Source organism: Arthrobacter livingstonensis (assembly GCF_003219815.1).
GTDB classification, from domain to species: Bacteria; Actinomycetota; Actinomycetes; order Actinomycetales; family Micrococcaceae; genus Specibacter; species Specibacter livingstonensis.
On the sequence record NZ_QJVD01000012.1, the window covers coordinates 1 to 55,604 of the forward strand.

The 55,604-nt window shown below is 66.6% G+C and carries 61 protein-coding genes and 1 pseudogene (1 of these 62 running past the window's edge); 37 read left to right on the forward strand and 25 right to left on the reverse strand.

What is annotated here, in order from left to right; genetic code table 11:
* Both CVV68_RS23880 and CVV68_RS12000 read right to left on the reverse strand, forming a co-directional pair.
* Positions 1-346, reverse strand: a pseudogene (locus tag CVV68_RS23880) (hypothetical protein); the annotation flags it as partial.
* A 278-nt stretch (positions 347-624) separates the two neighbouring features.
* Positions 625-2,028: an MFS transporter gene (locus tag CVV68_RS12000; protein ID WP_110501247.1), complete on the reverse strand. Its 1,404-nt coding sequence runs from the start codon at positions 2,026-2,028 to the stop codon at positions 625-627.
* Positions 2,029-2,141: 113 nt separating this feature from the next.
* Between CVV68_RS12000 and CVV68_RS12005 the strand changes: the two genes are divergently transcribed.
* Positions 2,142-3,320 carry a MalY/PatB family protein gene (locus tag CVV68_RS12005; RefSeq protein WP_110501248.1) on the forward strand — a complete coding sequence of 393 codons (1,179 nt, stop codon included), beginning with the start codon at positions 2,142-2,144 and terminating at the stop codon, positions 3,318-3,320.
* Positions 3,321-3,391: 71 nt separating this feature from the next.
* On the opposite strand, the gene CVV68_RS12010 is transcribed toward CVV68_RS12005, so the two are convergent.
* The gene (locus CVV68_RS12010; protein ID WP_211320812.1) at positions 3,392-4,276 is read right to left on the reverse strand and encodes a LysR family transcriptional regulator ArgP; all 885 of its coding nucleotides are present in this window, start codon (positions 4,274-4,276) and stop codon (positions 3,392-3,394) included.
* Positions 4,277-4,345: 69 nt separating this feature from the next.
* On the opposite strand from CVV68_RS12010, the gene CVV68_RS12015 reads away from it, so the two are divergent.
* Positions 4,346-4,966 carry a LysE/ArgO family amino acid transporter gene (locus CVV68_RS12015; RefSeq protein ID WP_110501249.1) on the forward strand — a complete coding sequence of 207 codons (621 nt, stop codon included), beginning with the start codon at positions 4,346-4,348 and terminating at the stop codon, positions 4,964-4,966.
* 80 nt (positions 4,967-5,046) lie between these two features.
* On the opposite strand, the gene CVV68_RS12020 is transcribed toward CVV68_RS12015, so the two are convergent.
* The 14 genes from CVV68_RS12020 to CVV68_RS12085 form a co-directional block, all read right to left on the reverse strand.
* Positions 5,047-5,454 carry a hypothetical protein gene (locus CVV68_RS12020; RefSeq protein WP_110501250.1) on the reverse strand — a complete coding sequence of 136 codons (408 nt, stop codon included), beginning with the start codon at positions 5,452-5,454 and terminating at the stop codon, positions 5,047-5,049.
* A 115-nt stretch (positions 5,455-5,569) separates the two neighbouring features.
* Positions 5,570-6,706 (reverse strand): GmrSD restriction endonuclease domain-containing protein, encoded by a 1,137-nt coding sequence (locus CVV68_RS12025; protein WP_245933502.1) that lies wholly within the window; start codon positions 6,704-6,706, stop codon positions 5,570-5,572.
* Positions 6,707-6,789: 83 nt separating this feature from the next.
* A complete protein-coding gene (locus CVV68_RS12030; RefSeq protein WP_110501251.1) occupies positions 6,790-7,626 on the reverse strand; it encodes an HAD family hydrolase in 837 nt (278 codons plus the stop codon).
* Positions 7,619-8,788 (reverse strand): cysteine protease StiP family protein, encoded by a 1,170-nt coding sequence (locus CVV68_RS12035; RefSeq protein ID WP_110501252.1) that lies wholly within the window; start codon positions 8,786-8,788, stop codon positions 7,619-7,621. The genes CVV68_RS12030 and CVV68_RS12035 overlap by 8 nt, the downstream gene beginning before the upstream one ends.
* Positions 8,785-10,389, reverse strand: coding sequence for a phosphoribosyltransferase domain-containing protein (locus tag CVV68_RS12040; RefSeq protein ID WP_110501253.1), 1,605 nt, complete (start codon positions 10,387-10,389; stop codon positions 8,785-8,787). The genes CVV68_RS12035 and CVV68_RS12040 overlap by 4 nt, the downstream gene beginning before the upstream one ends.
* A 128-nt stretch (positions 10,390-10,517) precedes the next feature.
* On the reverse strand, positions 10,518-11,708 hold the full coding sequence (locus CVV68_RS12045) for an HpcH/HpaI aldolase/citrate lyase family protein (RefSeq protein ID WP_110501254.1): 1,191 nt from the start codon (positions 11,706-11,708) through the stop codon (positions 10,518-10,520).
* A 59-nt stretch (positions 11,709-11,767) separates the two neighbouring features.
* On the reverse strand, positions 11,768-12,745 hold the full coding sequence (locus CVV68_RS12050) for a hypothetical protein (RefSeq protein WP_110501255.1): 978 nt from the start codon (positions 12,743-12,745) through the stop codon (positions 11,768-11,770).
* A gap of 2 nt (positions 12,746-12,747) precedes the next feature.
* On the reverse strand, positions 12,748-13,299 hold the full coding sequence (locus CVV68_RS12055; protein WP_211320813.1) for a TerD family protein: 552 nt from the start codon (positions 13,297-13,299) through the stop codon (positions 12,748-12,750).
* Positions 13,287-13,874: an HIT family protein gene (locus CVV68_RS12060; RefSeq protein ID WP_110501256.1), complete on the reverse strand. Its 588-nt coding sequence runs from the start codon at positions 13,872-13,874 to the stop codon at positions 13,287-13,289. The genes CVV68_RS12055 and CVV68_RS12060 overlap by 13 nt, the downstream gene beginning before the upstream one ends.
* A gap of 79 nt (positions 13,875-13,953) precedes the next feature.
* Entirely contained in the window at positions 13,954-15,147 is a 1,194-nt protein-coding gene (locus CVV68_RS12065; protein ID WP_110501257.1) for a toxic anion resistance protein, read from the reverse strand.
* A gap of 61 nt (positions 15,148-15,208) precedes the next feature.
* Positions 15,209-15,790 (reverse strand): TerD family protein, encoded by a 582-nt coding sequence (locus CVV68_RS12070; protein WP_110501258.1) that lies wholly within the window; start codon positions 15,788-15,790, stop codon positions 15,209-15,211.
* A 73-nt stretch (positions 15,791-15,863) separates the two neighbouring features.
* A complete protein-coding gene (locus tag CVV68_RS12075; RefSeq protein WP_110501259.1) occupies positions 15,864-16,445 on the reverse strand; it encodes a TerD family protein in 582 nt (193 codons plus the stop codon).
* A gap of 33 nt (positions 16,446-16,478) precedes the next feature.
* Positions 16,479-17,069 carry a TerD family protein gene (locus tag CVV68_RS12080; RefSeq protein ID WP_110501260.1) on the reverse strand — a complete coding sequence of 197 codons (591 nt, stop codon included), beginning with the start codon at positions 17,067-17,069 and terminating at the stop codon, positions 16,479-16,481.
* 16 nt (positions 17,070-17,085) lie between these two features.
* A complete protein-coding gene (locus tag CVV68_RS12085) occupies positions 17,086-18,198 on the reverse strand; it encodes a DUF475 domain-containing protein (RefSeq protein WP_245933511.1) in 1,113 nt (370 codons plus the stop codon).
* Between the two features lie 337 nt (positions 18,199-18,535).
* On the opposite strand from CVV68_RS12085, the gene CVV68_RS12090 reads away from it, so the two are divergent.
* Together CVV68_RS12090 and CVV68_RS12095 are read left to right on the forward strand one after the other, a co-directional pair.
* Positions 18,536-19,651: a type I restriction enzyme HsdR N-terminal domain-containing protein gene (locus CVV68_RS12090; RefSeq protein WP_170133159.1), complete on the forward strand. Its 1,116-nt coding sequence runs from the start codon at positions 18,536-18,538 to the stop codon at positions 19,649-19,651.
* 26 nt (positions 19,652-19,677) lie between these two features.
* A complete protein-coding gene (locus CVV68_RS12095) occupies positions 19,678-20,682 on the forward strand; it encodes an adenosine deaminase (RefSeq protein WP_110501263.1) in 1,005 nt (334 codons plus the stop codon).
* A gap of 182 nt (positions 20,683-20,864) precedes the next feature.
* Here CVV68_RS12095 and CVV68_RS12100 read toward each other — a convergent pair whose 3' ends face one another.
* Positions 20,865-21,533 carry a LysE family translocator gene (locus CVV68_RS12100; RefSeq protein ID WP_110501264.1) on the reverse strand — a complete coding sequence of 223 codons (669 nt, stop codon included), beginning with the start codon at positions 21,531-21,533 and terminating at the stop codon, positions 20,865-20,867.
* Positions 21,534-21,640: 107 nt separating this feature from the next.
* Here CVV68_RS12100 and CVV68_RS12105 point away from each other — a divergent pair, with 107 nt between their 5' ends.
* Positions 21,641-22,096 (forward strand): Lrp/AsnC family transcriptional regulator, encoded by a 456-nt coding sequence (locus CVV68_RS12105; RefSeq protein ID WP_211320814.1) that lies wholly within the window; start codon positions 21,641-21,643, stop codon positions 22,094-22,096.
* 64 nt (positions 22,097-22,160) lie between these two features.
* Here CVV68_RS12105 and CVV68_RS12110 read toward each other — a convergent pair whose 3' ends face one another.
* Together CVV68_RS12110 and CVV68_RS12115 are read right to left on the reverse strand one after the other, a co-directional pair.
* Positions 22,161-22,880: a FadR/GntR family transcriptional regulator gene (locus CVV68_RS12110; RefSeq protein ID WP_110501266.1), complete on the reverse strand. Its 720-nt coding sequence runs from the start codon at positions 22,878-22,880 to the stop codon at positions 22,161-22,163.
* Positions 22,881-22,924: 44 nt separating this feature from the next.
* Positions 22,925-24,697 (reverse strand): L-lactate permease, encoded by a 1,773-nt coding sequence (locus CVV68_RS12115; RefSeq protein ID WP_170133160.1) that lies wholly within the window; start codon positions 24,695-24,697, stop codon positions 22,925-22,927.
* A gap of 163 nt (positions 24,698-24,860) precedes the next feature.
* Here CVV68_RS12115 and CVV68_RS12120 point away from each other — a divergent pair, with 163 nt between their 5' ends.
* Genes CVV68_RS12120 through CVV68_RS12135 form a run of 4 tightly spaced genes read left to right on the forward strand, consistent with a single transcriptional unit; the run spans position 24,861 to position 28,390 of the window.
* Entirely contained in the window at positions 24,861-25,658 is a 798-nt protein-coding gene (locus tag CVV68_RS12120) for a (Fe-S)-binding protein (protein WP_110501268.1), read from the forward strand.
* Entirely contained in the window at positions 25,655-27,178 is a 1,524-nt protein-coding gene (locus tag CVV68_RS12125) for a lactate utilization protein B (protein WP_110501269.1), read from the forward strand. Before CVV68_RS12120 ends, CVV68_RS12125 begins: the two co-directional genes overlap by 4 nt.
* Entirely contained in the window at positions 27,175-27,822 is a 648-nt protein-coding gene (locus CVV68_RS12130) for a LutC/YkgG family protein (protein WP_110501270.1), read from the forward strand. Before CVV68_RS12125 ends, CVV68_RS12130 begins: the two co-directional genes overlap by 4 nt.
* A gap of 49 nt (positions 27,823-27,871) precedes the next feature.
* Complete coding sequence (locus CVV68_RS12135) at positions 27,872-28,390, forward strand: mycothiol transferase (protein WP_110501271.1); 519 nt, start codon at positions 27,872-27,874, stop codon at positions 28,388-28,390.
* A 2-nt stretch (positions 28,391-28,392) separates the two neighbouring features.
* Here the strand turns inward: CVV68_RS12135 and CVV68_RS12140 are convergent, their stop codons facing one another.
* Positions 28,393-29,859 (reverse strand): MFS transporter, encoded by a 1,467-nt coding sequence (locus tag CVV68_RS12140; protein WP_245933503.1) that lies wholly within the window; start codon positions 29,857-29,859, stop codon positions 28,393-28,395.
* Positions 29,860-29,941: 82 nt separating this feature from the next.
* On the opposite strand from CVV68_RS12140, the gene CVV68_RS12145 reads away from it, so the two are divergent.
* Positions 29,942-30,445, forward strand: a complete 504-nt coding sequence (locus CVV68_RS12145) for a MarR family transcriptional regulator (protein WP_211320815.1) — start codon at positions 29,942-29,944, stop codon at positions 30,443-30,445.
* A gap of 170 nt (positions 30,446-30,615) precedes the next feature.
* Positions 30,616-31,830, forward strand: a complete 1,215-nt coding sequence (gene fdhA / locus CVV68_RS12150; protein ID WP_110501274.1) for a formaldehyde dehydrogenase, glutathione-independent — start codon at positions 30,616-30,618, stop codon at positions 31,828-31,830.
* A 66-nt stretch (positions 31,831-31,896) separates the two neighbouring features.
* Here the strand turns inward: fdhA and CVV68_RS12155 are convergent, their stop codons facing one another.
* From CVV68_RS12155 to CVV68_RS12170, 4 genes are read right to left on the reverse strand one after another with little or no spacing between them, the layout of a single operon-like run.
* Positions 31,897-32,280 carry a flagellar assembly protein FliW gene (locus tag CVV68_RS12155; protein WP_110501275.1) on the reverse strand — a complete coding sequence of 128 codons (384 nt, stop codon included), beginning with the start codon at positions 32,278-32,280 and terminating at the stop codon, positions 31,897-31,899.
* Positions 32,277-33,167: a flagellar hook-associated protein FlgL gene (flgL, locus tag CVV68_RS12160; RefSeq protein ID WP_245933504.1), complete on the reverse strand. Its 891-nt coding sequence runs from the start codon at positions 33,165-33,167 to the stop codon at positions 32,277-32,279. The genes CVV68_RS12155 and flgL overlap by 4 nt, the downstream gene beginning before the upstream one ends.
* Before the next feature lie 5 nt (positions 33,168-33,172).
* Positions 33,173-34,600, reverse strand: a complete 1,428-nt coding sequence (gene flgK / locus CVV68_RS12165) for a flagellar hook-associated protein FlgK (protein ID WP_110501277.1) — start codon at positions 34,598-34,600, stop codon at positions 33,173-33,175.
* A gap of 17 nt (positions 34,601-34,617) precedes the next feature.
* Positions 34,618-35,100, reverse strand: a complete 483-nt coding sequence (locus tag CVV68_RS12170; RefSeq protein WP_110501278.1) for a flagellar protein FlgN — start codon at positions 35,098-35,100, stop codon at positions 34,618-34,620.
* A gap of 275 nt (positions 35,101-35,375) precedes the next feature.
* On the opposite strand from CVV68_RS12170, the gene CVV68_RS12175 reads away from it, so the two are divergent.
* From CVV68_RS12175 to CVV68_RS12300, 26 genes are all read left to right on the forward strand, one after another.
* On the forward strand, positions 35,376-36,212 hold the full coding sequence (locus CVV68_RS12175) for a sigma-70 family RNA polymerase sigma factor (protein ID WP_110501279.1): 837 nt from the start codon (positions 35,376-35,378) through the stop codon (positions 36,210-36,212).
* A gap of 133 nt (positions 36,213-36,345) precedes the next feature.
* On the forward strand, positions 36,346-37,200 hold the full coding sequence (locus tag CVV68_RS12180; RefSeq protein WP_281268286.1) for a flagellin N-terminal helical domain-containing protein: 855 nt from the start codon (positions 36,346-36,348) through the stop codon (positions 37,198-37,200).
* A gap of 105 nt (positions 37,201-37,305) precedes the next feature.
* A complete protein-coding gene (fliD, locus tag CVV68_RS12185) occupies positions 37,306-38,685 on the forward strand; it encodes a flagellar filament capping protein FliD (RefSeq protein WP_110501280.1) in 1,380 nt (459 codons plus the stop codon).
* Positions 38,686-38,687: 2 nt separating this feature from the next.
* Positions 38,688-39,098: a flagellar export chaperone FliS gene (locus tag CVV68_RS12190; RefSeq protein WP_306415692.1), complete on the forward strand. Its 411-nt coding sequence runs from the start codon at positions 38,688-38,690 to the stop codon at positions 39,096-39,098.
* Positions 39,095-39,478, forward strand: coding sequence for a hypothetical protein (locus CVV68_RS12195; protein WP_110501282.1), 384 nt, complete (start codon positions 39,095-39,097; stop codon positions 39,476-39,478). Before CVV68_RS12190 ends, CVV68_RS12195 begins: the two co-directional genes overlap by 4 nt.
* A 148-nt stretch (positions 39,479-39,626) precedes the next feature.
* Entirely contained in the window at positions 39,627-39,968 is a 342-nt protein-coding gene (gene flgB / locus CVV68_RS12200) for a flagellar basal body rod protein FlgB (RefSeq protein ID WP_110501283.1), read from the forward strand.
* Complete coding sequence (locus CVV68_RS12205; RefSeq protein ID WP_110501284.1) at positions 39,968-40,354, forward strand: flagellar basal body rod protein FlgC; 387 nt, start codon at positions 39,968-39,970, stop codon at positions 40,352-40,354. Before flgB ends, CVV68_RS12205 begins: the two co-directional genes overlap by 1 nt.
* Positions 40,326-40,667, forward strand: coding sequence for a flagellar hook-basal body complex protein FliE (gene fliE, locus CVV68_RS12210; RefSeq protein ID WP_110501285.1), 342 nt, complete (start codon positions 40,326-40,328; stop codon positions 40,665-40,667). Before CVV68_RS12205 ends, fliE begins: the two co-directional genes overlap by 29 nt.
* Complete coding sequence (fliF, locus tag CVV68_RS12215) at positions 40,667-42,265, forward strand: flagellar basal-body MS-ring/collar protein FliF (protein ID WP_110501286.1); 1,599 nt, start codon at positions 40,667-40,669, stop codon at positions 42,263-42,265. The genes fliE and fliF overlap by 1 nt, the downstream gene beginning before the upstream one ends.
* A complete protein-coding gene (fliG, locus tag CVV68_RS12220) occupies positions 42,262-43,284 on the forward strand; it encodes a flagellar motor switch protein FliG (RefSeq protein WP_110501287.1) in 1,023 nt (340 codons plus the stop codon). The genes fliF and fliG overlap by 4 nt, the downstream gene beginning before the upstream one ends.
* Positions 43,285-43,309: 25 nt before the next feature.
* A complete protein-coding gene (locus CVV68_RS12225; RefSeq protein ID WP_211320816.1) occupies positions 43,310-43,948 on the forward strand; it encodes a FliH/SctL family protein in 639 nt (212 codons plus the stop codon).
* Positions 43,945-45,300 carry a FliI/YscN family ATPase gene (locus CVV68_RS12230; protein ID WP_110501289.1) on the forward strand — a complete coding sequence of 452 codons (1,356 nt, stop codon included), beginning with the start codon at positions 43,945-43,947 and terminating at the stop codon, positions 45,298-45,300. Before CVV68_RS12225 ends, CVV68_RS12230 begins: the two co-directional genes overlap by 4 nt.
* A complete protein-coding gene (gene fliJ / locus CVV68_RS12235; RefSeq protein WP_110501290.1) occupies positions 45,297-45,716 on the forward strand; it encodes a flagellar export protein FliJ in 420 nt (139 codons plus the stop codon). The genes CVV68_RS12230 and fliJ overlap by 4 nt, the downstream gene beginning before the upstream one ends.
* Complete coding sequence (locus CVV68_RS12240) at positions 45,713-47,791, forward strand: flagellar hook-length control protein FliK (protein WP_110501291.1); 2,079 nt, start codon at positions 45,713-45,715, stop codon at positions 47,789-47,791. The genes fliJ and CVV68_RS12240 overlap by 4 nt, the downstream gene beginning before the upstream one ends.
* Before the next feature lie 122 nt (positions 47,792-47,913).
* On the forward strand, positions 47,914-48,267 hold the full coding sequence (locus CVV68_RS12245) for a flagellar hook assembly protein FlgD (RefSeq protein WP_497707311.1): 354 nt from the start codon (positions 47,914-47,916) through the stop codon (positions 48,265-48,267).
* 62 nt (positions 48,268-48,329) lie between these two features.
* Complete coding sequence (locus tag CVV68_RS12250) at positions 48,330-49,490, forward strand: flagellar hook protein FlgE (protein WP_110501293.1); 1,161 nt, start codon at positions 48,330-48,332, stop codon at positions 49,488-49,490.
* Positions 49,491-49,590: 100 nt separating this feature from the next.
* On the forward strand, positions 49,591-49,869 hold the full coding sequence (locus tag CVV68_RS12255; RefSeq protein ID WP_110501294.1) for a flagellar FlbD family protein: 279 nt from the start codon (positions 49,591-49,593) through the stop codon (positions 49,867-49,869).
* 3 nt (positions 49,870-49,872) lie between these two features.
* On the forward strand, positions 49,873-50,682 hold the full coding sequence (locus CVV68_RS12260) for a motility protein A (RefSeq protein ID WP_110501295.1): 810 nt from the start codon (positions 49,873-49,875) through the stop codon (positions 50,680-50,682).
* A complete protein-coding gene (locus CVV68_RS12265) occupies positions 50,679-51,491 on the forward strand; it encodes an OmpA/MotB family protein (protein WP_110501296.1) in 813 nt (270 codons plus the stop codon). The genes CVV68_RS12260 and CVV68_RS12265 overlap by 4 nt, the downstream gene beginning before the upstream one ends.
* A 32-nt stretch (positions 51,492-51,523) precedes the next feature.
* A complete protein-coding gene (locus CVV68_RS12270; protein WP_245933506.1) occupies positions 51,524-52,432 on the forward strand; it encodes a flagellar motor switch protein FliM in 909 nt (302 codons plus the stop codon).
* Positions 52,429-53,139 carry a flagellar motor switch protein FliN gene (gene fliN / locus CVV68_RS12275; protein ID WP_110501297.1) on the forward strand — a complete coding sequence of 237 codons (711 nt, stop codon included), beginning with the start codon at positions 52,429-52,431 and terminating at the stop codon, positions 53,137-53,139. Before CVV68_RS12270 ends, fliN begins: the two co-directional genes overlap by 4 nt.
* The gene (fliO, locus tag CVV68_RS12280) at positions 53,140-53,589 is read left to right on the forward strand and encodes a flagellar biosynthetic protein FliO (protein ID WP_110501298.1); all 450 of its coding nucleotides are present in this window, start codon (positions 53,140-53,142) and stop codon (positions 53,587-53,589) included.
* 50 nt (positions 53,590-53,639) lie between these two features.
* Positions 53,640-54,449, forward strand: a complete 810-nt coding sequence (gene fliP / locus CVV68_RS12285) for a flagellar type III secretion system pore protein FliP (protein WP_110501378.1) — start codon at positions 53,640-53,642, stop codon at positions 54,447-54,449.
* Positions 54,446-54,718 carry a flagellar biosynthesis protein FliQ gene (gene fliQ / locus CVV68_RS12290; protein ID WP_110501299.1) on the forward strand — a complete coding sequence of 91 codons (273 nt, stop codon included), beginning with the start codon at positions 54,446-54,448 and terminating at the stop codon, positions 54,716-54,718. Before fliP ends, fliQ begins: the two co-directional genes overlap by 4 nt.
* Before the next feature lie 3 nt (positions 54,719-54,721).
* The gene (locus CVV68_RS12295; RefSeq protein WP_110501300.1) at positions 54,722-55,489 is read left to right on the forward strand and encodes a flagellar biosynthetic protein FliR; all 768 of its coding nucleotides are present in this window, start codon (positions 54,722-54,724) and stop codon (positions 55,487-55,489) included.
* Positions 55,482-55,604 carry the 5' end (the start) of an EscU/YscU/HrcU family type III secretion system export apparatus switch protein gene (locus tag CVV68_RS12300; protein ID WP_110501301.1) on the forward strand. Its footprint extends 1,032 nt past the window's final position, so the window shows 123 of its 1,155 coding nt (coding positions 1-123); it begins with the start codon at positions 55,482-55,484; the stop codon falls past the right edge of the window. The genes CVV68_RS12295 and CVV68_RS12300 overlap by 8 nt, the downstream gene beginning before the upstream one ends.

Below are 55,604 nucleotides of genomic sequence, written 5' to 3' on the forward strand. Positions count from 1 at the left end.
CAAGCAGAAGAGCGGCCGTGCCGGCCAGCACGGCACACCCTGGGGCGGAAGACACTGACGCCGCACCAACCCCGGCCGCTACCGAAACGTCAGCCAGGGAATCGACACCAACCCCGGCCGCCACGGCTTTGGAATCAACTGCCTTCGCGGGCTTCGGACCGGTCCGGGAGGGAGCGGGCGTGCCGCGGACGTCCCGAGCCGAGGGGGTGGCGGCAGTAGGAGCCACCGCGGGCTTCGGACCGTTCCGGGCGGGGCCGGGCGTGCGGGCAACGTCCTGAGTTGAGGGGTCAGCGGCAGTGGCCGCACCGTCTCCGGAGCCCTGCTCCAACCACTCCGGTGCCGCCACGCCGCTCACCTGCCCTGCCAGTCTCTGAAGGATTTCAACGAATATATATTCGCTAAGAATTAAAAAATCTTTGGTCCTTTACTACCTCTATTCTACGATCTCGGGCCGACATCCGGGCCGGAATCAAACCCCAAACGGCAAATCTGTGGACAACTTTTTTCGGCTGCATCATGGCCAGCCAAGAGCCGCGACAGGCACGGCCAACGTGGGCGGTTTTGGCAGGCCCGACCACCGGCGCGCCGGCCCGACCACCGGTGCGCCGGCCCATACCCAGCAGCTCAGTCGGCGTCGGCCATTTCCACCGTGAAGGGTTCCGGCGCGATCCGTCGCGCGCGCAGTCCCAGCACCACCATGGGCGCCAGCACGGCCAGGGCCACCATGTTGACCCAGAAGAACCCGCCAGCGGCAAGCACCGGCCCTGCCACGGCAGCCATTGCGGCAGCGCCGAAGTTCATCATCATGTCGTTGGCCCCCTGCAGCGGCACCCGGAATTCCTCGGACACGGACGCGTTGAGCAGCGACGAGCCCCCGATCAGGCACGCCGACCAGCCCAGCCCCAGCGTGGTGAGCGCGATGGACATTAACACCGGGCTGCTGCTGTCCGAGACGGCCGCGCCCAGCCCGATTGCCGCCAAAAGAATGCCGCACCCCAGTCCGACCACGCGCCCGGCGCCAAGCCGGTCCACGAGCCAGCCGAAAACGGGGCTCGCAGCGTACATGCCCAGGATGTGGAGGCTGATGACAATCCCAATAATCTCCAGCGAGTGCCCGTGCGCGTCCATCGCGACGGGCGTCATGACCATCACGCCGACCATGATCATGTGACCGCCCGTCACCGCAGCCAAGGCAAAAAGGGCCCGCGGGTTGTGGGAGGCCAAGCGCAGGGACGCCCACGCGCCGTACCGTCTGGAACTCCCGTGCCGTCTGGAAACCGTGCCCCACCTTGACGCCCTCCCTCGCCTTGAACTCATGCCCCGCCACGGCCGCACGACGGCGGGAGCCGGCTTCCCGGCGGCGTCCGGGTTGGGAGACTGGTCCGGCTTGGCAGTGACTTCCGCGCCGGCCGGGTCCTCCGGCTGTGCCGCGGCCGGGTGCGCCGTACCCAGGTAGAAGGTGGCGATGACCAGCGCGGCCGTGACGAATGCGACCAGGGAAAAGAGGAAGGGGCCGGACAGGGGAACCACGCCAAGGCGGATGCCGAGCTGGCGGCCGGGTTCGGACAGGTTGGGGCCGGCCACCGAACCCACCGTGGTGGCCCAGATGACGATCGCCATGGCCCGGCCGGCCTTTTCGGGCGAGGCTCCGTCGACGGCGGCGTAGCGGGCTTGCAGGCCGGAGGCGCTTGCGGCGCCGAAGAACAGCATGCCCACGGCCATCAGCCAAAACTGGCCTAGCGCGGCGGATACGAGAACCAGCGCGGCTCCGGCAGCTCCCAAGGCAAATCCCGTGCTCAACGCCCAGCGGCGGCCCGCCCGCACGGCAAGGTTGGCCAGCGGCACCGCCACGAGCCCGGCACCCAGGGTGGAGGCCGTCTGCACAAAGCCGGATGCCGCCGTCGTGCCGGCCAGTTGTGCGGCAAGGATCCCGCCGACAGAGATGCCGGAGGCCACGCCCACACCGGACAGGAGTTGGCCGGCGACGAGGACCCGCTGGTTTCGGCGGGCCGTGCTGGAAACGGTCATGGGTGGATTCTAGCGGCGAAGTGCCCTTCGGACCGGGTGGCGGCATATCCGGTGCGGTACGGCTGTGGAAAGATTCGGTGAAAGGCACATCTTCCACAACACCAGGGGCAGCCATGTTGGAAACACCAGCCCAAGCAGCAGTCGCTGCACGGTTTGACGCCATCACGGCGGAGCAGCTGCGGGACGTCGGCAGCCTGAAGTGGACGGGGTTTGCCCAGCTTCTGCCGGCGTGGGTGGCGGAGATGGACTTTGGCCTGGCGCCCCCCATCGCGAAGGCGGTGCAGAACGCCGTGGCGCAGGGGCTCACCGGCTATCTGCCAGCCGGACTGGTGGACGCGATGGGAGCGGCCTGCAGCGACTTCCTGCTGACCCGCCACGGCTGGGACGTGCCCGCGGACTGGATCCGTCCCGCGTCCGACGTCCTGACCGCCCTGGAGAGCACCATCAAGTACTTCAGCGCCCCCGGTGCCAGGATTGTGGTGCCCACCCCCGCGTACATGCCATTTCTGAAGCTGCCCAAAATCCATGGCCGGCAACTGGTGGAGGTGCCGCTGCTGCGCACTGATTCGTCGTGGGAAATGGACTATGCCGCCCTCGACGCGGCGCTCGCCGGCGGCGGTATGTTGGTGCTCTGCAATCCCCACAATCCGCTGGGCAAGGTATACAGCCGGGATGAGCTGCTCCGGATTTCAAAGATCGTGGCTGCCCGCGGCGCGCGCGTGTTCTCGGATGAAATCCATGCTCCGCTGGTGTACGACGGCGGCACCCACGTCCCGTACGCATCGGTCGGTTCTGCTGCGGCCGGGCACACGGTGACGGGCACCTCGGCGTCGAAGGCGTGGAACCTGGCTGGGCTGAAGGCTGCGCAAATGATATTTTCCAATGCCGCGGACCGCGAGAAGTGGGCCGAGGTGGGCGAATTTGCGGAACACGGCGCAAGCACACTGGGCGTGGTGGCAAACATCGCTGCGTACCGGGACGGCGGGCCGTGGCGCAGCGATGTACTGGGCTATCTGGACGGGAACCGGCAGTTGCTGGGCGAACTTTTGGGCGAACATTTGCCGGGTGCGGGCTGGCTGCGGCCCGCCGGGACGTACCTGGCATTCCTCGACTGCTCGCAACTGGGAATCGCAGGATCCTCGGCTGACTTCTTTCGGGAGGACGCAGGGGTGGTGCTGGTGAACGGCGCCGAATGCGGGGTCGCCGGCCGGGGATGGGTGCGGTTGAACTTCGCCGTCCCCCGCCCCATCCTGCGCAGGATTGTGGAACAGATGGGTGCCGCGCTGCACTAAACGCCGGATCCCGGCCGGATCCCGGGCAGCCCCCGCCGGACCCCGGGCAGCCCCCGGTGGGCCCCGGCCGGCTACGAAAGCGCGGCAGCCGCCGTCGTGGTGACGGCTGCGGTCAGCAGGTCCAGCGCCACGGACTGGATCTTCCATCGCTGCCAGTACAGCGGAATGCCGGTGACCCGGCCCGGCACCAGCTCCACGAGGCTCCCGGCCCGCAGTTCGCCGGCACAGTGCACCTCCGGCATGAGCCCCCAGCCGAGTCCCGCCCGGACGGCGGCGGCAAATTGCAGGGTGTCGGGGATGAAGTGTTGCGGGGCGGTGAGCCCGGCTCCGGCCACCGCGGCGAAGAAGTTGGATTGCAGGGTGTCGCTACGGTCGAATTGGATGGCCGGCGCGATCGCAAAGTGCGCGGTGTCGACGCCGTCGGGGAACCACCGGCGCAGGAAGCCAGCCGACGCCACGGCACGGTAGCGCAGCGCGCCGAGCGGCACCACGGAACAGCCCTGGACGGCGTCGGGCGTGGCCGTCACGGCGGCCATGACTGCCCCGGAGCGAAGCAGCCCGGCGGAATGTTGTTCATCTTCGCGCAGCACCTCAAAGGTCAGTCCCGATTCCGACGGAACGGCGGCCAGTGCGTCCACGAACCAGGTGGCCAGTGAATCGGCGTTGACCACCAGCGGGATGGCGGCGGTGGCGCCCGCGAGTCCCAGTTCCGCGGCGGCGTCGGCCTCCAGCTGGCGCAGCTGCCGGGCGAGCTTGTGCACAACGGCGCCCGGAGCCGTGGACTGAATGGGCGTGGTGCGCTGCAGCAGCACCTGTCCGGCGGCCTGTTCCATGGCCTTGATGCGCTGCGACACTGCGGATGCGCTCACGTGAAGTGTCCTGGCCGCCGCGTCAAAGGTGCCGTGTTCCAGCACGGCCAGGAAGGTGCGCAGCTGTTCCGTCTGGAAATTCAACATTAGTGTTCCTTATGTATCCCAAGAATAATTATCTGTACTGTATGTTCCCAGCCTAGTAGCTTCAAGGGTGTGACTCCACTGGACATCCTCTCGTCGGCAGGCACCGGCCTCGGCGCCGGGCTGGCCCTCATCATCGCCATTGGCGCGCAGAATGCCTTTGTGCTGCGCCAGGGCCTCCGCGGCGAACATGTTGGGTTGGTGGTTCTGGTCTGCATGCTCAGCGACGCCGTCCTCATTGCGGCCGGGATCTTCGGCATCGGCGAAGTGCTGCGGGCGGTGCCGGCCGTGGTCGTGGTGATCCGGCTGGCCGGAGCGGCATTCCTGCTTGCCTATGGTGTTCTCGCCGCCAAACGAGCGCTCCGGCCCGGCACCCTGACGGCCGGAGCGGAGCAGGGCGCGCTGGGGCGGAAAGCCGTGCTCGCCACCGCGCTGACGCTGACCTGGCTGAACCCGCATGTCTACCTGGACACGGTACTGCTGCTGGGCACCCTTGCGAACCAGCACGGCGGGCTGCGGTGGTGGTTTGGGGCGGGTGCGGTGCTGGGCAGCGTGCTGTGGTTCAGCGCCCTGGGCTTCGGCGCCAGGCTGCTGCGGCAGATATTTGCCAGGCCTGGCGCCTGGCGGGTGCTCGACGGCGTCATCGCCGTGGTCATGGTGCTGCTGGCCGTGCGGATGGCCTTCGCGTTCTAAGGCACGGCTTCTCAGGTACTTCTAAGGCACGACGGCGGATGGTCCCGTTCGCGCCCAACGTGCCCTCCGGCGTCGGGCGCCTAGATAAAGTCCATCTCCACCTGCAGGAACGCCTCGGCTGAGGTGATGGCGGCGGCGAATGCTTCCTTTTCGGTGGGCGACTGCTGTGGGGTGCGGGTGAACCATTCGTGGTTGTTCATGTGGACCTTGGTGAAGCCGCTGCCGGGCGGGGCATAAAACACGGCGAAGCGCTGCACGGGCCACTCGGGTCCGGTTTCAATGGCCACCAGGAGGGCCGCATTGAGTGCGGGGTTGAACCACTGGGCGATGGGGCGGCGGCGGTCCTGGTCGAAGAGCCCGCCGGCGTACCGTGAGGCGGGTTGGGGCCCCATTTCGGCGCACAGGCGGTCCCACCACAACGGCAGGATCTCGCTGTCGTGGCGAATCCACAGTGCCGGAACCACCGGCTGCTCATCGTGCGGGCCCATGCCTTAATTTTAGCCATTCCGGGCGCAGTTGCCAGTGGCCGGCGAGACTTATGAAAAGTGCTCGCGAAAAGGGGTGCGTGCCTCATTTGAGAAGTGCTCGCGAAATGGGCCCGCGCTATTCGCAGCCAATCCCGTCGCCGTCGCGGTCAAATTTGGCTTGAAAGCCCGGCTGGCCGACGCGGATGGGAGCGGCCCCGGCGGCCCTGACCGCGGTGCAGTTTTGGTAGAAGACCGCTGCAGGGGCCTGGACGAGGGGTGCCACGGGCTTGGCAGGGGGAGCTGCCGGTGGCGCGGCCGGTGCCACCTCGACCGGGGCGGCCTTAACCGGCGCCACCGGAGGTACGGCGGCGGGTTCCTCAGCTGGCGCGGTCTGGTTAGTGGGCACCTTTGTCCCGGAGCAGTCACCCAAAACCCGGGCCATGGCGTCGTGTTCGGCCGCGGTGATCCACAAACTGTAGGTGGCCTTGACGGAAATCTGCCGGGCCACGTAGTCGCAGCGGTACGCCTTGTTCGGCGGCAGCCAGGTGGCGGCGTCGCCGGCGCCCTTTTGCTGGTTGGCGGGCCCGTCCACGGCCAGCAGGTTCAGCGGGTCGTTGGCAAAAGCTGTGCGGCGTTCCACGGTCAGCTGCTGCGCACCCTTTTGCCAGGCATCGTTCAAGGCCACCACATGGTCAATCTGCACCCTGGCGCTGTTCGGCCCGCGCACAAAATCAATGGTGGAAGCGGTGTACGGGTCGGCCAGCACGCCGGTCAGCACCAGGCAGTCGCGCGTGCCCGGCTTGAAGGTCTTGGCCGTCAGGTCCCGGTCAAGGATGTCGTTGCGGGTGTCGCAGCCATTTTTGTCCACGTCCGCCCAGGCCTGGCCAAATTCGGCGCGGCTGTACCCGGTCTTCGGCGCCCGGCCCTTGATGGGCAGTGTGGCCAGGACATCCAGGGCCTTGGCAGCGAAGGCGGGCTGGACGTTGCCTGCCAGGTCGGCGCCGCCGGCATCGGGGACGGTCCCGCCGTCCAGCGGCGCGGGGTCTTCCTCCGTGGGCGAAGGCTCGGCCGTGGCTTCCGGCGTCGACGCTGCGGAGCTGCTGGGGGTGCCCTGCACGGTCGACGGAGGTGCGGCGGCAGGTGCCGGAGCGCCACCGCACGCCGTGGCCACCAACAAGACGGACGCGAACACCGAAGCCATGATGAAATCGGTGGCACGGTAGGTGCCGGCGGTGCCGGTGGTGCGGAACGTGGACGGTCGGGGCTTGGGCAAGGGGCGGCGCTCTTTCCTACGGATAAAGGGGGGACGGATCCAGCTTAGCCCGGGGTCACGACAGGCTCGACCACCGGACAGCCTCAGCTGCCGGCGTCCACCACGGCCAGGATCCGGCGCAGGATTTCCTCGCCCGCGAGCACTCCCCGGACGGAGGTGAGGGACAGGTTCGGGGCCAGGTATCCGGCGTCGTGCAGCTCACCGTGCAGGGGACGGAACGCAATGTCGGCCGCGGCCAGCATGTCAGCGTCCAAGAGGGAATCACCGGCGGCCAGGACCGTGCCGGCGCCCGTGCGGCGGGCCACCTCGGCCAGTGCGTCCGACTTCGTGACCGGCGCGGGCACGCAGTACAGTTTCCTTCCCTGCACGGACACGGTCCAGCCGGCCGCGGCGCACTCCGCCTGCAATTCCACCAAGAAGGCGTCCGGCATGACCTCACGGTCAACGATGGCGTAGACAAAGAGGTCCTCGGCGCGGTGCAGGCGCAGGATCCACCCGGAGAACGTGGGATTGGAAAGGAGCTCCTCCATGGACTCCAGCGGCGCGCAGCCGGCGGCAATCTGTGTGGTCAGGTGCCCCCGCCACTGCGGATCCGGCACGCCGCGGTGCAACAGCTTGCCGCCGTTGCTGGTGATGGCGTACTCGGGCACGGGCCCGGGCAGCCGCACACGCTCGTACTGCGCCTGGGTGCGGGTGGTGACGGGCACGAAGGTGGCCACCGCGGCCACCTTGAGCAGAAGGTCCTCTGCGGCGCGGGTCATATAGGAAAGGGGCGCGCCGTCGTACACCTCAGCCACCACCAGGGGAGGGGCATCCTTGTCCGTGCCCTCAAGCCACAACGCGTTTCTGGAGTAGATCAGCGTCCGGTCCAGGTCGCAGGCCGCCAGATACGGGCCGGTGCCGGAACGGGTCTCAGACATTGTGTGCGGCCCTGCCGTCGGCGCCCACGGCGCTTTTGTCGAACCGGGGATGGATCAGGCCAACGCAGCTGTACGCCAGCCCCGGGACTTCCTCCACGGGGGTGCCGCGCTGTTCGGCCAGCAGCAGCACATGCGCCACGTCCGCCCGGGCCAGGGGGTTCACCAGCACCCGCCACGGCACGCGGCGCAGCAGCACCCGCGTGGTTTCGCCGACGCCGGGCTTGACCAGGTTGACGTTGTTGATGCCGTACTCGGTGCTGATCCGTTCGACGGCGGCCCAGCCCGCCCAGCTGGGTGTGCGGTCCGCAGTTTGCAGGGCGGCCACATCGGCGGCCACGGCGCTGCGGACGGCGTCGAAGCGGGCGGAGATGGCGTCCAGGAACCCGCCGGAGACGTCGCTGGCGGCCAGCCCGGCGTAAAACTTGGCACCGTGGAAATCGTCCGGGCCAATGTGATCGGTGTTGAACACCGTGCGCGAGACCAGCCCGGACACCGTGGAGTTCAGGCAGGCCGACGGGATCAGGTAGTCTTCCCGCGTGCCGTACATCTCCACGCAGTGTCCGGGGTCCGCCAGCACGGCCAGGTCGGCGGGGAAGCGCACCCCGTCAGTCTCGGCAAAGAGGTCCACTGCGGCGGCCAGCTCACGGGAAATGGCGCCCTTGCCCGTCCAGCCGTCGACAAACAGGATCCGTGACGTCTCAAAGTTCGCCGCCAGGTAGCGCAGCGCGGTTTGGTCCAGGCCGATTCCGCGGACAATGCTCATGGTGAAGTGCGGGACGCTGATCCCGTGGACCTGCTGCGCCCAACGCCGCATCAGGATCCCGATGGGCGTTCCCGCCCGGGCCAGCGACACGAGCACCGGCCTGCCGCCGCGGGCCGCAAGCGCCTGCTCGGTGACCACGCCCACGGCACGGGCCACGCGCTCCCCGGAGCGTTCCACCGCTTCTTCGTAGAGAGCCTGGTATTCGGGGCTCGGCGTGTATTCCACCGGCAGCGACTCGGCGTAATTTGCCGCACCGGACTGGATGGCGCGCTCCCGGTCCGCCGTGGGCGCCTCCAACGCCACATGGCTGAGGTCCTTTAGCAGCCACCGGACTTCGTCGGCCGCATAGGAGCCAAAGGCCGGCCCGGCCAGCGGTGCGGGCAATGCGGTGCTGCTCATGGTGTGGCGTCCTCTGGTGCAGTGGCGGCGGTTTCGGTGGGGAGGGCGGGGCCGTCGCCGGGGATGTCGGCGGGCAAAAGGACAATGACGACGTCGTTGGCCGCGGCCCGCAGCACCTCGGCCAGCCCGGGGAGGCCAATGACCGGATTGCCTTCCAACAGGGCTGTGCTGTCGCTGCCGGGTTCCGGGATCACCACGATTGTGCCCGGGCGCCGGCCGGATCCACCCAGGTTGTAGGCAAAGCGGATGCCGGGACCGTCGGCGGCGTCGTCGTGGCTGGCGAAGGAAAGCGCCCCGGCAATCGCATAGTCCCCGCGGTCCAGCGGGACAATCGGCGAGCGGGTGGTGGTGGAAAACCGTACGCCGGAATCGGGAAGAAGCCGCTCCAGCTCGGCGGCGACAGCCAGCGGCAGCCCCATGTTTTCCTCGCACCCCACCACAGACACCGGCCCCTGACAGGACTGAAGTGCCAGCAGCCCCGCCACCTTGCGTGCCACGGTGGCAATGTCGTCGGGTTCCGGCGGACCGGCGTTGCCAAAGCGGTCGCTGCGCACCGGCGCAATATCCTCCGCCGTCAGTTCCAGCATGGTGAGCCGGCCGTGGGGCACTCGATCCGTCGCTGGCGCCCCGGCCGTTGGCGGTTCCCGCAGGGCAGGTTCCGGCAGCCTGCCGATCAGCTCCTGTGCGCGGTCCAGGATGTCCGGCCCCAGGTCAATGCGTCCGGTCCCGAGGGCTGCAACGGAAATCCGGCACCCCAGCCCGGCGGCCAGCTCGTGGAACCGCTGGCGGTCTTCGGGGGAGCGCAGGTCGATCAGCGCGGCCACCACATAGCTTTCACGGGGCACCAGGGCGTGCAGTTCGCGAATGGTGTTGATGACGGTGGAGCCGGTGCTGAGCTCGTCGTCCACCAGTACCACCGGCCCCGGACGCTCCAGCCAGCGCGGATCCGCAGGCACAATGCGGTGGGAGGTGGCGTGCGAATGGCCCTCCTGAAACCCTGCGGCAAGCGGTACCCCAGGCGTGGCGTGGCGGGTGGAGTGGATGTAGCAGGCACCCAGGGCGTTGGCCACCAGCCGCCCCAGCCCCGTGGCAGTCTCGGCAAAGCCCAGGACGACGGCGTCCCGCACCGGAGTGCGCAGCGCAGCGACCTGCGTGGAGAGGGCGGCAATGGCTCCGGCCCGTTCCGGGCCGGAGGAGCGCAGCACAACCGTGAGCTGTGTGGCCGCGCGTTGCAGGGGATCGTCGGTCGGCGGTACAGGTGTTGGTCCTGCGTGGTGCGGCGACCCGCGTTCGGCCAACGACGCAGGGTGCGTGCCGTCTTCACCGGCCAACCGGCTGTCCGCAAGTTGCCGGGCCACGAACGCGCCGAGCAGCCCACCGGAGGCAATCACCAAGGCGGGCTCGGTGGGCACGTGCTTAGCCAGGAGCTGCGAGACCAGCAGGTGCGCGCGTTTGGGGTTGCGGCGCAGGGCCAGCCCCACCAGGTCCTCCACGGCCACCGGACTGGCGGGGTCGCTGTGGATGTGCACGTCCAGTTCACTGGCCACGAAGCCGCCGGTCCACGTGCCGGGGGACACGGGAGCCACAGCGCCCGCAGACACGGCGCCCGGAGGTGGCGAGCCGGGGGACACGGTGCCAGGGGACGGCGTGCCGGGAGAAGGAGTGCCCGGGGACACGGTGCCGGGGGATGGGGTGCCGGGAGATGGTTTGCCCGGGGAAGAAGGGGAACTCACGCCATGCTCGCTTCCAGCAGGTCCACAAAGGTGACGCCCGCGGCCGCCACCCCAAACGCCCGGGCGCGCAGCAGCGTCCGCTGCGCCCAGGCCTGGTGGGGCTTCATCTCATTCATCTTGTTCCCGTACGGGGACGCCGCCGCGCCCCCTCCGACGTTGCCGGCAATGGCCCGCGCGTCCAGGAATTCCTCGTGGCTGACCACGTTCATGGCGTGGACCAGGGCGACGTGGCTGGGGTGGATCAGGGTCTTGCCCAGCAGGCCGTTGGCCAGGTCCAGTTCAATTTCACGGATCAGGGTGTCCAGGTTGGCTGTCATGATCCGGCGGCGCAGTTCCTTTTCGCTGGTCCTGGCGAAGGGGGTCAGCCGCAGCTGGGGGCGCAGTACCCGCTCGGTATTGGAAAAGTGCTCCCACACGGGGCCGCTGATGATGAAGCCGCCGTCGGGACGGCCCAGCACGTTGACGATGTCGCCGATGACATTGGCCACCACATTGACGTCGTAGATGGTCAGGTCGCGGGAGCGGCGCAGGCCGAAGGTGCTGGACATGTCCGTGGCGCCAATGCGCACCGCCAGCACGTCTTCGCGGTTGGCCCGCAGCAGCGCGTCAATGCCGGTCAGGGCCGCGGCGCGCGTCTCCATGTGGATGACCGTGCGGGACTCCAGGATCGGCATGATCCGCAGCCGCCGGGCGGCCCGTCCGCCGCGGGCGATCCCGTCCAGCCCCAGCTCGTCCTGGATCAGGTGCAGGGCATCGAGGAATGCGGCCGCCCGGCCGGACACGTTGTCGAACTTGGGGAGCACGAACCCGGTGAGCACGGCGAGGTCCGCTCCGGCGCGGCGGGCCAGGGAGCGCATCTGCTCTGCCGTGCGCACGCGGACAAACAGCATCGGCAGGTCTTCGCCGCTTTCCCCCAGCAGTGCCAGTGTCTTGACGACATTGTCCTCGGCGGCCGGCACGTCCGAGTCCGGGATGGAATCTTCCAGGCACAACACCATGCTGGTACAACCGGCGTCGCGCTGCCGCAGCACATCCTTGACCAGGTCCTGGCGGTTGGCCGGGGTGTAAAGGGTGCCGCCCAGGGCAACGGCCAGGAGCCCGGGATCACTGTCGGAGGTGAGCTCCTCCGGCTGCCGGTAAAAGAGCCGGACCAGCTGGGAGTGCGTCAGGTGGCGGAAGTGTCGCATGGGCCCTTTCAAACTCGTTTTTCAAGCACGGTTTCGCTTCAAGCATTGCGTCGAAGTCGCTAGCGGCGATAGGCGGCAACGGGTGCCTGGTGGGTCATGGTGAAGTCGAATTCCTGCCAAATCTGCTGATCTTCCCAGGACTCCGGCACGGGCTCTGACCGCAACTCCAGCACGTTGCCGATCCGGTGCACCAGCAGCACCATTTGGGTGCCGTCGGCCGACGGCGGCAGCGCCACCGACGCGCCGCTGAAGATCCGCACGCCCATGGGCTGGCTGCTGCGGTTGATGAAAATGGCGCGGCGCAATTCGCGCACATGCCGAAGGGTAATCAGCGCGTTCTGACCGTCGTAGCCCACGAGGGGCCGGTTGCCGCTGGTCTTCACCGGCGAGCCGGCCGTGTGGCCGGCATTGTCCGCACCGCCCACCACGCGCCGGACGCTTTCCCAGGCCATGGCCGTGCTGCCGACGACCACCAGTGTCCCCACGGCCGATTCCAGCGGCGTGAGCCGCAGCAGCCGCTCCTGCAGGTTCAGTTCATACACGTCGTGGATTCCCGGCGCCGCAAACAGCAGCCCCACCTCGTGGTCCGCCACCCTCGCGGCCTCGCGCTGGGCGGCCAGCTTCTGTGCGCGCGGGTTCATGGGTGACGCCGGGGTGTTGCCTCCGAGCACCAGCCCGCCTGGGCGTGCGGAGGGCCGGGCCGACGGCGCCGGAGCTGCCGGTGCAGGGGAGGAGGTCCGGGCGCGGCTGCCGCCCAGTACCAGTCCCCCTGAATGGTGGTCCGCCGTCTCTGCAGGTGCCGTTGACGACGCCGGTGAGGGGGTGGCCGAGGGCCGGCTGAGACTCAGTCCGGCTGAAGCCGATGGGGCCGGGTGCGCAGGGTTCGACTGGACAGGGGCTGCAGGCTGCACCGGCGGCCGGGCCGACGGCATATCCGTTGCCCCGGAGGCGGTGCCGGCAGCCGCCGGGTCCACGGGCTTGATCCGGCGCCGCAGGTACGGCAGGTCGGTGCGCGGGGCGGAGGAACGGTTGACCATGGCTACAGGGCGATCCCGTAGTCCTTGGCCACGCCGGCCAGACCCGTGCTGTACCCCTGGCCCAGGGCGCGGAACTTCCAGTCGCCGCGGTGCCGGTACAGTTCGCCGAAGATCACGGCCGTCGCCGAATCGAGGGTGGTGGCCGGAATGTCGAAGCGCACCAGCTCGCGGTTCTCCGCCGTGGCAACACGGATGTGTGAATCGCGCACTGAGGCAAAGCTGCCCCTGCCGCGCACGTCCGGGTCGACATAAACAAAGAAGACGATCTTGGCGACGTCTTCAGGGACCCGGCCCAGTTCAACGTCAATCTGCTCCTGGTCGGCGTCCCCGGCAAACGTGACGGCGGCATCGGCGCTGACCAGCTGGTTGAAAAATACCAGGTGGTCGTTGGAAAGGGCCTGGCCCCCGGCATCGCACATCACGGCGAAGGGGACCAACTCGGCGGCCGGGCCGTGGCTGGGAATGGCGTCCCAGCCCAGGCCGACCACCACGTGGTCCAGGCCGGGGTTCTCCATGGTCAGGGCGGCATTGGCCCCGGCAATCAGTGATGCCACGGTTGGCCCTCCAAGCGCAACGGGTCCCTTTCGGTCGGTGGCTCCTCTGTGGATTGGTGCACCGCTGGCTGGTGTTCGAGCTGCAGGGCCGCGTCCTGTCCGGCAAACTTATCCGCGAGGAAGCGCCCGTGCGTGGACAGTTCCTCCACGGCACCAATGCGGATCTGGTTGAGCAGGTCTGCCAGGGTTTCCTCCAGCGTCGCGAGCTGCTCGGCGAACATGAAAGTTGCCTTGGATTCCTCGTTGTGGTGTGCCGGCGGGAGGGACAGGTAGGACTGCAGCGGTGAGGGGATGTAGTCGCAGATCATGGCGTTGAGCAGCACGCGCTGTTCGGTGGAGCAGCCGCGGATGCCGATGTCGGTGACGGCCTCGCGCAGCAGGTCCCCCAACTGGCGCAGTTGGGAGGAAAGCAGGGGCGGCAGGTGGCTGCCGGAGCGGCGCACGGCGGCCCTGAGCTTGTCCACGGCGGCACCCATCTGGGCGATCTCCCGGGCCACCGTGTCCTCATGGGAAACCACGGGAACGGCAGGAGCCGGACCGCCCCCAAAGAGACCACCTACAAAACGGCCAATCATCGCACTTTCCTCAAGTTTCGTCGTCGTACGTCAAGGCTACTCCGGGCCGCTGACATGGCAGCCCGGAGTGCCGACGGGGTCAGTCGCGGTCCGACTGGCGGGAGCGTTCGAGGTACGGCTTGGCTTTGGCCAGCCCGGACTCGAGGGCCTGCACGGTGCCTTCCATGTTCTTGGCCGCGGAGGCGCGGAAGGTGTCGATGGCGTCCATGGTTTCAAAGACGTTGTCGAAGGCCTTCTGCAGCGTGTCCACACTGACGCCGGAACTGGCCGCCTGCTGGTGGATGCGCACCGTCTGGTCCTTGAGCATTTCCGAGGTCTTCAGGATCATGTTGTTCGTGGTGGTGTTGATGGCGTCGATCTGGTCGAGCACCATTTTCTGGTTCGCCAGCGCCTGCGCCACGATGACAGCCGTGCGCAGGGCGGAGATGGTGGTGGTGCGGGCCCGGTCAACACCCTTGATCAGCTCAAGGTTGTTTTTGCGGACCAGGTCCATGGCCAGGTAGCCCTGCACCGACACGGCGAGCTGGGTCAGGATGTCCTGGTGGCGCTGGCGAATGGGGAAGAGGACGTCGGCCTCAAGCTTCTGGGCCTGCTCCACCTGGCCGGAGGCGCGGGTGGCGTCAATCTTTTCCACGCAGGCCCCGTCCAGCGCCTTGGCGAAGACGGCGTACTCGCTCAGGCTCTGCATGGTCTCCCACAGCTTGACCTTTTCCCCCGCCAGGCTGGCGTTGTCCTTGAGGAGCTCATCCTGGCCGGCCATGAGCGACTTGATGATGGCGTCCAGCTGGGTCTGGGCGGACTCGTATTTTTGGAAGTACTTCGCCAGCTTGTTCCCGCCCGGGATGAAACCGAGAATCTTGCGGCCCGTGCCAAGGTCGGCGTTGTTGGGGGTCAGTTCCTCGACGGTGGTGCGCAGCTGGTTCAGCGTGCCGGCCACCTGGGCCTGGGCGCCGTTGCCGCTCTTCTTTGCCCCGGCCACGGAGGTGGTGGAACGTTCCAGCATGCGGCTGGAGGCGTCCGACGACGACGTCATCTCCGAGCCGGCCAGCTTCGTGATGCCGTCCACCTTGGTGCTGAATTCGGGGCTGCGCGCATCAAAGGTGGCGATTTCGGCAATGTATTCCTTGGCCTGGCGGCTGATTTCGGTTTGGCGCTCCGCCGGGACGGGGACCATGCCGGGGGCCTGCTCGGGCGCGACGATCTCGGGTGCGTCGGGGGCCTTGAGCACCAGTGAAACTTCGGCGTCAGTGGGTGGGGTGAGCGGAGATGTCATGGTTTTTATCCAGTTTCGGTTGCGGAGGACACTGTGCGGTGGTGGGGCCAGAAAGCGGGGCTTAACCCAGGGGTACGCCGAAATCGGTGGCGATGCCGGACAGGCCGGTTGCGTAGCCCTGGCCGACGGCCTTGAACTTCCATTCGGCGCCATTGCGGTAGATCTCGGCGAAGAGCATGGAAGTTTCCGGCGCCGCGTCCTCGCTCAGGTCAAAGCGCACGATTTCCTGCTCACTGCCCTGGTTGACGACACGGCAGTACGCCCCGCGCACCTGGCCGAAATTCTGCCTGCGCTCATCGGCCTTGTCAATGGAGACCACAATGACCACGCGGTCCACGTCGGCGGCAATCTTGGCCAGGTCGATGAGGATGGTTTCATCGTCGCCCTCGCCCACGCCGGAGCGGTTGTCGCCCTGGTGCATCACTGAACCGTCCTTGGCGGACGGCTGGTTATAGAAGATGAAATCGTCGGCGGAACGGACCTTGCCATTGGCGCCCAGCAGCAGCGCCGAGGCATCCAGGTCAAAGGCCTCACCCGTGGTGGTCCGGGGATCCCAGCCCAATCCCACAAGTGCCTGCTGCAGGCCGGGATCGGCCTTGGTCAGGGAGAGGTTGTTACCTTTTTCAAGTGTCAGTCCAGCCATGAATTCATGCCTTCTTCCGTGGTTGATTCAAGTTTCCGGTGCCCTGCGGGTGCACCGGGACTACCGGTGGTGCCTAGTCCAGAACAATGCCAAAATCGGTGGCGATGCCGTGCAGGCCACTGGCGTAGCCCTGGCCCACGGCACGGAACTTCCATTCGGCACCGTTGCGGTAGATCTCGGCAAAGACCATTGACGTTTCGGAGGCGGCGTCCTCGGACAGGTCGTAGCGGACGATCTCCTGGTCGGTGTGCTGGTTGACCACGCGGCAGAAGGCCTCGCGGACCTGGCCGAAGTTCTGGTGGCGGGCATCGGCCTGGTCGATGGAGACCACAATGACGACGCGTTCGACCTCGGCCGAGACCGTATCGAGCTTGATCAGGATCTGCTCGTCGTCGCCCTCGCCCTCGCCGGTGCGGTTGTCGCCCTGGTGGACAACGGAGCCGTCCTTGGCTTCGAGCTGGTTGTAGAAGATGAAGTCGTCGTTGTTGCGGACCTTGCCGTTGGCGCCGATCAGGATGGCCGAGGCGTCCAGGTCAAATGCCTCCCCGCTGGTGGTGCGGGGGTCCCATCCCAGACCGACCATGGCCTGCTGCAGGCCCGGATCGGCCTTGGTCAGGGAGAGGTTGCTGCCCTTGGAAAGTGTCAAAGATGCCATGCGGTGGACTCCTTGTTTGAGAGGTATGGGTGGTTACAGGGATGCTGCGGCGGGCTGGATCAGGTCCATGACGGTACGGCCGTTCGCGCGCTCGCCGATGGCCTTGAAGGACCAGCCGGAGCCTTCACGGGAAACCTTCGCCATGATCATGGCGGTGTGCGTTCCCGAGTCGGTCAGCTGGAAGCGGGCCACCTCGGGGGAGCCGGCAGTGGAGTCGTCCACCAGGCGGCAGAACGCGTTCTCGACCTCGTTGAAGGTCTGGCGGCTGTAGCTGCTGATGACGAACACGATCTGGGTGACGGCGGCCGAAACACCGGCCAGGTCCACCAGGATGGTCTCGTCGTCGCCCTCGCCCTCGCCGGTCAGGTTGTCGCCGGTGTGCTTGGTGGAGCCGTCCTTGCTTTGGAGCTGGTTGAAGAAGACGGTGTCCACGGCCTTGCCGGCGGCGTCGAAAAAGATGGCCGAGGCGTCCAGGTCGATCTCGGCGGCCTTCTTGGTGCCGAAGAATCCGCGCTTCACCGGTGCGGCCGAATCCCAGCCGAGGCCCATGCGCACCTTGGTGAGGGAAGCGCCGTCGTTCTTCTTCAGTGAAAGTGACTGGCCTTTTTGCAAGCTAAGTCCCATGGTGGGGCCTCCTGGATTAGTTGGAAAGTTGCTCTACTTTAGGTGAATCGTTGGTATTTAATCGCTTGTTGCGGATGATCGAGGAAATGAAGGCGGCGCCGATGAAGACCACGCCGATGACGCCGGTGACGACCTCGTTGATTTCAATGCTGATGGTCAGCAGCAGGATAACGGACAGGGCGCCAATGGCCCAGTGTGCGCCGTGGTCCAGGTACTCAAATTCGTCCAGGGTGCCTTCACGGACCAGGAACACCGTCAGTGAACGGACAAAGATGGCGCCGATCAGGCCCAGGCCCAGGGCGATGATGATGGGGTCGGAGGTGATGGCGAACGCGCCGATCACGCCGTCGAAGGAGAAGGACGCGTCGATGATTTCCAGGTACAGGAACAGCATGAAGGCCGCCTTGCCCACCGCCTTGCCCACGCCCTTGTTGGACTTCCTGGCAATTTTTGCCGACTCGGCGTCGGTGTCCTCGGCGTCGGTGTCGCCGTCCCCGTCGACGTCGAACATGTCGCCGAGGCCGTTGACGAGCATGTAGGTGACCATGCCCAGGATGCCGGCAATGAGCACATCAACTTCCTTGCCCGGACGGACCATGGCGGCTGAGGCGACGAGGACGACCAGGGCGATGGCCATGGAGGCACCGTGCAGGCGGCCAATGAAGGCCAGCGGCTTCTCCAGGAAGCCGATCCAGCGGATTTCACGCTCCTCAAACATGAAGTCCAGGAACAGCATGAGCAGGAAGACACCGCCAAAGGCGGCGATTTGCGGGTGGGCGTCGTGGAGCAGGTACGCGTACGTGCCCGGGGTGTGGATGTCGCCCTTTTCCAGGGCGAGCGAGACGGCCTGGACCGGGTTGAGGTTGGCCGTCACGCCAACAATCAGCAGCGGGAAGGCAATGCGCATGCCCAGAACGGCGATCAGGATGCCGACGGTCAGGAACATCTTCTGCCAGAACGCGCTCATTTTTTCCAGGATGCGGGCGTTGACCACGGCGTTGTCAAAGCTGAGGCTGACTTCCAGGACACCGAGGATGGCACAGAGAATAAGTGCCTCAAGGCCGCCGTAAATGAAGGCCACAACAAGGGCCACGGCGGTGATCCCAAAGGACCACCCAAAAGTTTTCATGAACACGCGCTGACAGACTCCTCGAGAGTTCCCGGCCCACAAGACACGGGCGGTGACGGTTGGCTTCCAGCAACGCCCAATGGCCAAACGGTTTTAAGGCTGTGCGGCCATGAAGACTGTGAAGCTTTCATCAATTATCTCCAATTGCGCGACTTATTCCTAATGGAAAGCTAACATTCAAGCTGGGAGAATGCTGATAGTTCTCGGGGCTTCCGGCGGACGCGCGCCCGGGCGGGATGCCCGGGGGACACCGTCATCCCGCCTGCATAACGACGCGGTTCACCGGGCGCTGATGCCAGGGGACCGCCTTGAGGAATTGATTGAGGGGAATCGCAAAATGGAACAAACCGAACTTGACGCCAAAACACTTGCTCGGCTCCGGGCACTGACCGCGTGGGCCGCGTCCGCTGCAGGAGCCGGCCTGAGCGTTCCCGCAGCACCACAGCTTGAATTGATTGCCGTGGCAAGGAGTGCCGAGAGTGCCGGAGTTGGGGAGACATTCGTCCTACGTTGGGCGGCAACCATGAATTGGCTGATGGGCCAGGCCGCGTTTGGTGTCGTTGACCCACACCTGCAGCTGCCAGAGGAACTGAAAATGCCCGCCGAACTGCGATTGGCCGTGGCGGGGCCGGGTGATGCCATGGCCTCCGGCCTCGTGGCCGCCGTCCCGGAGGCCACGAGGCCGGAGGCAACCATTCCGGCCGTTCCGGCCAAGTCAGCGCCGCGGGTTGCGGGGAAGGCGACTGTGCCGGCAAGCAAACTCCCCAAGTGGGAGCTCGCCGCCATGGAGCAGGTCCGCGACGCCATCACCCATTATGCGAAGCCTTTGCAGGACCTTCGGGCCAGGGATGCCAACGAAGGCGACACCCGGTTGGTGGTCACGGACATGCTGTGTGAAGGGTTGGACTATGACAAGTTCCGCGACCTGACCACTGAATACATGGTGAAGCAGGACTTTGCCGACTACGGAGTCCGTATTGACAAGCAAATGGTGGCCTTCATTGAGGTGAAGCGGATCAGCCAGAAACTCAACGAGCGCCACCTTCGCCAGGTGCAGATGTACGCCGTCAACGAAGGCGTGGAATGGATGGTCCTGACCAACGGTGCGCTATGGCAGGCCTACCACCTCACTGGCGGCCTGCCGGTGATCGTCAACATGGCCTTTGAGATCGACCTCCTGGGTCCGGCATCGCTGGAAGAAAAGTCCCAAGCGATGTTCCTGCTGCATCGGGAGGCGCTGAAGCGACGGCGGATTGACGAAGTCTGGAAACACCGGGCCGTCACCGAACCGGGCCCGTTGCTCGGTCTGATCCTGTCCGAAACAATTCTCGACCAAATCCGCAAGGAAGTTAAGCGCCAGACCGGCATAACGACCACTGTGGAGGATCTCAGTGAAGCCATCAAGACGGGGATTGTCGATCCCAAGCTCATCGCCAAGCTGTACAGGTCCTAGCCATCCGCCGTCGTAGACTGGCGGCCATGACGACTGAATTTCTCCTGCCGACGGCCGAACTCCACCTGCACATCGAGGGCACGCTGGAACCGGAGCTGATCCTGGAACTGGCGGCCCGCAACGGCATTGCGCTGCCGCACCCCACCCTGGCGGATCTGCGGGCCCAATATGAGTTCACGGACTTGCAGCACTTCCTGGACCTGTATTACGCGAACATGGCCGTGCTGGTCACCGAGGCCGACTTCGCGGACATGACCCGCGCCTACCTTCTCCGCGCCCAGGCATCCGGGGTGCGGCATGCGGAGATCATGTTTGACCCGCAGGCGCACCTTGGGCGCGGCATTCCACTTTCGACGGCGGTGCGCGGCATTTCCTCCGCGCTCGCTTCCAGCCAGGACGAGTTTGGCATCAGCACGGCATTGATTGCCGCGTTCCTCCGCGACCAATCCGAAGAATCGGCCCTGGCGGTGCTGGAGGAACTGCTGGCGATGGGGGCGCCCATCATCGGGATCGGACTGGACTCGGCGGAGGTGGGCAATCCGCCGTCGAAGTTCATCAGGCTCTTCGAACGGGCGCGGGCCGCGGGACTGCGGCGGGTGGCGCATGCCGGCGAGGAGGGTCCGCCCAGCCATGTGTGGGACACCCTGGACCTCCTGGGCGTGGAACGCATTGACCACGGGATCCGGTCGGTGGAGGATTCGATGCTGGTCAGGCGGCTGGCCGCCGACCAGGTTCCGCTGACGGTCTGCCCGCTGTCAAATGTGCGGTTGCGCGCCGTGGACACCCTGGCCGCGCACCCCTTGCCGCAAATGTTGGCGTCCGGGCTCAACGTCTGCATCAATTCCGACGACCCGGCCTACTTTGGTGGCTACATGGGAGAGAACTTTCAGTCCCTGGTGGCGGAATTTGGCCTTGATGTGGATGCGCTGGAGTTGCTGGCCGGGAACTCCATCCGGTCCTCGTTTGCACCGGAGGCCCGCAAGGCGCAGCTGCTGGCCGAACTTGCCGCCTGGCGGGCAGCGCGGGTCTGACGTTCGGCGAGGGCGGGGCCAACCCGCGGTGCGAAGTGGTCTTTTTGCTGACAACGGGGCCAACCGGCGAACGCACCGACAAGATACCCCGTTTTCGCGAGTTGGCCCCTGTTTCGCGAGGACGGTGCGAAGATACGCCTGTCCCGCGGGGCGGGCCGCGGCGGCAACTCCGCTGCGCCGGCTTAGCCGCGGGCCAGCAGGTGCCCGGCGGCCTCGGTGACGGGCACCGCCTGTTCCACCAGCAGGACCGCGCCGAGTCCGCACATGATGATGCCGCTGGCCAGGGTGATGCCACGGGCCGCGCCGGGGCGGGAGCGCAGAAGTTTGCGCGATCCGGCCGCGACCACGCTGTAGATGACCGCTGCCGAGGCGACGAACGCCAGCCCCAGAATGAGTGACTGCACCGGGACCGGGAAAGCGGCGTGCGGGGTGATGAACTGGGGCGTCAGGGCCAGGAACAGCAGCATGCCCTTGGGGTTGATGCTGCTGACTCCAAAACCGTTCAGGAACGCACCCAGGTGGGTCCCGGCGTCGGCCCTGGTTCCCGCGGCGTGCGTGGAGAAGCCGGCGCCACGCCAGGATTTTACCGTTGAGGCGCCCAGCCACAACAAGTACAGGGCGCCGGCGACTGTCAGCCACAGCAGCAGGGCCGGCACGGCCGTCATGAGCGCGGCGATTCCGGCAGCCAGCAGGATGGTGTGAAGGACGTAACCGCTGCACAGGCCCGCGATGGCCGGGGCGAAGCTGCGTTCACGCAGTCCGGCCGCAATGGAGTAGGCCCAGTCCGGGCCGGGCGTACAGGTCAAGGTGACTGAGACGATGAGGAATCCGATGAGCGCCTGCGGATCCATGATGCTCCTGACAGGGAAGTAGTGATGCAAGCAAGCTTAGGGAAATAAATGCCAGAAGTGCTTGGCAATTTGCCCTTGAAAATGGGCATTTGGGATAGGATCTGATGGTGATTGACGCCATTGACAGAGAAATCTTGCGCAAGCTTCAGGATGACGGCCGCATGACAGCCACGGCGCTCGCCGCCGAGGTGGGCTTGACCGTGGCCCCGTGCCACCGCCGCCTGAAGGATCTCGAAGCCGACGGCGTGATCAGCGGCTACCGCGCCGTGATCGATCCGGCGTCGGTTGGCTTGGGGTTTGAGGCAATTGTGTTCGTCACGCTCGCCCAGGTGGACCGTGCCACCCTGGACAAATTTGAGGCCCTCGTGAGCGCCAATGTGCACATCACTTCCGCGCAGCGTCTCTTCGGGGACCCCGACTACATTTTGAAGGTCATGGCCGAGGACCTCTCCGCGTACCAGCAGTTCTTCGACAATGCGCTGACAGTGCTTCCCGGCGTGCAGCGCGTCAGCTCCACCCTGGTCATGAAGAACCTCAAACCCGGGTCGGGGCTCCCGCTGTAGGCAAGAGGAGCTCCTTCGAAAGTGTTGCCGCAAAGCTGCCGCAGGCAGGGGGCGCCAGGGAAGGTCAGTGGCCAGTCTCGGCGAAGAACCACTCGATGTGCTCGCGCAGCAGCTGCGCGGCCAGCGTTCCGTCGCGGGCGGAGAGGGCGTCGAGAATGCCGTGGTGTTGGGCCCGCAGCGTCTGCACGACGGGACTCCACTGTTCGTCGGTGGTGACGGAGTCGCGCACGTAGCCCATGATCGAGAGCCGCAGTGACTCCATCATGGCGGACACGACGGCGTTGCCGGCCAGGGTGCTGAGCAGTACGTGGAACTGCGCGTCGAGGTCGTGGAAGGCCTCGCGGTCCAGGCCGGGATCGTCCATCAGGGACAGCAGCTCCCTGGCCCGGGCCAGGGACGGCTCGTCGATCGCCCTCTCCGTTGCCGCCGTGGCCGCCCATGTTTCCAGGAGGATGCGGGCCTGAACGATGTCGTCGACCGGCAGGTGCCGGCTCGCCACGTGCAGGCGCAGGGTCGAGGAGAGCCCTGCGGCCGGGTTGGAGATCAGCACGGCCCCGGAGTTCGGCCCCGATCCGACCGCCGTGCGGACCAGGCCCATGACGTCGAGGATGCGGATCGCGTCGCGCACGGATGCCCGTGAGATGCCGTGCGTCTCTGAGAGGGTGCGCTCGCCCGGGAGGCGGTCGCCGATGCGCAGCGTGCCAGCGCGCAGCTCGGCCTCGATACTGGCCAAGACTGCCTCATAGGCGCGCGGACCCGCGGCCTGACCCGTTTTATCTGTCACGGATCCATCCTGCCACGGGCCCACGCCCTACACGTACATCTCTCTCAGGGAAGCATCCAGCCCAGTATGGGCGTGGACTGCAGGTACACCAGGATGCACAACACGGCCAGCATGCCCACGCTCCAGCCGATCACCTTGCGCAGGAGGACCGATTCCTGGCCGTCCATGCCGACGGCCGTGGCGGCGATGGCCAGGTTTTGCGGGCTGATCAGCTTGCCGACGACGCCTCCGGAGGAATTGGCCGCCACGAGCAGGTGCGGGTCGATGCCGGCCTTCATGCCGGCGGCCTGCTGCAGTTTCGCGAACAGGGCGTTGGAGGAGGTGTCCGAGCCGGTGACGGCCGTGCCGAGCCAGCCCAGCACCGGCGAGAGGAAGGCGAAGAAGCCGCCCGTGCTGGCCAGCCAGGTGCCGATCGCCACGGTCTGCCCGGAGAGGTTCATGACGTAGGCCAGCGCCAGCACCAGCAGGATGGTCGCCCCTGCCCAGCGCATGTTGTAGACGGTGTGGCCGATGGCGGCCACGGCCTGGCGCATGGTGATGGGGAACCGGCCCCCGTCGTTGAACACGGCGTACACCGCAGCGACGATCAGGCCGGTGATCAGCAACAGCGTTCCGGGGCTGGAGAGCCACTGGAAGTTGTACACGGTCGACGAGATGGGCTTGCCGGCGGTGTCCACGATTGCGTCGTGCAGCACCGGCCATGGCACGTGGATGTTCGTTGTGGCCAGCCACGCCGGGATGTTGACGCCGAGCTTCCACAGGTTCGCGATGCCAAAGACGACGATGACCAGCAGGTACGGAAACAACGCCAGCCACACCCGCGGGCCGGTGAGCTTCGCAGTGTCCCCGGCCAACGCCGTCGTGCCGTCTGAAACCGGGCTGCCGTCCGAAACCGAGCCGCCGGCGGAACCGGAGCCGCCGGCCATGGCGCCGACCGTGAGGCGATCGCGGGCCGCGTCGTGGCCCTTTGACTTCCATACGCGCAGGAACAGGTATGCGCCGGCGAGGCCCACGAGGGATGCGACGATGTCGGTCAGTTCATAGGAGAAATAGTTGGAGCACAGGAACTGGGCGATGCCGAAGCACAGGCCCGTGACGAGGGCGACGGGCCAGCACTCGCGCAGGCCGCGCTTGCCGTCGAGGATGACCAGCAGGATCAGCGGCACTATCACGGCGAGGATCGGTGCCTGGCGTCCGACGATGGCACCGATGTGGCCCGCGTCCAAGCCGGTCAGCCCGGCGGCGGTCGTGATCGGGATGGCGATGGCGCCGAAGGCGACCGGGGCAGTATTGGCCACGAGCACGGTGGCGGCTGCGCGCAGTGGGGACAGCCCGAGTGCGATGAGCATCGTGGCCGTGATCGCCACCGGCGCACCGAAGCCGGCCAGCGCCTCGAGCAGCCCGCCGAAGCAGAAGGCGACGAGGATGGCCTGGATGCGCACGTCGCGGCCGCCGATCACATCGAAGATGCCGCGCAGGTCCTCGAAGCGTCCGCTGATGACGGTGACGCGGTAGAGCCACACGGCCGTAATGACGATCCACAGCACCGGGAACGCGCCGAACACGGCGCCCTGGGACGCTGACAGTGCGGCCAGGCCGATCGGCATGTGGAAGCCGAGCACGGCGACCGCCACGGCCACCAGCAGCGACCAGGCACCGGCCACGTGGGCCTTGGTTTTGACGACCGCCAACAAGACGATGAATGCCAAAAGCGGCAGGAGCGCGATCAGCGCCGAGATGGCCACGCTACCGGCAACCGGGTCGGTGGTGGAGGTGAAATGGTCCACGGGGAATCCCTTACTTGATGACTGAGTCATGCGGTCATGGTCTGACCACTATGGTCCGACCACAAAAAGTGTAACCCATGTTTTGGATTCGTGTGGTGCACCTCACTGTGATTGTGTGTTCCACTAGACTTTGAATCAGTCGCCTAGTATGGTCAGACCACACTGTCGAGTTGTTTCGCCGAAGGATGAACCTGTGAAAATTGCGCTCTTCGCCACGTGCATCGTGGACGCCATGTATCCGCGCACGGCCCGTGCCACCGTGGCCATCCTGGAACGGCTGGGACACGAGGTGGTCTTTCCCGCAGGACAGGCCTGTTGCGGCCAGATGCACGTGAACTCGGGCTATTTCAAGGAAGCCCACCCCGTGGTCGCCAACCATGTGAAGGCCTTTGACACGGAAGACTACGACGTCGCCGTGGCACCCTCGGCTTCCTGCGTGGCCTCCGTCTCGCACCAGCACGAACTCGTGGCACGGCGCTGCGGTGACGCGGCGCTGGAAGCCCGGGCCTCCGTCGTCGGCGCAAAAACGTATGAGCTTTCCCAACTCCTGACGGACGTCTTGGGCGTGAGCAACGCCGCGGTTCAGCTGGGCTCGCATTTCCCGCACAAGGTCACCTACCACCCCAGCTGCCACGGCATGCGGCTGCTGCGCCTGGGGGACCGGCAGCTGAACCTCCTGCACTCAGTGGGCGGCATCGAACTGGTGGAGCTGCCCGAGGCCGACCAGTGCTGCGGCTTTGGTGGGACCTTCTCGATGAAGAACGCCGACGTCTCCAGCGCCATGATGGATGACAAGGCCGCCAACATTTGCGGCACGGGCGCCGAACTGTGCTCCGGCGGCGACGCCAGCTGCCTCATGCACATTGGCGGCGGCCTCTCCAGACAGGGGAGCACGGTGGGAACGTTGCACTTTGCCGAGATCCTGGCCAGCACGCTGTCGAATCCGGTGAGCGTCACCGGCGACGTCCAACTGGCAGGGGGCACCCGATGAGCAATACCTTTCTGGGCATGCCCACCCTGCCGGTCTTCGGCAGCGGCAACCTCAACGCCACCGAACCGTTCCCCAAGGCCGCGCACCGCGAACTCGGCAACGCCCAGCTGCGTGCGAACCTGGGCCATGCCACACACACCATCCGGGACAAGCGCCTGAAGGTGGTGGCCGAGCTGCCGGACTGGGAGGAGATGCGGGACGCCGGCAGTGCCATCAAGAACGCCACGATGGCCAAGCTGCCCGCGCTGCTGGAGCAGTTCGAAGCCAATTTCACGGCCCGCGGCGGCATCATCCACTGGGCCCGCGACGCCCAGGAGGCCAACGAGATTGTCACCGGGCTGATCCGGGCAACCGGGGAAACCGAGGTGGTCAAGGTCAAGTCCATGGCCACCCAGGAAATCGGCCTGAACGAATACCTGCAAGAGCAGGGCATCGCCGCCTTTGAAACGGACCTGGCCGAGCTCATCGTCCAGCTGGACCATGACAAGCCCAGCCACATCCTGGTCCCCGCCATCCACAAGAACCGCGACCAGATCCGCGAGATCTTCCTGCGCGAAATGGAGGACGTGGACCCGGGCCTGTCCAATGAACCCGCCCGCCTGGCCGAGGCGGCCCGCCGCCACCTGCGCAGGAAGTTCCTCACCGCCAAGGTGGCCATCTCCGGGGCGAACTTTGGCCTGGCCGACACCGGCACGCTCACCGTCGTGGAATCCGAGGGCAACGGCCGCATGTGCCTGACCCTGCCGGAAACGCTCATCACCGTCATGGGCATTGAAAAGCTGCTGCCCTTGTGGACGGACCTTGAGGTGTTCATGCAGCTGCTGCCGCGCTCCTCCACGGGCGAACGCATGAACCCGTACACGTCCCTGTGGACCGGCGTCACCCCCGGCGACGGGCCACAAAGCGTGCACCTCGTCATGCTGGACAACGGCCGCACCGCCGCGCTCGCGGACGAAATGGGCCGCACGGCCCTGAACTGCATCCGCTGCTCCGCGTGCATGAACGTCTGCCCCGTCTACGAACGCACCGGCGGGCACGCCTATGGCTCCACGTACCCGGGGCCCATCGGCGCCATCCTGTCCCCGCTGATGACGGGGATCAAGAGCGAGGAAAACAACTCGCTGCCCTACGCCTCATCGCTGTGCGGCGCCTGCTTTGACGCCTGCCCCGTGAAAATCAACATCCCGGAAATACTGGTGCACCTGCGCGGCGAGGACGTCGATTCCCAGCGCGCCAGGGTCAAGGTCCCCACGCAGATGGACCTGATGATGAAGGGCGCCGAATGGGCATTCTCCGACGGCGGTCATCTAAACCTGCTGGAAAAGGGCCTGCCGCTGGGCAAGCTCGTGGCCGGCCGGGACAAGGTCATCAAGAAGCTGCCCGGCCTGGCCGGAAAGTGGACGCAGTCCCGCGACATCCCGGCGCCGCCCGGCCAGTCCTTCCGCCAGTGGTGGGCGAAGGAACATCGGGCCCCGTCCGGCGTCGAAGCCGGGGAATCGGCAGAAGGAGACCAGGCATGAGCGCCCGCGAGGACATTTTGAACCGGATCGCCTCTGCCCTGCGCGATTCCCCGGCCACCCCGGAGATCCCGCGCAACTACCGCCGGGCCACGACCATGACGGCGGAGCAGCGGCTTGAGCAGCTGGTGGACCGGCTGCGCGACTACAAGGCGAACGTCTTCGTGGTGCCGGCAGCGGGGGCTCCGGCCAAGCTGGCCGAACTGCTGGCCGGCACCGCCTCCATTGTGGTGCCGCACCGGCTTCCGGAGGACTGGCTTTCCACCCTGCTGTCCGTGGGAAAGGACGACGCCGGGTCCCCGGCCGTGGAGGTCGACTCGCCGGAGCGCCGCCTCACCGTGGCGGAGCTGGACGCCGTGGACGCCGTGGTGACAGCGGCCGCCGTGGCCGTCTCCGAGACGGGCACCATCATGCTTGACGGCAGCCCGTCGCAGGGGCGGCGCATCATCTCCCTGGTCCCGGACCGGCATATCTGCCTGCTGCGTACGGCCGATATTGTGGAGGTGCTGCCGGAGGCCATCGCGCGCCTGGACGCGACGTCGCCGCAGACCTGGATCAGCGGCCCCAGCGCCACGAGCGACATCGAACTGGAGAGAGTGGAAGGCGTCCACGGGCCGCGGACCCTGGACGTCGTCATCCTGACTTAAGCGCGGTCTGCCCTCGACAGGTCCGGCCGCCGGTGGAAGCATGGCACCCATGAAAACTTCTGAGTTGTTGTTAGACGCCTTTGGCCGGATCGATGACATTGTGTCGCGTGTGCTGAAGGGAGTGGACGCGGACAGGCTGAACTGGCGCCCGGGCGGAACCGGCAATTCCATCTCCTGGCTGGTCTGGCACCTGTGCCGGGCCCAGGACGAGCAGATTGCCGACGTCGCCGGGATTGAGTCCGTCTGGGCTGCCGGCGGCTATGCCGCCCGCTTCGGCTTTGACTTGGACCCGTCGGACACCGGCTATGGGCACTCCGCGGTGCAGGTTGGCGTAGTCCGGGTTGATTCGACAGCGTTGCTCCGGGAATACCACGAGGCCGTGCTGCGGCAGAGCCTGGACTACGTCGGCGGTCTTTCCGACTCCGATCTTGACCGCGTGGTGGACAAACGGTGGGACCCGCCTGTCACGCTCGGCGTGCGGCTCATCAGCATCGTGGACGACTGCGTCCAGCACGGCGGTCAGGCTGCTTATGTCAAGGGCCTGCCAGCCGACAGCGCGGGTCAATAGCGCTAGGCGACCGGTGCCGCCTGCCTGGCGGCCGGCGTCGTGCTGGGCGTCTGGGCACTGTGCTCCCCGGCGGCCCGTCCCACCGGGATGAAGGCTGCCAGCAGGGCAGAGGCGGCAGCCGCGCCAATGGCGATGATGAAGGTGATCCGGAAGGCAGCCATCGTGGGCAGGGCCACGGGGCCCAGCTGCATGGTCATCGAGGCCAGCACCACGCTGATGACGGCGGCCGAGCTGGAGGTGCCGATGGCGCGCATCAGGGAGTTCAGTCCATTTGCCGCGGCTGTTTCGGTGATGGGCACGGCGCCCATGATCAGGGCCGGCATGGCGGCGAAGGCCAGGCCCAATCCGGCGCTGATGACCATGGAGGCAAGGATGATTTCCCAGACGGCGCCATTGAGCACCAGGGCCACCACGTAGCCGGCGGCAATGACAAGCGCCCCGGTGATCAGTGTGACCTTCGGACCCCTGCGTGCCGAGAGCCTTGCCGAAACGGGGGACAGGGCCATCATGACCAGGCCGCCGGGGGCTAGGGCCAGGCCGGCCTGGACCATCGACTGTCCCAGACCGTAGCCGGTTGCCGCCGGTGCCATGAGCAGCTGGATGAAGATCAGCGACATCCCGTACATGGCGAAGCCGATCATGATGGAGGACAGGTTCGTCAGCAGAACGCGGGGCCGTGCCGAGACCCGCAGGTCGACCAAGGCGTTGCGCGTGCGCAGCTGGTAGACGCCCCAGAGCAGGAGCACCACCACTGAGGTCGCGAACAACCCGATGGTCAGCGCACTGCCCCAGCCCCATTCGGAGCCCTTGGTGACAGGGACCAGCAAGGCGACAAGGCCCACCGCCAATCCTGCCGCGCCCACGCCGTCGAACCTCCCCGGCGTGGACACGGGGGATTCGGGCAGCACCAGTCCCACGAGGATTGCACACACCAGGCCCAGGGCCGCTGCCACCCAAAACAGCATGTGCCAGTTCGCGTTTTGTGCGATGAAGGCGGACAGCGGAATGCCAATGGCCCCGCCAACGCCCATGGTGGCGCTCATGGTGGCGATGGCCGGCCCCACCTGCCGGGGCGGGAGTTCGTCACGCATGATGCTGATGCCCAGCGGGATGGCGCCCATCGCCAGCCCCTGCAGGGCGCGGCCGATGACGATCAGGGTGAGGGAATCGCTTAGTCCGCACACCACCGACCCTGCCACCATGGCCAGCAGGCTCAGGATGAGAATGCGCCGTTTGCCGAACATATCCCCGAGCCGGCCGCTGATGGGCGTCACCACGGCGCCTGCCACGAGCGTTGCCGTCACGGCCCAGGAGGCGTCCGTGGCGGAGGCGTGCAGGAACTTGGGGAGTTCCGGGATCAGGGGAATGATCAATGTCTGCATGAGCGAGACGACGATCCCGCAAAAAGCCAGGGCGGTGATGACCAACCGCGGCGAGGGTGTGCGTGATGATTCTTTGTTACTGGACACCGGGCTCCTGATGACTGACTGATAGATGTTATGTATGATGCAATGAATATGTATCTTACATAAGAATGGCGGAGCCCGAACTGTGCTACCTGAAAAGAAGGTCCTCGGAGAGCTTGAATATGAGCTGATGCTCCTTGCCCGCCACGCGCTGCGCCCGCATCGCGGCGACGCGGTGCTGGACCGGTCCGCCATGGTCCTGCTGAGCCGGCTGGAAAGCGTGCCGCCCATGACCCTGAAGGAGCTCGCCTGCGCGCTGCGGCTCGATGGCTCCACCGTGCACCGCCAGACCGCCGCGCTGCTGCGTGCCGGGCTGCTGGCCTATGCCCCGCGCGACGGCGGTGAGGTGGCCCGCCGCGTGGCGCCCACCGAAGCGGGCCGCGCTGCCCTGGCGGGCAGCCGGGAGATTTACGAACAGGGCCTGGAGGGTGTGGTCCGTCACTGGCCCGAGGAACGGCGCAGGCAGCTGGTGGACATCCTCCAGGCCTTCAACCAGGAGGTTGAGGGGCTCGAAGGCGGCCCCTGGCCGCGCAGCCAAACAGGCCGCCGGGCGGGCGTCCGGGTGGACGGGGCCGGCCCCTTACATTAATGGTTTCTCCGGGCTAGGCTGAGAATTACCTCGGATTTTTCCAGTGAAATTCGCGCACCCTGAGACTGGTGACGAAGCTGCCACGGATCTACTTGGCGCGCGCCGGGGCGTTCTTGTTGTATCGGGTTGTCCACACGCGGCTCCCCGAAGTGCGAGGAAGGAAGCTTTCCATGTCAGGAAACAAGGCCGTTGCCTACAAGTCACCGGGCAAAGTCGAGGTCATCGACATCGACTACCCGACGTTTGAACTGAAGGACGGGCCGGGCGTCAACCCGGCGAACGTGGGCCGCAAGGTCCCCCACGGCGTCATCCTCAAGACCGTCGCCACCAACATTTGCGGCTCGGACCAGCACATGGTCCGCGGCCGCACCACGGCGCCGTCGGACCTGGTGCTGGGGCACGAGATCACCGGCGAAGTGGTGGAGGTGGGACCGGACGTTGAATTCATCAAGGTCGGGGATATCTGCTCCGTGCCGTTCAACATCTCCTGCGGCCGCTGCCGCAACTGCAAGGAGCGCAAGACCGGGATCTGCCTCAACGTGAACCCGGACCGCCCCGGAAGCGCCTACGGCTACGTCGACATGGGCGGCTGGGTGGGCGGCCAGGCCGAATACGTCCTGGTGCCCTACGCCGACTGGAACCTGCTGAAGTTCCCGGACCGGGACCAGGCGCTGGAGAAGATCATGGACCTGACCATGCTCTCCGACATCTTCCCCACGGGCTACCACGGCGCCGTGTCGGCCGGGGTCGGAGTCGGTTCCACCGTCTACATCGCGGGGGCCGGGCCCGTGGGCCTCGCCGCGGCGACCAGCGCGCACCTGCTGGGTGCTGCCGTCGTCATTGTCGGTGACATGAACGCGGACCGGCTCACACAGGCCCGCACCTTTGGCTGCGAAACCATCGACCTGTCCAAGGGTGATCCCGGGGCGCAGATCGAACAGCTGCTGGGCGTTCCGGAGGTTGACTGTGCCGTGGACGCCGTCGGCTTTGAGGCGAAGGGCCACGGTTCCGATTCAGGGCACGAGGCGCCGGCCACGGTGCTGAACTCGCTCATGGACATCACCGCCGCCGGTGGTTCCCTGGGCATCCCCGGACTGTACGTGACAGGGGATCCGGGTGGCATCGACGCCGCCGCACAAAAGGGTTCACTGTCGCTGAGCCTGGGCACCGGTTGGGCGAAGTCGCTGGCATTCACCACGGGGCAGTGCCCGGTGATGAAGTACAACCGGGGCCTGATGATGGCGATCCTGCACGACAAGGTGCACATTGCCAAGAATGTCAACGCCAAGGCGATCTCCCTGACGGACGCCCCGCGCGGCTATGCGGAGTTCGACGCCGGTGCGGCCACCAAGTACGTGCTTAACCCGAACGGCTACCTGAACTGAGCAATCTGTGGCGCAGTTGTTGCTAAAAATGGCCCGGAATTCAGCAACTACTGCGTCACAGTTGTGTCAGGCGGCGGCGAGGGGTGCGCGCAGCGGCCACGCGGTGCCCTCGAGAATGACCTGTACGCATGCCCCGCTTTCGGCGTTGAGCAGGATGGGGGCGGCGAGGTTGACAGTGCTCTGCGTGCCGGGGTTCACCACCACCAGCACTGTGGGGGCGTCCGTTCCGATGCGTTCGACGTCGGACGGCGCGGGCCGCGGTGTGTAGTCGGGCAGGTGTGTGGCCGCGTCCAGGACAAACAGCCGTGCTGTGGCGTCGGCAGCGGTGAGGGAGAAGAGGCCGGCTGCGCCCTCAATGGCTGCAAGCGTGAACTCCACTCTCGGCTCAAGTCCCGGCGGCGGCGCCGTGAAGTGGAGCGCGGACGGGAGCGCTAGCGTCGAGGCGCTCATCGCAGGAAGTCCATGAGGGTTGGCTGGAGCACCTTGGCCGTGACGCTCAGGGCTGCCTGGTAGGCGAGCTCCTGGGCCTTGACGTCCAGGAAGGCCTTGGACAGGTCCAGGTCCTCAATGCCGGAGCGCTGGTTTTCCAGGTCGACGACGGCGTTTGCGTTGGCGTCCTGCGCGCGCAGCAATTGCGCGTGCCGGGCACCAACCTCGGAACGGCCGTTGATGACAGTGCTCAGGGCCTTGTCCATGTCGCCGATGTCGGCAGAGCTGACGCCATCGCCGTTCTTCAGCGCGCCCGCAATTCTTGTCAGGAGTCCAAACACCGAATCTCCTTTGTCGTCGGAACCGAAGATGGCGGGGCCGTTCGCGTCCACCCGGATGGTGGTGGTGGTGCTGATCCGGCGCTCCACCGTGCTGGTGTCCCCGTTGTAGACCGGTGGATTGCCGTCCGTGTAGGCCGCACCCGCACTGGAATTTCCGGCGAAGATGTTCCGCCCCTGGTACTGGGTGTTGGCCTTGGTCAGGAGCTCGGTTCGGATGGAGTCGAGCTGTGCGGCGATGGCCTTGCGCCCGTCCTCGTTGATGGCGCCGTTGGCCCCCTGCAGGGTCAGGTCCTTGGCGTTCTGCAGCAGCGTGGTGGCGCTGGCCAGTGCGTTGTCCGCCGTGGCCAGCCAGGCGGACCCGTCCGAAATGTTGCGTCCGTATTGGGCGGCGGCCGCCTGCTGGGCCCGGACCGCCATCGCGTCCGCCGCGGCGGACGGATTGTCGGAGACGTTGGAGAACGTCTTGAGGTCCGTGGCGGACTGCTGCAGCTGTGCCAGTTTGGCGGAGCTGGACTGCAGGTTCCGCTGTGCAGCGGCGGCCATGGTTTGCATCGTGACCCGTGTCATCATGGTCAGCGTCCCACCCTTCCGGTCTGGTTGATGAGGACATCAAGTGCCTCGTCCATGGCCGTCATGACCCGCGCCGCAGCCTGGTAGGCGTGCTGGTAGGCCAGCAGGTTCACGTTTTCCTCATCGATGTCCACGGAGGCGTTGGACTGCTGCGCCCCCACCGCGTTGCTCAGCGCGGAGCCGGCAGCGACATCCTGCTGCAACGCTGTCCGGGCCGCGGTTCCCGTGGCGATGACGGTCTTGGTCCACTGCGCATCGGGCGAATCGGGACGAACGCCGATTTGGGAAATCTTGTCAGCGATGGAACCGTACCCCTCCAGGTCGACGGCGGCACCGGCGGCCGTGGCGACGCCGGCGGCATCCTTCGGCACGACAGTAAGACCCAGCGCCGCCGGCCCCACGGTGAATGTGAAGAAGTCATGTCCGGTGGTGCCATCTGCAATTGAGCCAGCGCGATGGATGTCATTGACCTGCTTGGCCAGTGTTTCCGCCAAGTTGTTATATTCGGCGGCGGTCTCCGCGATCACGCCGCCCGTGCCTTTCCCATCCACGGGGGCCAGCACCGAGAGGGTGCTGGCCAGCTGCCCGCCGTCCAGGTCCACGGCCATGCCGTCGCGCCGGGTCCATTCCAATTGGACGGGGCCGGCGGTGGCGTCGGTCATGCTGGTCTGACCGCCAATCTTGACCGTGTTGACCTGGCTGCCGGAGACCAGGACGTTGCCGCCGAGCAGGATCTCGTTGCCGCCGTTGGGCAGGTCCCGCACGGTGCCGCCAACCAGTTGGGAGAGCCTGGCAGTGAGGGTGTTGCGCTGGTCGATCAGTTCGCTGCTGGGGACCCCCGACGCCGCCGACGTGCGGATCTTGTCGTTGAGGTCGGCAACCTGGGAGGCCGTCGAGTTAACGTCCGCGGCAAGCAAGTCCGCCTTGGACCGGGTCTGGGACCATTGCGTGTCAAGGCCCTTGTAACCGTCGGAAATGCTTTGGGCCAGTCCCGCGGCGCCCTGGAGCAGGGCGGTCGTGGCAGCGGGGTCGCCGGGGTTGTTGTGCACGCCCTGCCACGAGCCCCAAAAGGTTGTCAGCTGGCCGGAGACCGCGCCAGTTCCCGGCTCCTTCATGCGGGCCTGGATGTCGCTGAGGGCATCCGCACGGACATTGGTGTAGCCGGCGCTGGAAAAGGCCGTCCGCACCCGTGCGTCCAGGAACGCATCGCCCAACCGGGCAATGCCGGTGACGTTGACGCCCTGGCCAGGCTTGACGCCGGCACTGTAGAGGGAACCGTTGACCGGCGCCCCAACGGCGGCTTGCTCCACGCGTTGGCGAGTGTAGCCGGAAGTGTTGACGTTGGTCAGGTTTGCACCAACGACGTTGAGCCCCGTCCGGGCGGCGTTCAGCCCGGACAGTGCCGTGGTCAGGCCGCTAAATGTACTCAACTTGTGTCCTCAACATTTCAAACGCTCTTGTCCAGGAACCGCGAGCCCGCATCCTGGCGGGTGTGTCCCAAATGGTTGTAGGTGCCCGCGTCCGGAGCCATCCCGGCCACGGTTTCCTGGGCGGAGCGCAGCCCGGCGCGCAGAAACTGCAGATTGGTGTCGCGCAGGCTGCGGATCTGGTCCACCTGCGTGGTCAACGCCGCAAAATGCGCGGACAGGATCTCACCCCAGGGGCCGCCCGCCGCTCCTTCCGCCAGGTCCTGCAAGGTCGCATTGTCCGCCAGGCCCCATGCCAGGGCCACGGAGGATGCCACCGCCGTCCGTTCCAGCGATGCCGCGCGGAGGCGGTCCATGACGTGTTCCACTTCCCGGGTGGCATGATCGAGCCAACGGGTCTTGCCGGACTGGAGGATCAGATGCTCCTCGTCCAGCTTGAAGACCAGCAGGTCCAGCAATTCACGTTCACGCCACAGCAAGGTGGTTAATTCCTCAGGCCCCATGTAAAGGTCCTTTCAACGGGCCGAAGGGTGTCTACACCTACCTATCGGCGCACCCGGTCTCATCCGTAAGGGCTATTTGTACACGTTTTGGCTGGGAGTCCCCTGAACCCCGCCAAAAAATGTAGCCAAATCGATATATAAATACTATTGCCTGGTACTGCAACCCCTTGCCAAAAGGCTTACAGTGAAGTGTCACTTGTGATATCCGCACGTGGCACACCTGGGGGGGTGTCGGTTGCGACGTTCTGTCATAAGTTGCCGAGGGGGAATTACCGTTGAATCGCGAAGAACGCGACCATCTTGTTGTGCAAAATTTGCCACTGGTGGGGTATTTGGTTTCTGAAATTTGCATGCGCGCCAGTCACTTGTCCAGACCGGACTTGACGCAGGTGGGCGCCATTGCGCTCATCCAGTGCGCGGAGTCGTTCGACGCGAGCCTTGGCGTGCCCTTTGGGGCCTATGCCAGGCGCCGCATCAAGGGCGCCTTCGCCGATGAGCTGCGGCGCGAGGACTGGGCCACCCGGGGCGCGCGGTCCCGCATGAGCGAGCTTGCGCTCATGCAGGAGACGTTGTCCGGAGCCCTGCGCCGCCAGCCTTCCGCCGACGAACTCGCCGCAGCCCTGGGCGTGGACCGTGCCACCGTGGAGGCGTCACAGCTCGACGCCGCCCGCAGCGTCACGCCGTTGACGGACGTGATCGCGGACATGGTCGCGGCGACGTCGCAGACACCCGAGGAGGCCGTGCTGCAGGCTGAGCACGAGGGGTTCCTCGGCGCGGCCGTTGCGGCACTGCCCGAGAAGATGCGCTACATCGTGGAGCAGATCTACTACGGCGACCGCAACGTGAAGGATCTGGCCGAAGAACTTGGCTCGAGCCATTCCGCCGTGTCCCAGCAGCGCACCGAGGCGATGCGGCTGCTGCGCGACGGCATTGAACGCCACTACCTGGCGACGGCGGATGCCGCCTCCGTGCCGCACACCCGCATTGCGGCCTCCCGCCGGGAGGAATACCTGTCCGACCTCGGCGCACGCACCTTGGGCGGCGCCACGCGGGTGCGCAGCCACCATGTGTTCCGGGACGGACTGGCGAAGTCCCTGCCCGCGCTGGGATAAGGACCTCGCGGTGGAGACCGTGAAGTTGGGGAACCTTAACTCCTAACGGCGCGGAACGAGTTGCCGAGAGTTGCTGGCAGTTGCCCACGGATGGGCGGCACGTACAGTACCCACACTCACGGAGGATTTACTCATGGGCATGCAAGTCAACACCAACATTTCCGCCAACAACGCCTACCGCAACCTGAACAACACGCAGAACGCGCTGTCCAAGTCGATGGAGAAGCTCTCCAGCGGCCTGCGCATCAACCGTGCTGCCGACGACGCAGCCGGTCTTTCCATCTCGGAAGGCCTGAAGTCCCAGGTCAGCGGCTCCACCGTTGCGGCCCGCAACGCCCAGGACGGCATCTCGGTCATCCAGACCGCTGAAGGCGCCCTGACCGAAGTCCATACCATCCTGCAGCGCATGCGCGACCTTGCCGTGCAGGGCTCCAACGACTCGAACAATGACGATTCGCGCCTGTCCATCAAGAAGGAAGGCGACCAGCTCGGCCAGGAATTGGACCGCATCACGGAGAACACCAACTTCAATGGCATCAAGCTGCTGGGCACACCGGTGGCGCCGGCCACTGGCACTCTGAACTTCCAAGTCGGCACCGGCGGCACGGCAACCGACAACATTGCGGTTAAGCTGGCCGACGTTAAGACTGCAGTGGGCACCCTGTCGGATGCGGCTGCGGCGGCAGGGTTTGATGTGTCAACCCATGACCTGGCGCAGGCGAGCATTGCCACGATTGATACCGCGATCAAGAACATCTCCACGTCCCGTTCAGACCTGGGTGCCTCGCAGAACCGCCTCGAGTCGGCCAGCCGCTCCTTGGCAGTGTCCAAGGAAAACCTCTCCGCTGCCGCATCGCGCATCACGGATGTTGACATGGCCGAGGAAATGGTGAGCTTCACCCGTTCCAACATCCTGTCCCAGGCCGGCACGGCCATGCTGGCGCAGGCCAACCAGAGCAACCAGGGCGTCCTGAAGCTCCTGGGCTAAACCAGCAACACCGCCGGACCCTGAGGGTTCCGGCACCCTGTGGCGGCCGGCATTGCGCCGGCCGCCACCACAAATTCCTGACGCGCTGTGAAGAGGAGACCGCCCATGGGCATGGGAATCGACGGACTGGCTTCCGGGCTGAACACCACTGACATCATCAACGCCTTGATGAACGCCGCGGCCATCCCGCAGACACAGATGAAGACCAAGGTCTCCACCGACACCTACCTGCTCAACGCCCTGCAGGCCCTCAACACCAAATTCGCCGCCCTGACCACCCAGGCGGCAGCCCTTGCCAAGCCCGACGGCCTGGCCAAGTACCAGGTGGCATCCTCGTCGGCCGCCATCACCGCGACACTTTCGGCCAACGCAAAACCGATCAGCCTTGACCTTTCCGTCACGCAGTTGGCGCAGGCCCACTCCGTCGTGACGGCGCCACTGCAGCAATGGCCGAGCAGTCCGCCCGTACTTACTTTCGTCAAAAACGGCGTTCAAACAGAAATCACGCCGGAGTCGGACTCCCTTGATGACGTGGCTTATGCCATCAACAAATCAGCCGCCGGTGTTTCCGCCGTGAAGATTGCCGCTGGAACCGACGGATCCGGCAACGCCCAATACCGCCTGCAGATCACTTCCTCGGACACGGGATCCGCCGGCACGTTCTCCATCTACCAGGGCAGCGCGGCCGACGTCACGGCCGGCACGGCCCCGGCCCTTGCGGGCACCACCGTCCTGCGGGCCGGGCAGGATGCCCAGGTCAAGATGTGGGCCGATACGGCCGCGGAACAAATCATCACCTCCGGCACGAACACCTTCACCGCACTTGCCCCCGGTCTGGACATCACCGTCCATCAGCTTTCGGCCACCCCCGTCAGCCTGAATGTGACCCGCGATGCCAGCCAGGTCACTACTGCCGCCAAGGACCTGGTCTCCAATGTCAACATCATCCTTGGTTCCATTTTCACGCAGTCCGCCGTGTCCAGCGCCCCGGGAGCCACCGGCAGTGCCGCTGTCACAGCTGGGCTGTTCACGTCCAACAGCACCACCTCTTCGGCCAAGGACCGCCTGTTTACCGCCGTGGTATCTCCTGTCAACGGCCTCTCGCCAGCAACCATCGGCATCAACAGCACGAAAAACGGCGACTTCACCTTTGACGCGGACGCATTTGCCGCGGCGTACGCCAAGGATCCGGCCCTGGTGGAAAGCACCCTGCAAACCATCGCGGGGCGGGTGGCCGATGCCGCCAAGGCAGTGTCCGATCCCTACGATGGCACGCTATCCCAAAGCATCAAGGGCCAACAGACGGTCATCAACGACTTCAATGACCAGATTCTCAAATGGGATGACAGGCTGGCCCAGCGGCGCAGTGCCCTGACCACTGTCTATGCCAACCTGGAGGTCCAGCTGGGCAGGATGCAGTCCCAGCAAAACTGGCTCACCTCACAAATCAGTTCCTTCGACTCCGCAAGCAGCTCAAAGAAGTGACCGTGGCAACCAATAACCGGGCCCTGAACGCCTTCCAGCGCGAGGCCATCCTTTCCGCCTCCCCGGCACGCCTGCTGGTGATGCTCTACGACCGCCTCATGCTGGACCTGGCCCGCGCCGAGTCGGCCCAGGTGGCCGGGGAGTGGGAAGCAGCGGGGAAGCAATTGCTGCACGCCCAGGACATCATTGCCGAGCTGGCCGGTTCCCTGGAAGTCGGTGCGTGGGATGGGGGCGAGAATCTGCTGGGCATCTACAATTACGCCGGCACGGCCATGATGAACGCCAACATCTACCGCAACGTTGAACTGACCCGCGAATGCAGCGCACTGCTGGAGCCGCTGCGCCAGAGCTGGCACGCCGCCGCCGCCGCCCCTGCGCCGCTGGCAGCTGGCCCCGCCGGTGGCATCGGATGAGCATCTGGCCCACGCCCATGATGTCCGCTGACAAGACACTTAACGAGCTGCCCGTCGACGAAAGATCACTGCAACGGTGGCAGGAGTCGCTGGCCGCGCTGGAGCGTGACGCCGACGCGGCGCTCGGCCTCCCCGCAGCAATGGCAACATTGCACGAAAACACGCTGCACGAAAAAACGCGCGTCGACACCTGGGAGCCACCCGTCGAGCTGGGGCCGCTGCCGCAGATCTTCGTGGAGCGCGCAAGGGCGCTGGCCTCCCTGCAACAGCGCGCGGCAGCCAGGCTCGCGGCGGCCAGGGCCGACGTCGAACATGAACTGGCGGAACTCACCCGGCCGCGCAGGCAGGTACAGCCGGTGTACGTGGACGTCACCGGATAGCCTGCCCGCAGCGTTGCCAATAGGCACGCTAAAACGTGTTGCGCACAACGCCTTACGCACGCTTCTGCAGTGCCGATAAGTACGAGTGAGCACGGATTGCTCGCCCCAGGCCACGGACCGGCCCCATCCCTTGTCAAGGAAGAGCGCAGTGCTGGAATCTGTGGTCACCGCGGCGCTTACGAGCGCCCTCAATTCCCTGTCCGATCGCCAAAACGCGATCGCCGACAACATTGCCAACGTCAACACGCCCGGATACAGGGCCAAGCGCGTCATGTTTGAGGACGCCCTGGCCGCATCCGTGAAGGCCGGTGACGGCCATGTCGCGGCCACCACGGCGCTTTCCCTGGAACCAACGCAAACCAATGGGAACAACGTCAACCTTGACACCGAGACGCTCTCCAACGTCGAGACGACGCTCCGCTACCAATTCGCGGCACAGGCCGTCAACGGCGAGTTCACCTCCATGCGCACAGCCTTGAAGACCCAGTAATGGCCGACGCAATTGGGATCGCCTCAACAGGGCTGACATTGCACCGCAAATGGCTTGACGCGGTTTCCGACAACCTGGCCAACGCCAACACCGTCACGGCCACCAGCGGTGACGCGTTCCGGGCCCGCTACGTGCTGGCCGAGGCCGGCCAGGGGAACTCCGGGGTCTACGTTTCCGGCGCCGCGTTTGGCGACGCCCAGGGCCGGATGGTCTATGAGCCCGACCATCCCCTGGCTGACGCCAAGGGTTATGTGCGCTACCCGGATATTGACCTGGCCTCGCAGATGGGCCAGCTCATCATGGCCCAGCGCGGCTACCAGGCCAATGCGGCCGTCGTTGACCGCGCCAAGGTCATGTATGAAGCCGGACTGCAGATTGGAAAATAACCTTGTGAGCCCCACCCCCATCATCGGCGTGCAGGCAACGGCAGCCACCGGCTATGTGCAGGACGCCGGCCAGGTCCCGGCTTCCACCGACGGATCCGGCTTCGGCGCAGCCCTCACCGGCGCGCTCGACAACGCCCAGGCACTCTCCAGCGATTCAAAGGCGCTGGCCGTCCAGGCTGTCACCGGCAACCTGGACGATATCCACAACGCCACCATCGCATCCGCCCGCGCCCAGGTGACGCTGGAACTTGTGGCCGCCGTGCGCAACAAGGGTGTCGACGCGTTTAACGAGATCATGAGGATGCAGGCCTGATGCCCCCGCTCGTTTCGCAATTCATGGGGCGCGCCTCGGGGACGCTGAAAGGCTTCAGCGTTGCCCAGCGCACGCTGGCGGTCATCGGCATAGCGGTGCTGGTGCTGGGCGCCGTGGCCCTCGGGACCTGGCTGACCAAGCCCACGTATTCGCCATTGTTCTCCGGCGTTGCAGCCGCGGATGCCAGCGCCATCGTCGCCCAGCTCAAGACGGACAACGTCCCGTACCAGCTGACGAACGGCGGCTCCACGATTCTGGTGCCGGACGACAAGGTCTATGAGGAACGGCTCAAATCGGCCTCGGCCGGCCTCCCGGCCGCCACCACGGCAGGCTACTCGCTGCTGGACACGATGGGCGTGACGTCCTCGGAATTCCAGCAGAACGTGACGTACAAGCGGGCCATGGAGGGCGAGCTGGCCAAGACTGTCATGGCCATGAACGGCGTGCAAAACGCCTCCGTCAAGCTGGCCATCCCGGAAAGCACCGTCTTCACCTCCACCAAGGCCGACCCCACGGCGTCCGTGTTCGTGGAAACCGCCGGTTCCGCCCAGCTCTCCTCGGACCAGGTCGACGCCGTGGTGCACCTGGTGTCCTCATCGGTGGAAGGCCTGACACCGGCCAACGTCTCCGTGGTCGACGCCAAGGGCAACGTCCTTTCCGCCGCCGGAACGGCGCTGGGCGGCGGGGCCGACAAGCAGGCCACCGACTATGAAAAACGCACCTCCTCGGCCGTTCAGACCATGTTGGACCGCGTCCTGGGACCGGGCAATTCGACCGTCTCCCTGACCGCGGCCATGGACAAATCCTCCTCCGAAGTGGTCAAGGAGTCGTTCGTCTCCCCGAGCGGGGCTCCCGCGCTGAACGAATCCTCCAGCACCAACAAGTCCACCAACGGCGGCAACTCCGGCGCCGGCGTGCTGGGCCCGGACAACATCGCCGTGCCCACCGGCTCGGCGGCGGCCGGCGGCAACACCGAAGCAACCACCACCACGAAAAACAACGCCGTGGACAAGACCACGGCGAACACCAGCATCCCGGCGGGCACGCTGCAAAAGCAGTCCCTGGCCGTGGCCGTGGACACCAACGCAGCCAAGAAGGTCGACGCAGCCACGCTGACCGACATGGTGGTGGCCGCCGCGGGGATCGACCGCGCCCGCGGGGACGTGGTCACGCTGAAGGTCATGCCGTTCTCCACCGCGCAGGCCGATGCCGCCAAGTCCGCCCTTGACGCCGCCAAGGCCGAGGAAAACACTGCCGCCACGGCGAAAACCCTGCGCACCCTCCTGTTCGTCGCCGCCGCGGTCCTGCTCGCCCTGTTGGCCCTGGTGCTGTACGCCCGGAAGAACCGCCGCCAGGTCCGCCAGCTGGTGGACCTGGGCGAGCGCAAGGACGCGCTGGGGCAACTTGGCCCGCTCACGGTAACCGCCTCGCCCGAAACCAGCGCCCTGCCGGCCATCCCCGAACCCGTGGTGCTGCCCGTGACGGAAAAGAGCGAATCCTCCACCAAACGGGCTTCCCTTGACGCGCTGGCGGCCAAGGACCCGGAGGGCACCGCGGTGCTGCTGCGCTCGTTCATGGACGAGAAGGCCAGCGTATGAGCGCGGAAACCGAGCTGAACGGCGTGCAAAAGGCCGCCGCGCTGCTCATGCAACTGTCCCAGGCGTCCGCCGCCGCCGTCATGGGCCACCTCAGCGAGCCCGAGGCCGAAGCCGTCGCCGCCGAAATCGTCAAGATGCGGCGCGTCCAGGCGGACGTCGCCGACTCCGTCGTCGACGAATTCCACGAGCTCGTTGTCAGCGGCCGGCACGCCGCCCTGGGCGGCCGCGACTACGCCGCGGGGTTGTTGGAGGCGTCCTTCGGCGCCGAACGCGCTGCCGGCGTCATGAACAGGCTCTCGACCAAAATAGCCGGCAAGCCCTTCGAATTCCTCGACGACGCGGACCCGGGGCAGCTGGCCGCCCTGCTGGAAGGCGAGATGCCGGCCACGATCGCCCTGGTGCTGGCCCATATGCGCCCCGACCGCGCATCGGCCGCACTGGCCGGTCTGCCCGGAGACGTCCGCACTGACGTGGCACAGGCCATCGCAACCATGGGACCGGCGACCCCCGAGTTCGTCGGAATCCTGGCCCAGGCGCTCAAGCAGCGCGCACTGACCGTGGTGGGCCCGCGCGACAAGATGGCCGTGATCGGCGGCATCCAGCCGCTGGTGGACATCCTGAACCGGTCCGACGCCGTCACCGAGCGGGCGCTGCTGGATGAGCTCACGCAGCGCGACCCCGTCCTGGCCGAGGAAGTGCGCTCGCGCATGCTGACCTTCATGGACCTGGTCAAGCTCGACAGCCAGGACATCCAGAAGGCCCTGCGCGGCAAGGAGGCCGGCACGCTGGCCCTGGCCATGAAGGGTGCCCCGGCCCCCGTCCAGGACGCGATCCGCAGCAACATCTCCGAGCGCAACCGCGTGCTTCTTGACGCCGAAATTGAGGCGCTGGGCCCGGTCCGGGCCTCTGACGTGGAGCAGGCGCGGGCAGACATCGGCCGGATCATCCGGGAACTCGAGGAGGCCGGCGAAATTGCCGTCCACCGTGGGGATGCCGACGAAGACGACTATGTCTACTAGCCGCGCAGTGCCGACCAACCGAGCGGTGCCGACTAACAGCGCAGCCGGGCTTCGGGGTGCCCTGGAGCCGATCGTCTTTCCGGCCGTGCCGACCGCGGAGCAGGCGCGGTCCCATGCCGACGCCATGGAGCGCGGCCACCAGCGCGGGCACACCCTTGGCTATGCGGCAGGCCTGCAACGCGCCAGGGTGGAAGCGGATGTCCGGCGCGCCGCACTGGAAGCGGAGCATGGGGCGCTGTTGGCCGACCTCAGGGAGCGTGCCGCTGCGCAGGCCGCTGTATTGGCCGCGACAGGTGCAGCGCTGGCGGCCCGCACGGCGCCGGTGCTGGCGGACGCGGAACAGACCCTGATCGACTGTGCGCTCACCCTGGCCGAAGCCGTGCTGGTCAGGGAGCTTGACGACGGCGACACCCGGGCCAAGGCCGTCCTGGCACGGGTCCTGGCATCCCAGGACCCCGCCGGCGCGCCCCGGGTGCGGCTGCATCCGCAGGATCTGGCTGCCCTCAGCGCGGAGGCCCTGGCGGCCGCCGGCCTGGACGCCGTTGCCGATCCGGCCATCGCACCCGGGGACGCCGTCGCGGAGTACCCCGACGGTTTCCTGGACGCGCGCATTTCAACCGCGCTGGACCGTGCCCGGCGGGCGCTGCAGGAGACTCCCGCATGAGCACCGCCTGGCCCGGTGCGCTCACCGGGCGCGGTGCCGCCCGGCTGGGTGCTGCCCTGCGCGCAGCCGCACCCGAACGCGTTGGCGTCGTGTCCGCCGTCGTCGGCCTGACCGCGCAGGTCCGCGGACTGCGCTGCCCCGTGGGCGAGCTGGTCACCATCGCCGGCGCCCAGGACGGCGGGCGGAACACCGACGCCGAGGTGGTCGCCGTCGGCCGGGACACCCTGACGATCATGCCGCTGGGCCCGATGGCCGGGCTGGCACAGGGCGATCTGGTCCGGGCCAGGACTGAACCCCTGCTGGTCCCCACCGGCCGGGGCCTGCTGGGACGGGTGCTGGACGGGCTGGGACGGCCCATCGACGGCAAGGGCCCGCTGGCCGGGGGCCCGGGCGTGCCGGTGGCCAACGACTCGCCCAATTCCATGGACCGGGCGCGCATCCGCGTCCCCCTGAGCACCGGGGTCCGGGTGGTGGACACGCTGACCACCATTGGCCGGGGGCAGCGGATGGGCCTGTTCGCCGGCTCCGGCGTCGGGAAGTCGTCGCTGTTGTCCATGATCGCCCGGGGGACCGAGGCCGAGGTCTCCGTGATCGCCCTGGTGGGGGAGCGCGGGCGCGAGGTCCGCGAATTTCTCGAGGACGACCTGGGGCCGGTTGGCCTGGCCCGCTCCATCGTGGTGGTGGCCACCGGCGACGAGCCAGCGCTGGTCAGGCTCCGGGCGGCCTTCATGGCCACCCGGATCGCCGAATCGTTTCGCGACACCGGCGCCGACGTGATGTTGATGATGGACTCGCTCACCCGGGTGGCCATGGCGCAGCGTGAAATCGGGCTGTCCGTGGGCGAGCCGCCCGCGACCCGCGGATACCCGCCATCGACCTTTTCCGTGCTGGCCAGGCTGCTGGAGCGGGCCGGAACCGACACGACCGGCTCCGTGACCGGCATGTACACGGTCCTGGTGGACGGCGACGACCACAACGAACCCATCGCGGACGCCGTGCGCTCCATCCTGGACGGCCACATCGTCCTGGACCGGAAACTGGCCGTGGCCGGGCACTTTCCCTCCATTGACGCCCTCGGCTCAATTTCCCGCGTGGCCTCGAAGGTCTGCACGCCGGAGCAAAAGGCCGACGCCGCCATCTTGCGACGCGTCATGGCCGCCCGCCGCGCCGCGCAGGACCTGATTGACGTGGGCGCCTACCAGCCCGGTTCCAATCCGCTGGTTGACGCGGCGCTGCTGCACGCCGCGCCGATCAACCGCTTCCTGCAGCAGGAGCTTGAGCACCAGGTCCCCGCAGAGGAATCCTGGACCGAGCTGCGTTCCCTTGTCACCGTGTTTGGAGGGCTTCAATGACCAAGACATTTCGACTCGCTGGACTTCTACGCCTGCGCAAATTGCAGGAAGACCAAGCTTCCGCCAGCCTGGCGCGCGCCAATGACAACCGCAAGTCCCATGCCCGCCGCCTGGCCTCTGCCCGGGGCGAGCTGGCCGACTCCGCCTCCGACGCCGGCTCCGCAGCGGCGCTCTCCGCTGCGGCTGCGGCGCGGGCGGCCTCCCGCAGCCTCCTGCTGGAACTGCGAAGCCTGGCCACGACCCTGGAAGCGGAGGCCGACTCGGCGCAGGCGGTCCTGCTCGAGGCCAAAACCGCTGCCAGTTCGCTGGAAAAGCTGGAAGAACGGCACCAGCTCGACAGTGTCTCGGCGGAGCTTCTGGCCGAACAAGGCTTTCTCGACGAACTTGCCTTGTCACGACGAAAGGGTGCGGAGTGAGCGCCGTGGGAGGAGCAGGCCCGCTCCCGGCCGCCCCGAACCGGGCCCCGGGCAGCGGGGCGGGCGACGCGGCACAGAAGCAGCTACCGCGCGCCAGCTTTGGTGAACACCTCAAGGATGCAATGGGAGCGGCCGCCGGCAAGAGGCGGGACGCAGCCGGGCAGGATTCCGCCACGTCCACCGGTTCGGGCCGCGGCCGCGGGGCCTCCGGAACCGACTCATCCGGCACTCCCGGCGGGGCCTGTGACCCCGGCCTGCCGGCTGGGACCGGCCCGGCCCTTGCGGTGGCAACGGCGATGCCGGGCATTGCAGCGACGGGATTGACGGGTGTACCGGCGGTTGCGGCGCCGTCGTCCGCCTCCCCGGGGGCGACGACTCCGGTTCGTTCCAACGGGGCATCCACGGCGGGTGCCGCCGGGTCCGCGGCTGATTTGGCGGTGCCTGCTTTGACGGTGCCCGGGTCAGCGACCGCCACAGGCGGAGCCGCGGCGCAGGCCGTTGTTTCGGCCGTTACCGCGCCCGGCCCCGCTCCCATGCCGCCCTCCGCTGCCGCCGCCACCCAAGCTGCCGTGCCTCCCGGAACGGACCCCGCCGCAGCCGTGGCGGGATCCGCATCGACTGATCTGGCCTCCGGGGGGACGGCCCCGGCAGCCGCCGCGAATACAGCCGCATCCAGTGATTCGGCCGCTCAAGGGACGGCGCAAGCTGCGGGGCCTGGCGTCCCGGTCTCGGGCGCCCACGCCCCCGGTGATTCGGCCGCCGGCGGCTCCGGGCAGCCCTCCGCAGACACCCAGTTGGCGCCCGTCATCACGGCCACGGCGGCCGGTTCCGGCAGCTCCCAGTCATCGGCAGTCCCGTCCGTCTCCGTCGGAAGGGGGGCGGCCGCCGTTGTCGCGGAACAGGCCGTACAGGCACCCTCCGCAGCCGGGACCGCAGCGGCGGCAGGCCCGACGTCCGGCGCCGCGTCCAGCGTCGCACTACAGGGCGGCACCGCAGGAAAGGACAAGTCGGCGGATGGCAACCAACAGGGCACCCTGCCGGTCATCTCCGTTGGCGGCCCGCCAGCGGCTTTGCCGGTGACGCCGCTGGCACCGGCCCCCGCTTCGAATGCCCCCGCCCCGAATGCAGCCGCCGCGAATACCGCCGCATCCAGTGATTCGGCCGCCCAAGGGACGGCGCAAGCTGCGGGGCCCGTCGTCCCGGTCTCGGGCGCCCACGCCTCCGGTAATTCGGCCGCCGGCGGCTCCGGGCAGCCCTCCTCAGGCGCCCAATTGGCGCCCGGCATCACGGCCACGGCGGCCGGTTCCGGCGGCTCCCAGTCATCGGCAGTCCCGGCCGCCACAGCTGGACGTGGAGCGGCCTCCGCTGCCGCGGACCAGGCCGTACCGGCACCCACCGCGGCCGGGACCGCAGCGGCGGCGGGCCCGACGTCCGGCGCCGCGTCCGGCGCCGCACCACAGGGCGGCGCCGCAGGAAAGGACAATCCGACGGATGGCAACCAGCAGGGCAACCAGCAGGGCGGGCTGCCGGCCGTGCCCGGCGGCGGCCTGCCAACGGCCTTGACGCAGACACCGGTGACGCCGCTGGCGCCGGCCACGCCGGCTGCCCCGGCAGCACACCAGCTCGCGCCTCCAGCGTTGGCGGAACAACTTTCCCGTCCCATTTTCCAGCTTGCCACGGGGCAGGCCGGAACACAGGTCATGACGGTGCAGGTGGTGCCCGACTCCCTGGGGCCGGTCACCGTCAGCGCCCGGATTGGCCCCGACGGTGTCCGGATCGAGCTTCTTGCCGCCACCGACGCCGGACGGGACGGGCTGCGGCTCATCCTGACCGAATTGCGTCGGGACCTGGCGGCGCAAGGCGTGCAATCGTCCCTGAGCCTTTCCTCGTCGTTGAACGGCGGTGCCGGGGCGGAAGGGCAGGCGCAATCCTTCGGGCAGGGCGGTTCGCCGCGGGGGGCCGACCCCGGCGCTGCGGTTGCCGATGCGGCACGGACGCGCGAGCATCCGGCAGCTGCACTGCACGACGCACTCAAGGCACCATTGACCACAACATCACTCGACATCACGGTTTAGACAGGAGCGCCACCATCACTACTGAAGCCATCACCCCGCCCACCGGTGTCACCAGCAGCACACGGCCCGCTGCCGCCAACGGTGTCTACAGCAGCACTCCAACGCGCGCCCCAAAACAGGACATGGACTCCGAGGTCTTCATGAACCTGCTGGTGACCCAGCTGCGCAACCAGGACCCGTCGTCGCCCATGGACACCAACCAGATGATTTCCCAGACCACCCAGCTGGCCACCATGGAGAAACTCACCAGCATGGACAAGACGGCAACGGAGAATTTTTCACTGCAGATGCGCACCGCGGCCGCGGCCATGATCGGCCAGAGCATCTCATGGGAAGACAAGGACGGAACGGCCCACACCGGCGTGGCCGACTCCGTGTCCTTCGCCTCCGGAGTTCCGGCGGTCAAGGTCGGCGAGCTCAGCGTCCCACTGGACGTCATTTCCGGCATTATCAATTCAGGCACCACGGCACCATAACCCGCAGCATCCACCCGGCACAGACCATCCGGCCCGGGCCACAGCACAGAAAGGCTCCACCCATGCTTCGCTCACTGTATTCAGGCATTTCCGGCCTCCGCGCACACCAGACCATGCTCGACGTCACCGGCAACAACATCGCCAACGTCAATACGGCCGGTTACAAGGGCTCCAGCGTGCAATTCCAGGACACACTGTCCCAGGTGGCACGCTCGGGCTCCGCGGCACAGGCCGCAACCGGCGGCACCAACGCGGCCCAGGTGGGCCTCGGCGTCCAGGTCGCCGCCATTTCAACGAACTTCTCCCAGGGTTCTGCGCAGGCAACGGGCCGCTCCACGGACATGATGATCTCCGGCGACGGCTTCTTCATCACCAGCAAGGGAGGCCAGCAGTCCTACGCCCGGGCCGGGGCCTTCGACTTTGACTCCCGCGGCCGGTTGGTCTCCCCGGATGGCGCGCTCCTGCAAGGGTGGTCGGCCACCGGCGGCAAGGTCAACGCCGGCGGCGCACTGGGCGACATTCGCATCGCCAAGGACATGGTGGCACCCCCTGCCGCAACGACGTCGGCGGTGCTGGGCGGAAACCTGCCCAACGATGCCGCACTGGGCGCCACGGTGGTCCGGGACGTCCAGTCGTTTGACGCCCGGGGCGCCAAAGGCAACCTTGAGTTGACGTTCACCATGACGGCAACCGGGTGGGAGGCCAGTGCGAACGGCGCCGCCGCCAAGCCCCTGACGTTCACTGCTGGCGGGCTTCCGGCCGGCACCACCTTGACCAGCGGCGGCGTCACCGTGGACCTAAGCGCATTGACGGGCAACGCCGGGTCCACCACCGTCGCTGTGACGAGCCACGACGGCAATGCCGCGGGCACGCTGGATTCCTTCAGCATGGGAACCGACGGCACCCTGACGGGGACGTTCACCAATGGGGAGAACATGGTGATTGGCCAGGTTGCACTGGCGAACTTCACCAACCCCGGCGGCCTGGAAAAGATCGGTTCCTCCAGCTACCGGTCCACCGCCTCATCCGGTGCCGCAACCATCGGCGCGGCCGGGCAGGGCGGGCTCGGCGAACTCACCAGCGGCTACATCGAAATGTCCAATGTGGACCTGTCCCAGGAATTCACGAACCTGATCGTGGCCCAGCGCGGTTTCCAGGCGAACGCACGCATCATCACCACCTCGGACGAGGTCCTGCAGGAGCTGACGCAGCTCAAGCGGTAGCCCTCCCGCGGCCGTCCCGCTCCTAACGCATGGGGCTGGACGGCCGACAGTGGCCGGTGTACGTGGTTGACACCATGAAAGCCGTGGAAAGGAAGCGCCCATGATAATTGTGACCCGCCTTGATGGCCGGCACTTTGCGGTGAATCCGGACCTCATTGCCCGCATCTTTGAATCCCCCGACACCATCCTTGTCATGGCGGACGGGGCAAGGTTCATTGTGACCGAGCCCATGGCGGAAGTCATTGAGAAGATCGCCAGTTTTCGCGCGCAGGTCATTTCCGTCGCCTACAACGACGCCCCCGGTCCGGCCAAGCGGTCGTCGCACCTGAGCATCATTCACCCGGCGGACCCGTCCGGGCCGATCACGGGCGGGCAGTAAGCCATGGATCCGGCAACAATAATCGGCATACTGGTCGCCTTCGGTGCCCTCGTGGCAATGCTCACGATGGAAGGCTCAACGGTCGGCAGCATCATTTTGATGCCGCCCATGCTGCTGGTCTTCGTCGGGACCATCTCCGTGGGCCTGGCCGGTTCCACGCTCACGGACTTCGTGCACGCCTTCAAGTCGCTGCCCAAGGCCTTCACCGCCAAGCCGGCTCCCGCGATTGAAAGCATCGACACGGTGGTCAAGCTGGCCGAGAAGGCCCGTCGCCAGGGGTTGCTTTCCCTTGAGGAAGATGCGGCCAAGACGGAGGACGCGTTTCTTCGCGACGCGTTGCAAAACATCGCCGACGGCACCGACGGGGACGAGCTGCGGGAAATGCTCGACGACGCCATCGACACCAAGGTGAAAACCAACAACATCGCATCCCGGTTCTTCCAGCAGTTGGGCGGCTACGCCCCAACCGTCGGAATCGTCGGCACGGTGGTCTCACTTACCCACGTGCTCGAAAACCTCTCCACCCCCAGCACCCTGGGTCCCATGATCGCCAGCGCCTTCGTCGCCACGCTGTGGGGCCTGCTCTCGGCAAACTTCATGTGGCTGCCCATCGCCGGCCGCCTGGCGCGGCTTTCAGAGCTTGAGGTCGACAGGATGACCCTGCTGATGGAGGGCGTTCTCGCCATCCAGGCGGGATCCCAGCCAATTCTCCTGCGCGAGCGGCTCACCGCCCTTGTCCCGGAACATCGCCGGGGAGGGGCCAAACCGGACACCAAGCCCGGCAGCGACGACCAACTGAAGTCGGCGGCATGAGCCCGGGGCGGGGACGGAATGGCAAACGCCGGGGCGGCGCGCCCGAGCACCACCCCGACGAACGGTGGATGGCGTCTTACATGGACATGGTGACGGTGCTCATGTGCCTGTTCATCGTCCTGTATGCCATGTCCTCGGTGGACAGCCAGAAGTTCAGCCAATTGAAGGACTCCCTGGCCACCGGATTCGGTCAGGTCAACGTCGGCAAGGTTGACACGGCCACCGGTGTGATCGTCACGCCCAAGGATGTCGGCAAGGAAGGCTCCTTCACGAACGACAAGCTTGCGCAGGCGCTTGCCGAGGTGGACAAGCTCACCGCCCTCCGCGATGAAATGCACTCCCGCCTGGCCAAGGCGGGACTGGCGTCCAACGTCGAGTTTGCCGTTGACCAGCGCGGACTGACTGTCAAGCTGGTCGGCTCACAAACGTTCTTCCTCCCGGACAGCCCTGCCCTGTCCGTGCGGGCCGAGCGGGTTTTGACGGCGATATCGCCGGTGCTGGAAAAGGCCAAACTGGAAATTTCCATCGAGGGGCACGCTGCCAATGCCATCACCGGGTACCCCTCGGTCTGGGAGCTGTCCTCGGAGCGCGCCGTCGGGGTGTTGAGATACCTGGTGGAGAACAGCAGCATCCCGGGATCAACCATCGGGGCCGTCGGCTATGGTGCCTCGCGCCAGGTCAACAACGATTCCACCGAAGCACTGCGTGAGCTGAACCGGAGGGTGGACATCGTGGTGCTTTCCAGCCAAAAGGAGGACGTGCGGGCCCTCATTCCCGACGCCCTGAAAGTTAAGGCGAACCGGCCCTAACGGGAACGCGACCACCGCCGATAGTGGCTGACGTGCCCACACTTCCACTAAGCCCAGCGCTGCCCGGAGCCGAGCTGGAGCATGCCGTGGAAGTATACGACTTCGGGCGCCCCACGACCTTGGCCAGGGAGCACAGCCGGGTCCTGGAACTTGCCTTTGAAACGTTCGCCAGGCAGTGGGGAACGTTGTTGACCTCGACGATCCGCAGCGCAACGACGGTGGTGGCCGAACATGTCACCATGGTGACGTATGACGAATACGCCGCCTCCCTGCCGGCCGCAACAGCGATGGTGCTGTGTGCAATGGAGGGGCAGGACGCGAAAGGCGTCATTCAGTTTCCCACCGACGCAGCGTTTCACTGGATCACCCGCATGCTCGGTGGCACGTCCGCGCGCAGCGTGCCGAACCGCAAGTTCACCCAGATTGAACAGTCACTGGTGAATCAGTTCATGGGCGATGCGCTGGAGGACTTGACGTATTCGTTCGGATCGCTGCTGTCCGTCCCGCCCACCGTGCACGGAATCCACTTCAACTCACAATTCGCCCAGGCCGCGGCAACCAACACACTGATGATCGTCGCCAAACTCAGTGTCACCGTCGGGGAGATCGCCTGGGAAACGACCGTCGCACTGCCGGCCGATCCGCTGTTGGACCAACTGGGGACCAGCAATCCCATGAGCGACCCCGCCGACGCCCCGGGACAATTGCGCTGCCACGTGGCCGGGGCCCCCGTCGACGTGGAAATGGCCCTGGCACCGGTCCCCATCAGGCCCCGCGCCGTCCTCAACCTGTCCGTGGGCGATGTCTTGCCACTGCGGCATCCCACCGGCAGGCCCTTTGACCTGACAGTGGCCGGCAAGCCCGTGGCCCGCGCCGTTGGCGTAACACATGGCACCCGGCAAGCCGGGCAAATAGTTTCAATCGAGGAGAGTGCCCCGTGACACCCGCACCAACACTTCACACCGGTGCCGTGGACGCACTGGCCAGGCTCCTACCCGCGTCCGCCCCACTGGAATCCGCGCTCTGGCCGGTAACCAACGGTGAAATTCCGGCGGCCGGCATGACCACGCTCACGGTCGACTACCTGGGGGCGGTTTCCGCGGAACTGTCCCTTGCGCTGCCGCCGGCCACGGAGGAAGCCATCCGGCAGGCAGGGGGTTCGTCCTCCATCTCCATCGGCGATGTCCTGCGGCCTGCGCTGGAAGCCGCGGCCGAAACCCTGGGGGCCGGGGTTCTCGGCGACGTCGCCGCGGAGACCTCCGCGGCACTGTTCGCCGATCCCGAGTCGTCCGTATTCCGGATATCCGAACCGGGCCGCGCCGAACCGTTTGCCTGGTTTGCGATCCGGATCCGCCACAGCGATATTCGTTCGTCCAACGGCGGGGCGGACATTAGCGCCCACAAGATGGGCCGCATCCATGACGTGGAGATGGCCCTGTCGGTGGTCATTGGCCGCACACGCATGACCGTGGCCAACGTCCTGGGGCTGGAGCCGGGCGACGTCGTGGACCTGGACCGCTCGGCCGGTGCCCCGGCGGACATCCTGCTCAACGGGCGGCTCATTGCGCACGGCGAAGTCGTTGTGGTGGACCAGGAATACGGCGTGCGGGTCACCAAGATCCTGGATGCGGCGGAGACGATCGACTAAGTGGACACTCTCCTGCTGGTTTTGCGGGTGGGACTGTCCCTGGCCGTGGTGATCGTCCTGCTGTGGATGGCCCAAAAGCGCTGGTCCAAGGGAAGCCGCCCTGCCGCTGAGACGGACCTGCAGGTGGTCAGCCGGCGCAGCGTGGGGCAAAAGGCCTCCGTGGTGGTGGTGGATGCCGACGGCCGGCGTTTTTTGCTGGGCGTGACCGAACACGCCATCAACGTCCTGCACGACGGCCCGGCACCCGTGGCCGCCCCCGTTGCCGAACCGGCCTTTGCCCACTCCATGCAGGAGGCAGGCGTGCGCCAGGATGGGATGGCCGACGCCGGACCCCTCCCACTGCGGGCCCGTCACCACCGTCCAAAACAGGATGCGCTCTCCGGTTCGATTCTCTCGTCCAGGACCTGGCAGCAGGCCGGGGCGGCCGTGCGCAAGGGTCTGAATCTGTGAACGCAGATACCGCCTCCGTAACCCTGCGCCGGTGGGGCAGGGCGGCGGTGATGCTGGGACTGCTTCTGGCGGTCCTGCTCGCGTTCCAACTAGTTTTTTCGGCGTCCGCCCACGCGCTTTCCGGCATGGCGCCGGGAGACCCCGTGGCCCCGACGCCGCCCACCGATCCGACGGATCCGGCGAGCCCAGGCGGCGTCAATGTCACCGTCAACGGGCTCAACGGGCAGCCCAGCTCGGCGATCGTGACGCTGCTGGGCATCACGCTGCTGTCCGTGGCCCCGGCCCTGCTGTTGATGATGACCTCGTTCACCAAGATCTTTGTGGTCCTGGCGATGACCCGCAACGCCCTGGGACTGCAGTCGATCCCGCCGAACCAGGTGATCGCCGGCCTGGCCCTGTTCCTCTCGCTGTTCATCATGTCGCCCACGCTGGTGGACATCAACACCGCGGCCGTTCAGCCCTACCTCAACGGCCACCTGGACATCGGCGGCGCCTTCGACGCCGCGTCGGCCCCGCTGCGGCACTTCATGCTGCCGCAAACCCGCGAGGCCGACATTGCGCTGATGACCCGCTCCGCCGGCCAGGAAAACCCGGCCACACCGGATGCGGTGCCCATGCTCACCCTGATCCCGGCGTTCATGATCTCCGAGCTGCGCAGCGCGTTCATCATCGGCTTTGTCATCTTCATCCCGTTCCTGATCATCGACATTGTCGTGGCCTCCTCGCTGATGTCGATGGGCATGATGATGCTCCCGCCCGTTATGATCTCCCTGCCGTTCAAGATCCTGCTGTTCATCCTGGTGGATGGCTGGGGCTTGATCATCACCGCACTTGTCAAAAGCTACGGGGGCGGACCATGAACACTTCCGAGGTCCTCAACATTGCCGTCCAGGCGCTCTGGGTGGCAGCGAAGCTGTGTGCGCCGGTCCTGCTGACCGCCCTGGTGGTGGGCCTTGCCGTCTCCTTGCTCCAGTCGATCACCCAGGTCCAGGAGGCGACGCTTTCCTTCGTGCCCAAGGCGGTCGGGGTGGCCTTGGCGCTGCTTATTGCCGGGCACTGGATGATCACCGAGATTGTCACGTTCACGCACGATCTCTTTGACAAGATCCCCGCCTTGCTGAGGGGCTGAACCGTGACCATCCCCGTCGACTCCGCCTGGCTGGAAACCTGCCTGCTCGCCGCAGTGCGCATCACGGCGTTCATTGTCATCGCCCCGCCGTTCTCCTACAACGCGATCCCGCTGCGCATCAAGGGAATGCTGGCCCTGGGCCTGGCGTTGGCAATGACCGCACGGCTTCCGGTCCCCGCTGCCGTCAGTGACACCGGCCCGTTTTTCATCTCGCTGCTGCTGGAGGTGGTCACAGGAGCGGCGTTGGGGTTCCTGGTCTACCTGGTGTTCGCCGCGGTCCAAACGGCCGGCGCCCTGGTGGACACCTTCGGCGGCTTCGCCATGGCCCAGGCCTTTGACCCGCAGTCCATGGTCAACGGCGCCCAGTTCACCCGGCTGTTCCAGATGACGGCCCTGGCGCTGCTGTTCGCCTCGGACGGATACCAGTTGATCATCGGCGGCCTGGCGCGGTCCTTTGACGCCATTCCCGTCGGCGCGGGGTTCGATCTGGCCCATCCCGCGCAGGTGATCGCCACCGCCACCACCGGCATGTTCCTGGCCGCCGTGCAAATAGCCGGCCCGCTGCTGGTGGTCTTGTTCCTGGCCGACGCCGGGCTGGGCCTGCTGACCCGGGTGGCACCGGCGCTGAACGCCTTTGCCATGGGCTTCCCGCTGAAGATCATGCTCACCCTGTCCCTGGGCGGCCTGCTTGTCATGGGGCTCGGACACGTGGTGCCGGCCATGGTCACCACGGTCCTGGGCTACCTTTCGAAGGCGGCAGCCCGTGGCTGAGACCGGCGAGCGGACCGAGCAGGCCACCGACAAACGGATGAAGGAGGTCCGGGAAAAGGGCCAGCTGTCCCGATCCCAGGACCTGACGGCCTGGGTGGGGGTCGGTGCCGCCGTC

What these genes read in the sequence shown, in the direction of transcription:
- fliJ (WP_110501290.1), top strand. Translation starts at nt 45,297, where the DNA reads ATGACCAAGACATTTCGACTCGCTGGACTTCTACGCCTGCGCAAATTG.
- CVV68_RS12180 (WP_281268286.1), top strand. Translation starts at nt 36,346, where the DNA reads ATGGGCATGCAAGTCAACACCAACATTTCCGCCAACAACGCCTACCGC.
- CVV68_RS12095 (WP_110501263.1), top strand. Translation starts at nt 19,678, where the DNA reads ATGACGACTGAATTTCTCCTGCCGACGGCCGAACTCCACCTGCACATC.
- CVV68_RS12115 (WP_170133160.1), bottom strand. Translation starts at nt 24,697, where the DNA reads ATGACTCAGTCATCAAGTAAGGGATTCCCCGTGGACCATTTCACCTCC.
- CVV68_RS12130 (WP_110501270.1), top strand. Translation starts at nt 27,175, where the DNA reads ATGAGCGCCCGCGAGGACATTTTGAACCGGATCGCCTCTGCCCTGCGC.
- fliD (WP_110501280.1), top strand. Translation starts at nt 37,306, where the DNA reads ATGGGCATGGGAATCGACGGACTGGCTTCCGGGCTGAACACCACTGAC.
- CVV68_RS12080 (WP_110501260.1), bottom strand. Translation starts at nt 17,069, where the DNA reads ATGGGACTTAGCTTGCAAAAAGGCCAGTCACTTTCACTGAAGAAGAAC.
- CVV68_RS12260 (WP_110501295.1), top strand. Translation starts at nt 49,873, where the DNA reads ATGGATCCGGCAACAATAATCGGCATACTGGTCGCCTTCGGTGCCCTC.
- CVV68_RS12245 (WP_497707311.1), top strand. Translation starts at nt 47,914, where the DNA reads ATGGACTCCGAGGTCTTCATGAACCTGCTGGTGACCCAGCTGCGCAAC.
- CVV68_RS12075 (WP_110501259.1), bottom strand. Translation starts at nt 16,445, where the DNA reads ATGGCATCTTTGACACTTTCCAAGGGCAGCAACCTCTCCCTGACCAAG.
- CVV68_RS12060 (WP_110501256.1), bottom strand. Translation starts at nt 13,874, where the DNA reads ATGATTGGCCGTTTTGTAGGTGGTCTCTTTGGGGGCGGTCCGGCTCCT.
- CVV68_RS12030 (WP_110501251.1), bottom strand. Translation starts at nt 7,626, where the DNA reads ATGTCTGAGACCCGTTCCGGCACCGGCCCGTATCTGGCGGCCTGCGAC.
- fliQ (WP_110501299.1), top strand. Translation starts at nt 54,446, where the DNA reads ATGAACACTTCCGAGGTCCTCAACATTGCCGTCCAGGCGCTCTGGGTG.
- CVV68_RS12045 (WP_110501254.1), bottom strand. Translation starts at nt 11,708, where the DNA reads ATGCGACACTTCCGCCACCTGACGCACTCCCAGCTGGTCCGGCTCTTT.
- CVV68_RS12065 (WP_110501257.1), bottom strand. Translation starts at nt 15,147, where the DNA reads ATGACATCTCCGCTCACCCCACCCACTGACGCCGAAGTTTCACTGGTG.
- CVV68_RS12100 (WP_110501264.1), bottom strand. Translation starts at nt 21,533, where the DNA reads ATGGATCCGCAGGCGCTCATCGGATTCCTCATCGTCTCAGTCACCTTG.
- fliF (WP_110501286.1), top strand. Translation starts at nt 40,667, where the DNA reads ATGCCCCCGCTCGTTTCGCAATTCATGGGGCGCGCCTCGGGGACGCTG.
- CVV68_RS12155 (WP_110501275.1), bottom strand. Translation starts at nt 32,280, where the DNA reads ATGAGCGCCTCGACGCTAGCGCTCCCGTCCGCGCTCCACTTCACGGCG.
- fliE (WP_110501285.1), top strand. Translation starts at nt 40,326, where the DNA reads ATGAAGCCGGACTGCAGATTGGAAAATAACCTTGTGAGCCCCACCCCC.
- CVV68_RS12205 (WP_110501284.1), top strand. Translation starts at nt 39,968, where the DNA reads ATGGCCGACGCAATTGGGATCGCCTCAACAGGGCTGACATTGCACCGC.
- CVV68_RS12050 (WP_110501255.1), bottom strand. Translation starts at nt 12,745, where the DNA reads ATGGTCAACCGTTCCTCCGCCCCGCGCACCGACCTGCCGTACCTGCGG.
- CVV68_RS12125 (WP_110501269.1), top strand. Translation starts at nt 25,655, where the DNA reads ATGAGCAATACCTTTCTGGGCATGCCCACCCTGCCGGTCTTCGGCAGC.
- flgL (WP_245933504.1), bottom strand. Translation starts at nt 33,167, where the DNA reads ATGACACGGGTCACGATGCAAACCATGGCCGCCGCTGCACAGCGGAAC.
- fdhA (WP_110501274.1), top strand. Translation starts at nt 30,616, where the DNA reads ATGTCAGGAAACAAGGCCGTTGCCTACAAGTCACCGGGCAAAGTCGAG.
- CVV68_RS12035 (WP_110501252.1), bottom strand. Translation starts at nt 8,788, where the DNA reads ATGAGCAGCACCGCATTGCCCGCACCGCTGGCCGGGCCGGCCTTTGGC.
- CVV68_RS12085 (WP_245933511.1), bottom strand. Translation starts at nt 18,198, where the DNA reads ATGAAAACTTTTGGGTGGTCCTTTGGGATCACCGCCGTGGCCCTTGTT.
- fliP (WP_110501378.1), top strand. Translation starts at nt 53,640, where the DNA reads ATGCTGGGACTGCTTCTGGCGGTCCTGCTCGCGTTCCAACTAGTTTTT.
- CVV68_RS12010 (WP_211320812.1), bottom strand. Translation starts at nt 4,276, where the DNA reads ATGTTGAATTTCCAGACGGAACAGCTGCGCACCTTCCTGGCCGTGCTG.
- CVV68_RS12230 (WP_110501289.1), top strand. Translation starts at nt 43,945, where the DNA reads ATGAGCACCGCCTGGCCCGGTGCGCTCACCGGGCGCGGTGCCGCCCGG.
- CVV68_RS12250 (WP_110501293.1), top strand. Translation starts at nt 48,330, where the DNA reads ATGCTTCGCTCACTGTATTCAGGCATTTCCGGCCTCCGCGCACACCAG.
- CVV68_RS12020 (WP_110501250.1), bottom strand. Translation starts at nt 5,454, where the DNA reads ATGGGCCCGCACGATGAGCAGCCGGTGGTTCCGGCACTGTGGATTCGC.
- CVV68_RS12135 (WP_110501271.1), top strand. Translation starts at nt 27,872, where the DNA reads ATGAAAACTTCTGAGTTGTTGTTAGACGCCTTTGGCCGGATCGATGAC.
- CVV68_RS12265 (WP_110501296.1), top strand. Translation starts at nt 50,679, where the DNA reads ATGAGCCCGGGGCGGGGACGGAATGGCAAACGCCGGGGCGGCGCGCCC.
- CVV68_RS12090 (WP_170133159.1), top strand. Translation starts at nt 18,536, where the DNA reads ATGGAACAAACCGAACTTGACGCCAAAACACTTGCTCGGCTCCGGGCA.
- CVV68_RS12195 (WP_110501282.1), top strand. Translation starts at nt 39,095, where the DNA reads ATGAGCATCTGGCCCACGCCCATGATGTCCGCTGACAAGACACTTAAC.
- fliG (WP_110501287.1), top strand. Translation starts at nt 42,262, where the DNA reads ATGAGCGCGGAAACCGAGCTGAACGGCGTGCAAAAGGCCGCCGCGCTG.
- CVV68_RS12170 (WP_110501278.1), bottom strand. Translation starts at nt 35,100, where the DNA reads ATGGGGCCTGAGGAATTAACCACCTTGCTGTGGCGTGAACGTGAATTG.
- CVV68_RS12255 (WP_110501294.1), top strand. Translation starts at nt 49,591, where the DNA reads ATGATAATTGTGACCCGCCTTGATGGCCGGCACTTTGCGGTGAATCCG.
- CVV68_RS12000 (WP_110501247.1), bottom strand. Translation starts at nt 2,028, where the DNA reads ATGACCGTTTCCAGCACGGCCCGCCGAAACCAGCGGGTCCTCGTCGCC.
- CVV68_RS12005 (WP_110501248.1), top strand. Translation starts at nt 2,142, where the DNA reads ATGTTGGAAACACCAGCCCAAGCAGCAGTCGCTGCACGGTTTGACGCC.
- CVV68_RS12070 (WP_110501258.1), bottom strand. Translation starts at nt 15,790, where the DNA reads ATGGCTGGACTGACACTTGAAAAAGGTAACAACCTCTCCCTGACCAAG.